The organism is Paenibacillus albidus, assembly GCF_014644435.1.
GTDB classification, from domain to species: domain Bacteria; phylum Bacillota; class Bacilli; order Paenibacillales; family Paenibacillaceae; genus Paenibacillus_AQ; species Paenibacillus_AQ albidus.
This window is the reverse complement of the sequence record NZ_BMKR01000033.1, coordinates 1-57,671: the sequence shown is the minus strand read 5'-3', so window position 1 is coordinate 57,671 and position 57,671 is coordinate 1. Positions and strand designations below refer to the sequence as shown.

General features: G+C 47.7%; 44 protein-coding genes, 1 pseudogene and 1 riboswitch. Of the genes and pseudogenes, 13 read left to right on the top strand and 32 right to left on the bottom strand.

What is annotated here, in order from left to right; translation table 11 throughout:
- Positions 1-308: 308 nt before the first annotated feature.
- Together IEY53_RS26555 and IEY53_RS26550 are read right to left on the bottom strand one after the other, a co-directional pair.
- On the bottom strand, positions 309-2,561 hold the full coding sequence (locus IEY53_RS26555) for a helix-turn-helix domain-containing protein (protein ID WP_189030385.1): 2,253 nt from the start codon (positions 2,559-2,561) through the stop codon (positions 309-311).
- A gap of 317 nt (positions 2,562-2,878) precedes the next feature.
- A complete protein-coding gene (locus IEY53_RS26550; RefSeq protein WP_229696378.1) occupies positions 2,879-4,021 on the bottom strand; it encodes a glycoside hydrolase family 88/105 protein in 1,143 nt (380 codons plus the stop codon).
- A 263-nt stretch (positions 4,022-4,284) separates the two neighbouring features.
- On the opposite strand from IEY53_RS26550, the gene IEY53_RS26545 reads away from it, so the two are divergent.
- From IEY53_RS26545 to IEY53_RS26535, 3 genes are all read left to right on the top strand, one after another.
- On the top strand, positions 4,285-5,196 hold the full coding sequence (locus IEY53_RS26545; protein ID WP_189030378.1) for a helix-turn-helix transcriptional regulator: 912 nt from the start codon (positions 4,285-4,287) through the stop codon (positions 5,194-5,196).
- 58 nt (positions 5,197-5,254) lie between these two features.
- Positions 5,255-6,328, top strand: coding sequence for a hypothetical protein (locus IEY53_RS26540; RefSeq protein ID WP_189030376.1), 1,074 nt, complete (start codon positions 5,255-5,257; stop codon positions 6,326-6,328).
- A 66-nt stretch (positions 6,329-6,394) separates the two neighbouring features.
- Positions 6,395-6,775 (top strand): hypothetical protein, encoded by a 381-nt coding sequence (locus IEY53_RS26535; protein WP_189030412.1) that lies wholly within the window; start codon positions 6,395-6,397, stop codon positions 6,773-6,775.
- Here the strand turns inward: IEY53_RS26535 and IEY53_RS26530 are convergent.
- Positions 6,767-6,946 (bottom strand): annotated as a pseudogene (locus tag IEY53_RS26530) (amino acid permease); the annotation flags it as partial. The gene IEY53_RS26535 and the pseudogene IEY53_RS26530 overlap by 9 nt on opposite strands.
- Positions 6,947-7,222: 276 nt before the next feature.
- Between IEY53_RS26530 and IEY53_RS26525 the strand changes: the two are divergent.
- The gene (locus IEY53_RS26525; RefSeq protein ID WP_189030372.1) at positions 7,223-7,759 is read left to right on the top strand and encodes a PadR family transcriptional regulator; all 537 of its coding nucleotides are present in this window, start codon (positions 7,223-7,225) and stop codon (positions 7,757-7,759) included.
- Between the two features lie 45 nt (positions 7,760-7,804).
- Entirely contained in the window at positions 7,805-8,623 is an 819-nt protein-coding gene (locus IEY53_RS26520) for an SDR family oxidoreductase (protein ID WP_189030370.1), read from the top strand.
- Positions 8,624-8,698: 75 nt separating this feature from the next.
- Here IEY53_RS26520 and IEY53_RS26515 read toward each other — a convergent pair whose 3' ends face one another.
- The 7 genes from IEY53_RS26515 to IEY53_RS26485 all read right to left on the bottom strand — a co-directional run bounded on the left by IEY53_RS26515 (position 8,699) and on the right by IEY53_RS26485 (position 21,927).
- Positions 8,699-9,199 carry a VOC family protein gene (locus tag IEY53_RS26515; protein WP_189030368.1) on the bottom strand — a complete coding sequence of 167 codons (501 nt, stop codon included), beginning with the start codon at positions 9,197-9,199 and terminating at the stop codon, positions 8,699-8,701.
- Positions 9,200-9,229: 30 nt separating this feature from the next.
- Entirely contained in the window at positions 9,230-11,647 is a 2,418-nt protein-coding gene (gene helD, locus IEY53_RS26510; protein ID WP_189030365.1) for an RNA polymerase recycling motor HelD, read from the bottom strand.
- 247 nt (positions 11,648-11,894) lie between these two features.
- Entirely contained in the window at positions 11,895-13,274 is a 1,380-nt protein-coding gene (locus IEY53_RS26505; protein ID WP_189030363.1) for an amino acid permease, read from the bottom strand.
- A 162-nt stretch (positions 13,275-13,436) separates the two neighbouring features.
- A riboswitch (glycine riboswitch) is annotated at positions 13,437-13,517 on the bottom strand.
- A 159-nt stretch (positions 13,518-13,676) separates the two neighbouring features.
- On the bottom strand, positions 13,677-15,224 hold the full coding sequence (locus IEY53_RS26500; protein ID WP_229696377.1) for a permease-like membrane multi-spanning protein: 1,548 nt from the start codon (positions 15,222-15,224) through the stop codon (positions 13,677-13,679).
- A gap of 43 nt (positions 15,225-15,267) precedes the next feature.
- Positions 15,268-15,981 (bottom strand): ABC transporter ATP-binding protein, encoded by a 714-nt coding sequence (locus IEY53_RS26495; protein ID WP_189030359.1) that lies wholly within the window; start codon positions 15,979-15,981, stop codon positions 15,268-15,270.
- A gap of 282 nt (positions 15,982-16,263) precedes the next feature.
- The gene (locus tag IEY53_RS26490) at positions 16,264-19,380 is read right to left on the bottom strand and encodes an ATP-binding protein (protein ID WP_189030357.1); all 3,117 of its coding nucleotides are present in this window, start codon (positions 19,378-19,380) and stop codon (positions 16,264-16,266) included.
- A 198-nt stretch (positions 19,381-19,578) separates the two neighbouring features.
- Positions 19,579-21,927 carry an S-layer homology domain-containing protein gene (locus IEY53_RS26485; protein WP_189030355.1) on the bottom strand — a complete coding sequence of 783 codons (2,349 nt, stop codon included), beginning with the start codon at positions 21,925-21,927 and terminating at the stop codon, positions 19,579-19,581.
- Between the two features lie 1,200 nt (positions 21,928-23,127).
- On the opposite strand from IEY53_RS26485, the gene IEY53_RS26480 reads away from it, so the two are divergent.
- Positions 23,128-24,276, top strand: a complete 1,149-nt coding sequence (locus IEY53_RS26480) for a response regulator (protein ID WP_189030353.1) — start codon at positions 23,128-23,130, stop codon at positions 24,274-24,276.
- Between the two features lie 312 nt (positions 24,277-24,588).
- Here the strand turns inward: IEY53_RS26480 and IEY53_RS26475 are convergent, their stop codons facing one another.
- The gene (locus IEY53_RS26475) at positions 24,589-25,137 is read right to left on the bottom strand and encodes a pyridoxamine 5'-phosphate oxidase family protein (protein WP_189030351.1); all 549 of its coding nucleotides are present in this window, start codon (positions 25,135-25,137) and stop codon (positions 24,589-24,591) included.
- Positions 25,138-25,354: 217 nt separating this feature from the next.
- On the opposite strand from IEY53_RS26475, the gene pdxR reads away from it, so the two are divergent.
- The 4 genes from pdxR to IEY53_RS26455 all read left to right on the top strand — a co-directional run bounded on the left by pdxR (position 25,355) and on the right by IEY53_RS26455 (position 28,748).
- Positions 25,355-26,785 carry a MocR-like pyridoxine biosynthesis transcription factor PdxR gene (gene pdxR, locus IEY53_RS26470; RefSeq protein WP_189030349.1) on the top strand — a complete coding sequence of 477 codons (1,431 nt, stop codon included), beginning with the start codon at positions 25,355-25,357 and terminating at the stop codon, positions 26,783-26,785.
- A gap of 290 nt (positions 26,786-27,075) precedes the next feature.
- The gene (locus tag IEY53_RS26465) at positions 27,076-27,879 is read left to right on the top strand and encodes an AAC(3) family N-acetyltransferase (RefSeq protein WP_189030348.1); all 804 of its coding nucleotides are present in this window, start codon (positions 27,076-27,078) and stop codon (positions 27,877-27,879) included.
- A 410-nt stretch (positions 27,880-28,289) separates the two neighbouring features.
- Complete coding sequence (locus IEY53_RS26460; protein ID WP_189030347.1) at positions 28,290-28,529, top strand: hypothetical protein; 240 nt, start codon at positions 28,290-28,292, stop codon at positions 28,527-28,529.
- Between the two features lie 63 nt (positions 28,530-28,592).
- Positions 28,593-28,748 carry a hypothetical protein gene (locus tag IEY53_RS26455; protein ID WP_189030414.1) on the top strand — a complete coding sequence of 52 codons (156 nt, stop codon included), beginning with the start codon at positions 28,593-28,595 and terminating at the stop codon, positions 28,746-28,748.
- A 318-nt stretch (positions 28,749-29,066) separates the two neighbouring features.
- Here the strand turns inward: IEY53_RS26455 and IEY53_RS26450 are convergent, their stop codons facing one another.
- The 18 genes from IEY53_RS26450 to IEY53_RS26365 form a co-directional block, all read right to left on the bottom strand.
- Positions 29,067-29,783 (bottom strand): response regulator transcription factor, encoded by a 717-nt coding sequence (locus IEY53_RS26450; RefSeq protein WP_189030346.1) that lies wholly within the window; start codon positions 29,781-29,783, stop codon positions 29,067-29,069.
- 14 nt (positions 29,784-29,797) lie between these two features.
- Complete coding sequence (locus IEY53_RS26445) at positions 29,798-31,264, bottom strand: sensor histidine kinase (protein ID WP_189030345.1); 1,467 nt, start codon at positions 31,262-31,264, stop codon at positions 29,798-29,800.
- A 3-nt stretch (positions 31,265-31,267) separates the two neighbouring features.
- A complete protein-coding gene (locus IEY53_RS26440; RefSeq protein ID WP_189030344.1) occupies positions 31,268-31,993 on the bottom strand; it encodes an ABC transporter permease in 726 nt (241 codons plus the stop codon).
- Positions 31,990-32,712, bottom strand: a complete 723-nt coding sequence (locus IEY53_RS26435) for an ABC transporter ATP-binding protein (protein WP_189030343.1) — start codon at positions 32,710-32,712, stop codon at positions 31,990-31,992. Before IEY53_RS26435 ends, IEY53_RS26440 begins: the two co-directional genes overlap by 4 nt.
- 27 nt (positions 32,713-32,739) lie before the next feature.
- Positions 32,740-33,711 (bottom strand): hypothetical protein, encoded by a 972-nt coding sequence (locus tag IEY53_RS26430; protein WP_189030342.1) that lies wholly within the window; start codon positions 33,709-33,711, stop codon positions 32,740-32,742.
- Between the two features lie 135 nt (positions 33,712-33,846).
- Entirely contained in the window at positions 33,847-35,580 is a 1,734-nt protein-coding gene (locus IEY53_RS26425) for a family 10 glycosylhydrolase (protein ID WP_189030340.1), read from the bottom strand.
- Between the two features lie 44 nt (positions 35,581-35,624).
- Positions 35,625-37,271 (bottom strand): extracellular solute-binding protein, encoded by a 1,647-nt coding sequence (locus tag IEY53_RS26420; protein ID WP_189030338.1) that lies wholly within the window; start codon positions 37,269-37,271, stop codon positions 35,625-35,627.
- A 34-nt stretch (positions 37,272-37,305) separates the two neighbouring features.
- Positions 37,306-38,196: a carbohydrate ABC transporter permease gene (locus IEY53_RS26415; RefSeq protein ID WP_189030336.1), complete on the bottom strand. Its 891-nt coding sequence runs from the start codon at positions 38,194-38,196 to the stop codon at positions 37,306-37,308.
- 27 nt (positions 38,197-38,223) lie between these two features.
- Positions 38,224-39,150, bottom strand: coding sequence for an ABC transporter permease (locus tag IEY53_RS26410; RefSeq protein ID WP_189030334.1), 927 nt, complete (start codon positions 39,148-39,150; stop codon positions 38,224-38,226).
- 24 nt (positions 39,151-39,174) lie between these two features.
- Positions 39,175-40,473: a 6-phospho-beta-glucosidase gene (locus tag IEY53_RS26405; protein ID WP_189030333.1), complete on the bottom strand. Its 1,299-nt coding sequence runs from the start codon at positions 40,471-40,473 to the stop codon at positions 39,175-39,177.
- Between the two features lie 43 nt (positions 40,474-40,516).
- The gene (locus IEY53_RS26400; RefSeq protein WP_189030331.1) at positions 40,517-41,497 is read right to left on the bottom strand and encodes an N-acetylglucosamine kinase; all 981 of its coding nucleotides are present in this window, start codon (positions 41,495-41,497) and stop codon (positions 40,517-40,519) included.
- A gap of 21 nt (positions 41,498-41,518) precedes the next feature.
- Positions 41,519-42,508, bottom strand: a complete 990-nt coding sequence (locus tag IEY53_RS26395) for a LacI family DNA-binding transcriptional regulator (RefSeq protein WP_189030329.1) — start codon at positions 42,506-42,508, stop codon at positions 41,519-41,521.
- A gap of 334 nt (positions 42,509-42,842) precedes the next feature.
- Entirely contained in the window at positions 42,843-44,426 is a 1,584-nt protein-coding gene (locus IEY53_RS26390; RefSeq protein ID WP_189030327.1) for a response regulator transcription factor, read from the bottom strand.
- Positions 44,427-44,452: 26 nt separating this feature from the next.
- Positions 44,453-46,192, bottom strand: coding sequence for a cache domain-containing sensor histidine kinase (locus IEY53_RS26385; protein ID WP_189030325.1), 1,740 nt, complete (start codon positions 46,190-46,192; stop codon positions 44,453-44,455).
- A gap of 73 nt (positions 46,193-46,265) precedes the next feature.
- Complete coding sequence (locus tag IEY53_RS26380; RefSeq protein ID WP_189030323.1) at positions 46,266-47,099, bottom strand: carbohydrate ABC transporter permease; 834 nt, start codon at positions 47,097-47,099, stop codon at positions 46,266-46,268.
- 2 nt (positions 47,100-47,101) lie between these two features.
- A complete protein-coding gene (locus tag IEY53_RS26375) occupies positions 47,102-47,983 on the bottom strand; it encodes a carbohydrate ABC transporter permease (protein WP_189030321.1) in 882 nt (293 codons plus the stop codon).
- Between the two features lie 83 nt (positions 47,984-48,066).
- Positions 48,067-49,416 (bottom strand): ABC transporter substrate-binding protein, encoded by a 1,350-nt coding sequence (locus IEY53_RS26370; RefSeq protein ID WP_189030319.1) that lies wholly within the window; start codon positions 49,414-49,416, stop codon positions 48,067-48,069.
- Between the two features lie 15 nt (positions 49,417-49,431).
- The gene (locus tag IEY53_RS26365; protein WP_189030317.1) at positions 49,432-50,892 is read right to left on the bottom strand and encodes a glycoside hydrolase family 32 protein; all 1,461 of its coding nucleotides are present in this window, start codon (positions 50,890-50,892) and stop codon (positions 49,432-49,434) included.
- Positions 50,893-51,306: 414 nt separating this feature from the next.
- On the opposite strand from IEY53_RS26365, the gene IEY53_RS26360 reads away from it, so the two are divergent.
- Together IEY53_RS26360 and IEY53_RS26355 are read left to right on the top strand one after the other, a co-directional pair.
- Complete coding sequence (locus tag IEY53_RS26360) at positions 51,307-51,774, top strand: MarR family winged helix-turn-helix transcriptional regulator (RefSeq protein WP_189030315.1); 468 nt, start codon at positions 51,307-51,309, stop codon at positions 51,772-51,774.
- Positions 51,775-51,819: 45 nt separating this feature from the next.
- On the top strand, positions 51,820-52,758 hold the full coding sequence (locus IEY53_RS26355; protein ID WP_189030313.1) for an NADP-dependent oxidoreductase: 939 nt from the start codon (positions 51,820-51,822) through the stop codon (positions 52,756-52,758).
- A gap of 201 nt (positions 52,759-52,959) precedes the next feature.
- Here the strand turns inward: IEY53_RS26355 and IEY53_RS26350 are convergent, their stop codons facing one another.
- A complete protein-coding gene (locus tag IEY53_RS26350) occupies positions 52,960-53,640 on the bottom strand; it encodes a TetR/AcrR family transcriptional regulator (protein WP_189030311.1) in 681 nt (226 codons plus the stop codon).
- Positions 53,641-53,772: 132 nt separating this feature from the next.
- Between IEY53_RS26350 and IEY53_RS26345 the strand changes: the two genes are divergently transcribed.
- A complete protein-coding gene (locus IEY53_RS26345; protein ID WP_189030309.1) occupies positions 53,773-55,125 on the top strand; it encodes an MATE family efflux transporter in 1,353 nt (450 codons plus the stop codon).
- Positions 55,126-55,263: 138 nt separating this feature from the next.
- Here the strand turns inward: IEY53_RS26345 and IEY53_RS26340 are convergent, their stop codons facing one another.
- Both IEY53_RS26340 and IEY53_RS26335 read right to left on the bottom strand, forming a co-directional pair.
- Entirely contained in the window at positions 55,264-55,644 is a 381-nt protein-coding gene (locus IEY53_RS26340) for a hypothetical protein (RefSeq protein ID WP_189030307.1), read from the bottom strand.
- A gap of 375 nt (positions 55,645-56,019) precedes the next feature.
- Complete coding sequence (locus IEY53_RS26335) at positions 56,020-57,513, bottom strand: SMI1/KNR4 family protein (RefSeq protein ID WP_189030305.1); 1,494 nt, start codon at positions 57,511-57,513, stop codon at positions 56,020-56,022.
- Between the last annotated feature and the right edge of the window lie 158 nt (positions 57,514-57,671).

Below are 57,671 nucleotides of genomic sequence, written 5' to 3'. Positions count from 1 at the left end.
CATGTTGCTTGTTTTACCTCTGCACTGCCTGGCCGCTTGTTGTTCCGGGATGCCCACAGTATTTCATGAACCCCGGTGGTTTGACAATAAACCTGTTTCGGATGCTTCCCTAACCGTGAATTCGGACTTCCTGTTTATCCATACAACCATTTTCGTATGATAAACCGCTTTCAAAAATGTGCAAAAAAAGGCCGCATCCATGTGTTTGCGCCCTCCTGGCAGAGGTTTGCGGGCAGGAATGCGGCCCCTATATTCCAAGAATAAACTCAGCTGTTCACGTGCTGCCCTAAATACAAATGGCATGCGGTTCAGGTTCTGGCCGTTGGGCGGCCGCGCTTCGAAGAACGGTAATCGCCCGGCGTGATTCCTGCGACTCGTTTAAATACCCTTCCGAACGTAATAGCATTCGCGTAGCCCACCTGGAGCGCGATATCCTGTAGCGAATACTCCGTTTCCAAAAGCAGCTGTTCGGCTTTTTTCATTCGCAGCTCTGTAACGAAATCAATAAATTTCATATTAAACTCTGTTTTGAAAAGATAGCTGGCGTATTTGCCCGATACCTGAAACCGGTCGCTTAGGTGCTTCAGGGAAAGATCAGGATTGGCAAAATTCTCCTCAATATAGTTCTTCATCTCGGTGACCATCGCCCGGTAGCTTTTGGTCTCGCTGACGGAGACATAGGTGCGGAATACATCGGTGAAATACTCAAACAGAATACCCTTCACTTCATCTATGGACTCTGCCTCTTCCAGCAGCTTCAGCCGTTTCGCAGCATTCTCCGCTGACAGTTCGTCCTGCAGTTGCTCTGACATCACGGCCACTTCCCGGCTCAACATCTGCAGCATGGCCTGGATTAGAGAGCGAATATCGTTATCCTGCAAATAATCTTGTTTAAACGCCTCGAAAATTCCGTCCAACTGCTCCCGCCATTGGCCGCTCGACATCCGGAACTGCTTGACAAACTCGGCAATCATCTGCAAATACTTGTACGTTTCAAGCAGCGGCTGGCGTGCTTTTCCGCCTTCCGCCAAGGCGATGTCTCCGTGCATCAAAAGCTTGTGCTGCATTACATTCCCTGCTGCCACATAGGAATCCCGGATCGCACCCGGACCGGTCACGGCCGGTCCGATGCCGAAGCTGAGGGAGATACGCAAATTCTGCTCTACCCAGGAGTGGCAGCCCTCGGCGAATATGCGGATTTTCTCCGTCAGCTCTTCATCGCTTCCCGTCGCCAGGAAGAGAATCGCTGCACGGTCGGTCCCGATCCACTCCGCCCAGCCCTGCAATTCCGCACTGCGGGCCAATTCCTGAAAGACATTCATCAAGGCAAATTTGAGCGTGTTCTGATCGCCCCTTGTGTACCGATCCTGAAACACCTTCTCGTAGCGGTTGATTTCGCTGAGCACAACCGTAAAGCGGGATGTGGAGTGAGCACCGGAGAGCGGCGACAGCTCTTCCAGCCGCTGGACGACATTGTCCAGCCGCTCGCTGTGGAGCAGATCGTTGAATAGCTTGCTGCGCTGCAGCAGCAGATTCTCCTTGCTCTTCTTGTCATAATCCGTCATATGATTGATCAGATCCTCCAGCACCCCGTCAATGAGCATCATTTCGTCCGTTCGGTCGTTGGATTGGTCCATCTTCCGGATTTGATGGCCTTCAATCCGGTTCATAATCACCTGAATCGGCTTATAATTTCGCCGCGTAACATAAACCAGGTATAGAATCGCACACACAACCGTTCCAATGGCAATAGCCACCCAGAGATAGGAAATCACGGACACCCAGCTGAACAGGTTCCCAGCCTTGATCCCGCTGGCAAACGTCCAGCCGAGCCTTTTCAGATGCAGGGTATTCAGCTGCTTTCCATTCCGGACGCCCTCACTGTCCGAATGCGCCTGGTACACGACCTGTCCATCGCTGTCAAGAATGGTCAGGAAGGACAGCTGTTCGTTGACCATACTGTCAACGATCTGTTCAATCCCGCTCATTTTGAGATTGATTACGAGCACTCCCTCCGAGCCGAAGGGCAGAGGCATGCCTTTGTTTATGGTAAGCACACGCACAGACGTGCGCTGAATGAACCCATCCTTGTATTCCCTGACAGGCTGCCAGCCCTCCGGCAAAGGGCCGGAGGTTATGCGGTTTATCCAGTCTTCGTCTGCAAATCCTGAAAGCTCCTTTAATCCAGTTTCTGTTAAAACGCTTTCATTTGTCTTATCATAAAGGTAGATGGACTGAATATAGGGCGATTCGCGGGTCAGATTGCGCAGATTCTGGGCAACGGCATAGATGGTCCCCTTATCTGTCTGGCCTTGATTGTTGAAATAACGCTTGTAAGCATCACTGCGCTCGGCAGCTTCCAGTACGGACAATTCGACTTCCTTGACCGTTCGGTCCACATTATCCACGAGATAGCTGGCGGTAATGCGGTCCGCTTTTTTGGTTTCCGTTCGTGAAATATCGTTGATAAACACAAAGGAGGCAAAAATCAGTATCGTCACGGTAAGCAAAAAAATAGGAAAATAGGACAGAAGTAATCGGTGATACCAGGTCCGGAACAATAGACAACCCCCTCCATTACAACCGTTAGGATACCCGGCCGCGGTTCGGCCGTTGATGCATGAGCCATTCAATTTTGACTGTGCTTCATGGACAATCTTCCGTCCGAATTGCTGCCATTATAGCACATGCGGCGCGGACCCGGCCAACGAAGCAAGCAGAGGGAATACAGCCAATTTTACCCAGGTTGCTTTTATTCCAAGATGTCCCTGACCCTAAAAAGGCGGGGTGTGCACAGCCGTAGCCGCGCAACCCCGCATACCCATCTCTTCGTCTTGCCACCAAGCGGCGGTTAATCGCCGGTCCTATTTCTCGGCACTCAACAGTAATACAATGCTTCGCCGAGTGCAACTGAAGCCATCGCCTGCCCATAGGCCATCGGGGCAATAATGATCTGCTTATAATCTTCTTTTAGAGCACCGATTGGTGTACCGCCGGATACGCCAAGCACTGTACCCTTACTGTCGATTCTGCCCAGTATGGCCTGAATCGCCTTTAGTGCCGGCTGTGCATACGACTCCGGCAGCAGCCCACTGCGGGCACCGTGCAGAATACCAGCCGCTATGGCGGCCGACCCGGACGTTTCAGTATAACTGCCGGGATCATCCAGCAGCGTATGCCATAACCCGTCCCCGCTATGGCAAGCCAATAAGGCCTCTGCCTGTGAATGCAGGATCTGCTGAAGATAAGTGAAGACTCCACTGTCCAGATACGGGCGCATTAGCTCCAGATATTCCGGCAGACCAAGTGTGAACCAGCCATTGCCGCGGCACCAGAAGGCTTCACTGAAATTATGCCGCCCCCCAAAATGCCAGCCGTGAAAGAACAGTCCCGTCTTTTTGTCATACAGGTATTTGATATGCAGCAGCAGCTGGTACAGCGACGCTTGCCGCCATTCGGAATTATCGTATTTAACCCCCATTTTTGCCGTGAACAAAATAGCCATAAACAGCGTATCAATCCAGATTTCATTGTCATTGAGCGTAATCTCATGTTTACTCGCTCCTGTGGTGACATGCTGAAAGCCAAGCTCCTTCGTCCGCGGCAGGCCATGCATCAGCCAATGCACCCATTCGAGGCTCAATTCCTCCGCTTCCGCCAGCTCCATCAGTGACAGCAGCGGGGCTGTTGTGTTGATATTCCGGCTCGGTAGCCCCTTCTCCAGCTGCTTATCCATCCACGGCTTGGCATAATCCTGATAACGGTTGTCCTTGAAATGCCGCTCAAGCTTTTGAAGCCCGTATAACCCCACTCCCTGCGGCCAGTCCCATTCCTCCATTCCGAAATCACGGGCAAAATACCCCCGCCGCCCCGCATCCTCCCCTAAATTCTGCAGCTCGGCTTCATTGTCCGGCCGCTCGAGCTTCAGCAGCTTATCCGTCACGCGGTTCAGTTTCCCAATTAATTCGGTTTTGTTAACCCGGCTGTTGTCCATCAGTTGCTCCGTTCCTTCTCCTGCCATTGTGGGGTCCCCTCTCATTGTTGGTGCCTGCTCCTATTCATTCTAAAACCTGTGTTTTTCAATTTCAGCCTGACGCCGGGCCAGCTTCTCTTCTGTCAAAAACATCCTGCCTCACTCCTTGCATCCGCTTTCATATTGCACTATAACAAATCCCTCTACTCAAAAACTACGTTATATTTGCCATAATGACCCCCATACATTGCAAATCTTGCTTTTCTGGTCGTATAATAAGTGCAAATTACAGAAGATGGCGGTGAGAGCCTATGCTGGAAAGCGATTTGTTGTATGCGCAAGGGTATAGCGTAAACATCAATACTCCAGTTGATTCTCTTTTTTATTATTTCGATTATGATGAACGGTCCCACAATATCAATATGGAGTTTCAGCATTTTCATGATTTTTACGAAATTCATATTTTACTGGATTCCAGAGCCGTCCATATCATCGAGGGGAATATCTATGCCCTGCAACAATATGACATTGTTCTACTTCGTCCGTACCGGCTGCATAAGACACAATATCCGGTAGGTCCTCCGCATAAGCGGCTGATCATTAACTTTTCCATGCCTAGGAATATACCCGGCTTAGAAACCGCATACAAAAATATGCTTCTTCCTTTTACTGAACAAGTGCCGATCTACCGTTTAACGGGCGAGCCGCGCAGAGCCGTATTTGATCCCCTTAACGCTATCTTCACCTTATCGCACGGCGTTTCACCGCTGAATCCGGTGCTGATTCACAGCCTGTTCCAGCAGTTTATGTGCGTTTTGTGCCAGCAGCGGGACCGGAACAGTTATGTGAAAGATGAGATCGGAAATACGATTATGCAAAAAATATACTCGGTCACCGCGTACATCCACAGTCATTGCAACGGTGAGCTATCCCTTGATACCATTGCCAAGGAGTTCTATATCAGCCCGTATTATTTATCGCACCAGTTCAAGTCGATCACTGGCTTTACACTAACCGAATATATCCAGATGACCCGGGTCCGCAATGCCCAGCAAATGTTGCTCTACACCCGTGATAAGATTTCCGTTATCGCTGAGCAATGCGGATTTAACAGCTTCTCACAGTTCAACCGCGTATTCAATAAGCTTAGCGGCATGTCTCCTTCCGAGTTCCGCAAGCAGCAGGCCGCTTCCAACACAGCTTCAACCCTGCTGTCTTATTGATGCCCTGCTTTTTATCGCATAATAATAGTGTGACAATCAGGTGAGGAGGTTATAACTGATGGAATTTCAACTCCTGTATAATGAATATCTAAATCTAAAATTTGACAGAGGCTTACCGGCCATAAAAACGGACAGCTTTGAATACTGCCTATGTGAAGACGATACCGCAGAATTATTTTTTATCGGCCCTGAGCATGAATCCTTTACAGAGTGGGCGTATGAATTACAACCTAAAGATCCTAATTACACCGTTAGTCCGGACTGGAAACCTGTGCTGTCGGCTTCTTTTAACCATCTGGATGTGTATGATGAGCTTATATTTTATTATCTGTTGTTTACCATTAACACGACGACCTCCGTTGTCCACAAGAATCCGTTCAATGCAATGAATGATTTTATGAAGAACTATTGCTTTTTTCAATTCGCTCAATTAACGGATGCCGCCACATTAAACGATGCACAGAAACATCAATTAAGAGACTTTTTCTTCTTTTTCTACCTCTATGCTCACCCGGTTAATGAGGAGACGCTTTACTCCTTTTCTTTCAGCAGCCAAGATTTGGTTCATACGAAAACGAATATAACTATGGAGCATTATTTCTCTGAGTATCACGATTTCTATAGAGCGAACTTGGAGAGGTACAGCAATGAAATAAACCTGACTCCTGAAGAAATCGATGCCTGTAAAGACCTCACTTTGCAGCTGTTAGGACTCCTAGAAGGAAAACAGCCCAAGCTGAGCCTGCCGCCGGAGGAAGGATTAGACGCTATATTACAGCTAATTAATAACGTGGATAACTTGATAGACACTTATTCGGACAATAAGACAAAGGTATTCGAGATGATGCGCAGCTTTCTCTTGGATAATCGTGCTGCTCCCTATCGCGATCATTGTTTCAGCACTTTGCTGCAGAATTTTGTTTGTTATATCCTTTATTTTAATTTTGACGAGATCAATCATTTGGTGGACTACTTTAAAGGTGATCCAGTATTGTGCAGGAGAGTCATCAATAAAATCTTTACGGAAACTATCTTTATGCAGCGGATCATGTGGCAAAACCATATCGATATTGCTGAGTATACGAGGGTGACCGAATTTTTTGACGAGCAGGCCAGAAGGTTCTATCTTTAATTGAAAACAAGCAGCAGCACTATCAGATGAACTGTAGAAATCTTAATTCAAGGTGGACGATTTTTGATGAAAAGCCAGTTAAGAAATATAACCATTGATGGTCACGCATTTGTTTATTGGTATTCGAGCGGATATCATCTCACGTTAAATCTTTCCCCAAAAGAGAATAAGAATACTAAAGTCACACTAATTTTCCAGGCAGATCCGCCAGACGAAGATCCTCATACATTTTGGGCATTTTACGATATTACAGCACATAAAAATGATCTGGAAACAACAATTCACCTAGGCAGGCCAAAACATATAGCGGAGATCATCTCGTATCTAATGAAAGATCGGCAAAAGTGGTTTACCAAAGGCAAATCTCATATTCTAAATAATGCGTGGGATCTGCTAAAGGAAATGGGATATTCAAATTTAAAACCGGTTTGGATTGGTGAATGGTAGCTTTTGAAAGGAAAGAAGAAACCCGAAACCCCGTTTGGAAATCCCCCCATGTGCCCCAATATTACTGAAAGTCACTGTTCCGGCATCTGTTTTGAATCCAATCACCAGCAAAATTGCCCAGATGGCAATCAACACGAGAATAGTCACTACCTTGGTTAAAGCAAACCAAAATGCCGCTTTTGATTCCAGCTGCGGTCCCATGTATCCTCGTAAGGAATATCGTCCTCGCATAGGAAAAAAAGGTCATAACCCTGTGCGTTTTTCAGGGCGGCCCGGATTAAGCGTTCAGGTACTCGGCCGTGGTAATCGCATTGGTATCGACGTTTTTTCTAGTGCATCTCTAACCCGCCACTTTATACTTCAGATATATATTGACATGTTATATATTGGTTTGATATATTGTGATCGAGATATACAGATATTTCTAAACTACAAGGAGGTCAAATTTTGAACAGTCAGGATGTTATTTTAGGCATGCTTATGAAAGAAGCGTTGACTGGATACCAAATAAAGCAGCTATTAGAAAATGTATTCTCTAATTTCTACAGTTCTAGTTATGGAACGATTTACCCCACACTTTCCCGCATCGAAAAGGAGGGATTGATCACTAAGGAAAGCGTGCTCCAGGACGGTAAGCCTAACAAAAATCTTTTAAATATAACGCCTAAAGGCAGAGATTGTTTTAATGCCTATTTACTAGCCCCGCTAGAAGGAGACAGTATCAGGAAATCTGATTTTATGATGAGGCTTTATTTTGGTGAATTCGTTGGGTATGACAAGGTGATTATTTGGTTGAAGCAAGCCCAAGAGGAATCAAACACAAAATTAGATCAATTGCTTGAGCAATATTCGCTCTACAAAGATGAAATGCATCCAGCGCAGGTCATCTGCATCCAAATTGGGATAGAAGAATATAAAGCTAAACTTACAACCATTGCCGAGGGATTGGTAAGCCTGGAGCAGTTAGTGCAGGAGCAGAGCTGAATGTAGTGAATCCAAACACTCACACAACTTTTAGGAGGAATTGTTATGAAAACAATATTTATCACGGGTGCCTCATCAGGCATTGGGAGAGCTACAGTAAAACATTTTGCTGAAAGAGGATGGAACGTAGTAGCCACGATGCGTTCACCCGAACAAGAAACTGAATTCATTACACTGGATAATGTGTTGGTGCTAAGGCTTGATGTCGAGAAAGAAGAGACTATTCAATCTGCGTTAGCGGAGGCGATTGGGCGGTTTGGTAAAATTGATGTTCTTCTTAATAATGCCGGTTATGGAACAATGGGTCTTATAGAAGCAGCTACGGAAGAGCAGATTAGAAGACAGTTTGAAGTGAATGTTTTTGGTCTGATCAGAATGACTAAAGCCATGTTGCCACATTTTAGAGCCAGTCAAGAAGGTATGCTGATCAATATCTCTTCTATGGGAGGGAAAGTGACCTTTCCTACGATGTCTCTGTATCATTCATCTAAATTTGCGGTGGAAGGTTTTTCGGAGTCGGTATCTTATGAATTAGCCTCACAAAACATCAAAGTAAAGCTGATTGAACCAGGTGCTATTAAAACCGACTTTGGCGGAAGATCGATGGAGTTCTTTTTTAATGATGCATTAACAGATTATAAGCCGTTTACTACTGCGTTTCGGGGTAAATTGGGTGAGATGGAAAAACAACCGGCATACGCTTCACCTCCAGAAATTGTTGCCGAAACCATATACCAAGCGGCCACAGACGGTACAAGTCAATTCCGGTATGTCGTTGGAGAAGATGCCAAGATGCTCATTCATATGAAAGAAAATACAGATGAAGTAGAGTATCTAACAAATATAGCTCAGCATTTTTCTTGAAAAAAGAGGTGATCATCCAGATTGGACATGGCCACCCAAATACATAGTGGGTGGCCTTTCTTTAACTTTCAAGGGTTATAATCCGTCGTATGCTTGCTGTAACGATTCCATGTCAATTTTGGCCTTCGTTTGAAGCAATGCCTTCATCACTCTTTCTGACTTTTCCGGATCGGGGTCGCATATCATTTCCGTTAAATTGCCTGGGATGATTTGCCACGATACTCCGAACTTATCTTTCAACCAACCGCACACCTGAGCCTTTTCATCTCCACCCTCGGAGAGCTTTTCCCAGTAATAATTCAATTCTTCTTGATGTTCACAATGGACAATAAACGATATCGCCTCTGCGAACTTAAATTGGGGACCCCCATTTAATGCGACGAAGTGCTGCCCTTCCAATTGAAATTCCACGGTCATGACTTTGCCCTCAAGTGTACTTTCGTAACTCTCTTTGCCATAGCGGGTGATTCTGCCGATTTGGGAGTTATTAAATACGGATGTGTAGAACTTAGCTGCCTCCTCTGCTTGCGAGTCGAACCACAGGTTGGTTGTGATCTTTTGTATTTTGTTTCCCATCATTTTTGCCTCCTTTATCTTCAATTCGCTTTATTGCCCTACCTCATAAAAAGACGTATCTATTGCCTGGATATAGGGCGTCCATTCCCCTGTTGTGTAGAGCAGCAGCCGATGCATGGCACGCGTGCATGCTGTATAAAACAACTTGCGTTCGCTCTCCCGATGATACGTCTGCGAAGATGCGTCATAAATTAGAACGGCATCAAATTCAACGCCTTTAGCGAGGTACACGGGGATTATCAAGGTCCCCTTCTCGAAGGTGGGCGTGCTCTTCGTCACATGCTTCAGCCCCTGGCAGCCCTGAGACATCAAGAGATTATAAGCCTCTTCGCTTTCGGCCGCAGTCTTCGTAATGACGCCGATGGAGACGAAGCCTTCCGCCCGAAGCTCTGCAAGATGCTCCGCTATTCGCGTTGCCCGCTTCTCGCCGCTGCCCATCTTAGAGAGGAGCGGTTTCCTGCCGCCTCGTTCAAAGGGCACGATCCCCTTGGTATCCGGCAACAGAGTCTTCGTGAATTCCACAATCTCGCGGGTTGACCGGTAACTGCGAACCAGGCGAAACAAGCTCGTTTCAGCTTGGCCGTAAAGCCGGATGAGCGGCGAGTCTTCCCCGTACAGCTCCGTTGCTTGGGCAAAGATGGCTTGACCGAAATCGCCAAGCACCGTCATGCGGGCCCGGGGGAACAATTTTTTGAGGAACTCGTATTGGAATATCGAATAATCCTGGCCCTCATCGACGAAGACATGCCGTACCTCCGTGTTTGTCCGAATGCCCTCAATGAGCTCTTTTACATACAGATATGGTGTCATATCCTCATAGAACAGTTCGAACCGGCCAAGCTTCTCCTGGGTCTGCCGGCAGATTTCCGGCCAGAGCGAGGGGACTTGGGCTCCATGGGTCATCTTCTCAAAAGCTTCTTTATCTTGAAACAGTTGGACGTATATCCCCGCCAAATCTATGAACAGCATCCGCTTCACGCTTCGCTTCAGCATTTTAAAGTCCTCTTTCACGATCATTCGGCGCAGCAGTTCTTCCTCTTGGGCGGCATAGTCGAAATCACCCTCGTCCAGTCTGTGCTCGCTGAGCAGCTTTTCGCGGACTTCTTCGTATTGTTCTGCAAAGTCAAAGACCCCCCTCTCTTTGTGCAGTTGGTTATACACTTCGGCGTATTGATCCTTGTCGAGATAATCGAGTTCATCCTGCACCCAGAGCGCCTCCCGCTCCTTGCTCTCCAGCGAGGCCAGTTCGTGCAGCAGCCACTCCTGCAGCAGAGTGATGCGATTGGTCAGGCGAATGGAAGGATCATAGCTGTAGAATTTGGATTCCATTTGCTTGGCCGTAATCAAATCACGATCCCGAAAGCGGATGCTTGTGAATCGCATGCCCTCCTGCTTCAACCACTGCGTATAATTCCGGAGAGCTTGAAGAAAGTCTACAGAGGCCTTGTACCCAATTCCTTGCAGGCGCGCCTCATACCCTTGCGTGGATTGTTCGGTCAGCACGTATTCGATCTGATCGAAGGGATCCTCCAGACGAAACGCCCGGCCAAGCCAATGGTCAAGATACTCCTGGAAGGTCGTCTGCTGCATGTTTTCTTCGCCGAGCTCGGGAAGAACGGTCGAGACATAGCTGTTAAACATCGGATTAGGCGAGAAAAGAACAATTTGGTCAGCCTTGAGCCGCTCGCGGTGTGTATACAGCAGGTACGCCACCCGCTGCAGCGCCGCCGAGGTTTTCCCGCTGCCGGCCGCCCCCTGCACGATAAGCATCCGGCTTTTAACGTCGCGGATAATGGCGTTTTGCTCTTTTTGGATGGTCGCGACAATGCTTTTCATCTGATTGTCCGCACCCTTGCCGAGCACCTGCTGCAGCAATTCATCGCCGATCGTAAGACTGGTGTCGAACACGTTCTGAAGTTGACCATGGTGGATCTGACACTGCCGTTTCAGCTTCATCGTTCCAGAGACATATCCACCCGGCGTGTCATATCCGGCCGCTCCGGGAGAATAATCATAGTACATACTCGCGATCGGAGTGCGCCAGTCATAAATCAGGAAACTCACGCCGTCTGAATCGACGAAGGAAGATACGCCAATATAGACTTGCTCGGTAAAGCTCAACCCGTCCTCGTGAAAATCGATGCGTCCAAAGTAGGGAGACGGCAGCAGCCGGTTCATATTTCTCCATTGCTGCATCCGCTGCAGGTGGCTTCGCTCCCTTTCCGACAATAAGGCTTCTTGCTGCCTTATACTGTAGAAAGTCTCTTCAAAATCTTCGTCCGTACTTGTGTTTACGGTCACCTCTCCCCAAAATTGTTTGCGAATGTCCGCCACCTGAGCATACAGTCCACTCACCTCCGGCTCCAGTTCAGTGATTCTCGCCTGCAGCTTTTCCGTAACCCCATTGAGCCGCTCCTGCTCTTGCTTCCAATCCTCAGCGTTTATCATCTTCCTGCCCACACTCCTTCATTTAAAATTTGAAGAAAAAGAAAGTTTGACAACCGTGATGTTGCGTGGTAATATTAAAGTATAAATAAGATAGGTTATCTATGCTGTTTTGAATGTAAATCATCGGTCGTTCTTTGATCTTATCACAGTGCTCTTTTGCGCGCAAGCTTCATACATAATTAACCCCGGCAGATCTGCCGGGGTTTTTGCTTTGGTTTAGTTGTGCCCGTCGAGAAACATGCTTTTTCTATTTCGCTTCGACAAGTTCGCGGTTATTATTTCTTTCCCTCTTTCTTCTATTGGTCGAATACAAAACAAATAATAGAATAAACCATAGAGGCGTCAACAATAAGGCCGGACGCGTGTCTTCAGCAAACAGCATAATAATGAGTATTATGGCAAACAACGCAAGAACAACATAATTAATAAATGGTGTGAACGGTGCTTTAAATGTTGATTTCGCCTGCAATTCCGGCTTGGTTTTCTTATACCGCAAATGGCAAATTAGCACGACTCCCCAAACCCAGATGAAACAAATGGCACTAATGGTTGTCACGATTCCAAAAGCTTGTTCCGGAATCAGCTTACTTAAGAGAGCCCCCGCTGATAAGACAAGCGTGGATATGAATAAAGCATTGCTGGGTACATGATTTTTATTCAGCTTTGCAAAATTGGATGGAGCCTGGTCATTCCTGCTTAAATTATATAGAATCCGGCTTGTTGAGAACATCCCGCTGTTACAAGCAGACGCAGCTGAAGTTAATACGACAAAGTTAATAATTCCTGCAGCAATCGGAATCCCAACTAAACTAAACGTTTTAACAAAAGGACTTTCTGCCGGATTTAGTTCCGTCCATGCGTTGATGCATAATAGGGCGATAATGGCGCCAACGTAGAAAAATAAAATTCTTAAAGGAATTTTATTAATAGCCGACGGGATGTTTTTCTCCGGGTTGGCTGTTTCCGCTGCCGATACACCCACCAACTCCACACCGACGAAGGCAAACACAACCATTTGAAAGGAAAGTAAGAAACCCGATATCCCGTTAGGGAATACTCCCCCATGTGCCCAAATATTACTGAAGGTAACTGTTCCGGCATCTGTTTTGAATCCAATCACCAGCAAAATTGCCCCGATGGCAATCAACGCGAGAATCGTCACTACCTTGATCAAAGCAAACCAAAATTCCAATTCACCAAAACTTTTTACAGTTAATAAGTTGAGTCCTAATAAAATGATTAAACAGAGGACTGCAGGTATCCATTGCGGGATATCAAACCAATATTGTACATATACCCCAACAGCTATAATATCAGCCATAGCCGTCATGATCCAACAAAACCAATAGGTCCATCCGGTTACAAACGCTGCCCGCGGTCCAAGATAGTCTTCGGCGATGTCAGTAAAGGATTGATATCCTGCCTTAGACAACAGAAGTTCGCCTAACGCCCTCATCACAAAAAAAACGGCGATACCGACGATTAAATAAGCAAAGATGATGGAGGGTCCTGCCAGCTGTATAGCTTTACCCGATCCTAAAAATAATCCGGTACCGATGGTCCCGCCGATTGCAATGAGCTGAACATGCCGATTCTCTAAATCCCTCTTTAATTCCTGTGGTGCCATATCGAACTCCCCCTATAAATCAAAATACTTCCATGTGAAAAGATGAACAAGAAGTGTAACAACAAAAAAGAGATTGGATGTGCTCCAATCTCTTAGGTCTAAGAATAATAAATAAAATACATTGGCTACTCTGACGATTATCAGAATAACAAATGGATTATTTAGTACTCTTCTGTCCTTTTGCCTGAGATTGTGAACCCTTCGGCGCCGGGGAATCCCCACGGTCTCTCCAGAAGCTGCTCCTGCTATAGTGTGATCCATAGCAATCATAGCTTACAAATTATTCAATTTTATGGTGATAGCTTTATTTAAATATTTATCAATACTAATCATAGTCAAATATTTTGTCAATAACATTAATTACTTCTATGTTTCTGCTTCCTCCGGGAATCCGCCGTTTTGTTAAATCGTCCGAAACAACCGTTCCCCTTTTGTCTGTATATATCTAAACATTACCAGGCATACCGCTATCATAATCATTCCAATACCTATCAAGATAAGATTGCCATTTACATGCGTTAGAAGAAGAGATATACCCAATGGAATCAATAGACTGATCACCCCTATGAACATGGACACAATGACCGCTGCACTCTGCTTTATCACCGTAACTTCACTTGTCCACTCCAGGTTAGGTAATTTCAAGTTAACAATAACGCCCATCATCGCTGAATAACAAGCATATATCAAAGGGATAACAAGTAATAATAGGCTTTCGATCCATCCCGGACGCAGCGATATCATGAGCAGCATACTACTCACAACCAAGACCGGTAAGGTTATGGTGAGATTCACGGCAACTTTGCTAAGCAAAATGGTTTGTTTAGATATGGGTGAGCTTTTTAGTATCCATAAATGATTACCTTCAAGGGAAATGGAACTTGACGTTGTACAGCTTAAAGTAACAAATAAGGAAACTATCATTGGAGCCAGCGTACTCAGATAATGTGATAATTGTGGAATCTCGATCAATTCCCCTAACTTCTCCGAGCTGACAAACAATAAAGCAATCGACATCACCAGTAATAGAATCATGCCAATACTTGTATTCAGCACATAAATAGAAGAACTAAAATATCGACGCAACTCCTTCTTATACAGTGCACGAAATGGGGATGATGCTTCCAGCGGCTTCATTATATATTTACTGCTTGCATGAGAGGTCGTTAATCCTGTATGAATGGCTTTATATCTCGTCCCAAGTACAGTGGCAAATATCATAAATGAAAGTACGGATAACGCAATAAATAATAAAAATGAACTCATCCGATACGAGCAAACAGCATCTACATACATGTCTGCAAGAGGATACAGCTTAAATATCATATCTGCCAGCTCAGTACCCATATCAGCAAGCACCTGCTCATTTCCATTCAGACCAAATGAACCAACCATGAGTGCAATAATTACAACAAAAGTTAAGACAAGGCTGATCATTCGGCTCGCTTTAAACCGGGAAGAGACCCAGCTAATGAATGAGCCAATAATAGTTGCAGCAATAATCGGTAGTAACGGAATAAATAAAAGTGTCATTAGAAAAAGCAGATAAAATAACGTCTCAGGATTCACTTTTATAGCGTATACTACACCTGCTGGCAGCATCACTATCAAAGTAAAAAACAAATTCAGCACATAGAGCTGAAGAACCCGGCTTGCGACAACATGACTCGTCTTTATAGGCAGAGACATCACCAAATCGTAGTCCTTATAGCTGAATAATACACCGCTTGCCTTATAGATCGTTGTGAAGAACCCTACAATAGAAGTAACAGCCATCATAATGGCAAGCAATAGGTCCATCCGCCCCATTTGTTCAAAAGTCATTGCCATCATGAAGCTGTATCCAAATGAAACCACTGCTATCATGAGTACACCTGCTAGAATACTGCTGCTGAGCAGAATCGCTTTGCGTCTTTCCTTAACATCCAGCGTATGCAAAGCTTTATTCAATCCAAATGAAGAAAGTAACTGTATCTTCGTTAATCTCCATATATTAATCATTGGCTATCAACTCCATGAATACATCTTCCAGGCTATTCTTACCCTTTACTTCTTCTGTCTTGCCATGGGTTATCAATTGGCCCGCCTTTATGATCGCTATCTTATTGCAGAGCTTCTCTGCCACATCCAGAACATGCGTTGAGAAGAAGATTGCACTACCCTTGCTGCACAGATCTACCATAATTGTTTTTAACATGTGAGCAGCCTTTGGATCAAGTCCTACAAAGGGTTCGTCTAACACTAACAACTTTGGTTTATGAATGAGAGCAGAGGTTATAGCCAGTTTCTGCTTCATACCATGAGAATACGATGAGATCATATCACCCAAATTGGCCGTAATCTGAAAAGCATCGCAGTATTTTTTAATGAGCAACTCACGATCCGCTTTGGACACGCTAAAGAGATCACCAATAAAATTCAAGTACTGTATACCGGTAAGATGATCATAAAGATCCGGGTTATCAGGAATATACGCAATCTTCGACTTGCAGGCTACTGGATCTTTCTTAATGGAGATGCCGTCAATTTCAACATCCCCTTCTTCAAAATCAAGGACACCAACTACTGCCCGGATGGTTGTTGTTTTTCCTGCACCGTTATGTCCGATAAAGCCATAGATATCGCCTGGCTCGACCACTAAATTCAAGTCATTTACTGCCTTTTTACCACCTTTATAGCTCTTGGTAAAATGTTTTATGGTAAGCATGTCCCTGCACCTCTTCTTTGGTGTATATAGTTTTTTGAAAAGCGTCCTATTCGTCCTATACGCTTCTAGCAGAATAACTATAATACGTGCAGCCTATGCATAACGTTCATTTGCCAACATCAATAAACAAGTAGAAACGGCTACGCCGTCCTTATAAGGACGGTAACCGTTTCAGCGAGAAATAGAAGGATAATTTATAGCGCGAAGCATATAAATTCTTATATTTTTAAAAAGACCATCTGCATGATGGCCTCCAATTTGCTTCTTATCTATTTGCTGCCACTACATCAGGCGGTTCACCGCATTATTCGGCACGGTAAAGACGACTATCGTCCCTTGACCCGGATCACTCTGAATGTGCAGCCCCTTCCCATACAATTGCTTCAACCGTTGATTGATATTGAGCAAGCCGACTCCTTGCCTTTGGCCCGAACGTTTGTCGAATATCTGTTGCCGCGTGTTTATATCCATTCCCACACCGTTATCGGCAACGGTTACTTCTGTACGATCTTCATATTCGGCGATATGAATATGAATCATTCCGCCCGACGAACGACTCATGATACCGTGCCGCACTGCGTTCTCCACAAGCGGTTGAATGGAAAGCGGGGGGAGCCTTAGCTCCATGTTCGCTTCGATTTCCCATACCGTATTCAGCCTGCCGTCGAAACGTTCATTCTCGATATATAAATAAGAACGTACGAGAGCAAGCTCCTGTCCAAGGGGAACAAGCAGCTCGGAATTCTGAAAGTTAAAGCTGGCCCGTAGATAATTGCCGAACTCGTCGAGTAGAAGGCGCATTCTGTTCAGATTGACGTCGCTAAGCGCAGCTATCGCATTAAGGGTATTGAATAAAAAGTGCGGTTGTATTTGCGCCTGCAGCCATGCCGCTTCCATACGCAGACGTTCGCGCACGGAACGGTTCAGATCCGTTAATGCCCGCACCCGAACCTTTAACTCCATCGCATCCGCAGGCTTCACAATGTAATCGTTAGCCCCAGCCAAAAATCCAGCGGCGATATCCTCAGGCTTGTTGCGCGCGGTCAGAAGCAGAATGGGTAGTTCCGAGCTCGAATAGCGCTCGCGAATCGCTCTCGTTAACTCATACCCCGACATGTGAGGCATCATGACGTCAGTAATAACAAGATCCCATACTCTCGTGTTCAGATGAGACAAGGCTTCATTGCCGCTTGTAACCGCAATGATGTCGAAAGACTCACCAGCCAGAATGTTCTCCAGTATTTTCAAGTTGAGCGGGTCATCGTCCACAGCCAGTACCGACGGACGCACCGATCTCTCCACAACGGCAGAATTGTCATCCGTACCGTAACGGATGTTCGAGTCGGCAGCGGCGGCGGTTTCTGCATAGACAGGCGGCAGGCCTGCTGCAGAATCCGCTTCCCGTTGAACAGGCGAATCGGACAGCGCCAAAGCAAAGGTGAATGCCGAACCTTGGCCAGCGGCAGATGTCACTTCCAACGTTCCGCCGTGCAGCTCCACCAACTGCTTGCAAATGCCGAGACCCAGTCCGATACCGCCCCCGGGCGCCGCTGTCATGCCGGAGTCGCCCTGCTCGTAGGGGTTAAAGATTCTTTGCAGCGTTTCCTCATCCATGCCGACGCCCGTATCCGCAACGCTAATGTACGCCTTACCGTCTTGTGCGACCACCCGGATCGCGATAGTTCCTCCGTTGGTAAATTTGATTGCATTGTGAACAAGATTAAACAAAATTTGAATGAGCCGGTTTTCGTCGGCCATCACAGGAGGAAACTCGTTCGGAATCTCATTGATCAGCCGGATCGGTTTACTATCGGTCATGAAGCGAAGCATGTCGAATACGCCGGAAGCGACCGCCTGCACCTGAACGCTCTGCACGTGCAGGCGGACGTTGCCCTCCTGGAGACGAGTCAAATCAAGCAGGTCATTTAACATAAACGACATGCGCCGGCCGACCGTGATCACCAACTCCAAATTTTGGACGCTCTTGCCGCTCAACGAATGTTTTTCGCTGTCAAGGACGGTTTGCGTCATATTCAGCATCCCGTGCAGCGGATTTCGCAATTCATGGGATGTGTTCGCCAGAAAATCGTCCTTCTGCTTATCTGCCTTTTTTAGCTGCTCATTTAGTTTGGCGTTTTCTTGGGAATTGCGGAAGTACTGCTTAAACCAGTAAGCGGAAAAACTGATGATAGCTACCAGCACGTCAAACGGGAAGTAAATGTTTATTACTTCCAAGCGGGCATTAATCAGCCCCCATGCGGAGCTGGATAATATGCTCATGGTGGCAAGCAGCAGGAAGGTGGCACCGGGCTGCTTTCTGGCTATCAATTTGCCAATCAGATAGATAACCCAAGCCATCGGGAACCAATACAGCAGTCTGAATAATTTAAACTCGATTATATAGTAAATGAGCGGAGGCGGCATAACCAACACAAATCCTGAATATAAAGCCAGAGCAATGGCGTACGTACGGAACAAAACCGTGTTTGTCCGGAGCTTGGCAAATATTCCGGTAATCAGCAGGAAGAAAAAAGGAAGCAAAGAATACGAGAGTAGCCTGATTTTCAGGGCCCAGGCATAGTTGATGAAAGGCATGCATACCAGCAGCAGGCTGTCGTTATCAGACACAATCGTAAGCCCGGCGGTCAGAAGCAGCATGAAAAAGGCAAGCAACCCCTTTTGCCAGCTGAACAAGTATAACATCACGGCGTACAAGCCAAGAAACATCAGTACCACGAAGGTTACAATCTGAAAACCAATGGAGATCCATCGTTCGGTATTGATCGCCGTATCCGATCCGAAGCGGATAGCTTTGACAATGCCGCCATTAAGCGGATTATCAAAATTAGCCACGCGTACAAGCAGCTCGATCTCATTCACTCCGTTTGCCTTATAAAGCGGGGTATAAGAAATCCGGCGGGGCTTATACGTATTCTCTTGCTCCGCCGGCTGGCCGGCTCCTGCTATCTGACCGTTGAATTCAACAACTGAAGAGGCTTGAATTTCCTGAATCCAGAATCCGAACGACTGTTGTTGTAAAGGATCGACCAGAATGCGCAGCCGGTAAGTCCCGTATCCGAACGACGACTTTGACCCTGCCGGCAGAGCGCTTCGCCAATCTCCCGGAACCTGAATATTACGCTTGTTCAGGGATTCCCAACCCTTATTTTCATGCGTGACGAATGCTTCCTGATAGAAATCCCACTCGCCGTTCAGCGTAATGGAACGGGAGTTCGCGAAGTCCCAGCCGCGCAGATCGAGCACGCCTTGAACCGCACGAGGATGTTCAGGCGTAAGGAAAATCCCGGACCAAAGCCACCGGACGCCGAGAAGTATGGAGAGAAACAGGATGAACGTCACAGCATATTTCAGGGCGGTTTTGTTTTTTATCCAAATCATACAGAGCTCACTCCCAACGTTTCCCCGTTCAGTTCTGCCAATTGCTTGAAAATGCTAAGGCCCAGTCCGGTAGCTTTCATATTTCGACAGGAACAGCGGGAATCCCTTGTTCCCTAAATCGGGTGATTTGGCACATTAGCCAGTGGTTGTGAGACACAAAAAAAGAGGGGGCAGTTAGCCCCCTCTTAATCATTAATACTAGTCGATCAACTTCTTAGCTTTCAGCAATCTTTCAACCATAGCCGCTGTTTCCGCGCGCGTCATTGCCGCTTTCGGATTCAACTGCTGTTTGCCGGTCCCTTGCAGGATGCCAGCCTTAACCAGTTGGGCTGCGGACTCCCGGGCATACCCGGAGATTTGATTCATATCGCTGTAAGAAGCCAGAATCTGATTGATTTCTAGTGCACTCAGCGCCTCTTGCGGCTGAATGACATGAAGGGCACGGGCGATCATGGCGATGCCTTGCTCTCTTGTAATCCATTCGCTGCCGTGGAAACCACCGTCTACAAAGCCTTTGATAATGCCAAATTCGCTGGCAATCGTTACGGCATTGTGGTACCAACTCGATGGTGCTACGTCGCTATACGGCGTGCCGGATACACCCTGGCGCATTAAGCCAAGTCCGCTTGCCACAATCGTGGCAAATTCTGCACGGTCGATACTGCGATTCGGGGAGAAGGTATTGTTACCTGTACCTTCAAGCTGCAGTCTGGCTGCAATATTATTTACACTCTCCTGTGCCCAGTGGCTTTTCACATCATCGAAATTTTGCGGATTCCAGATGACTGAGTAGCTGCCTTGGCTGCGCAGGTCGTTGATCAGTGCAAAGTAACGGTTGTTGATTTTCGTTACGACTGTCGGCACATGGAATACGGTACCGTCCGGATTAACAATGACGCCGGTCGTAATTTTGTTCAGATCAATGCCTTCAGGCAATGCGATATAGCGAGGCGCGTAGCCTGTCAGTTGATCCGGCTTAATGGATTGGTTCTGGTACGTGAAGTTAAGCGATAGATCGACCGGATTGACGAGCAGATCGTAGCCACCTTTGGTCGCCTGATCCTGTGCTGCGGCTTTCAATGCGTCAGACGATCTCTTGATATCAATATCGACTGCAATTTCGCCAAGAGGAGCGCCGTTCCATTGTTTGGTGATCGAACCCAGATCCAATTGTTTGCTTGGAATCGGATAAATAGCAAGCAGGTTCTCGATATTCAGCGTGGAGCCGGTATCGGACAACTGCTTCAGGTTTGCTGCGGTCAAACCTGCAACCTTGATTTCACCGTCGCCAGGCACAAGTACATTCAATTGCTGTCCGTTGCCTTTGGAGAGATGAGCCGATAGTTTATTTGGATCAATCACAACGGTCGTTACGTTGTTTGCCGTTGTGCCAGTAGCGAAGCCACTGTCCTCATTGTTAACGGTTGTTTTCACGCCCGATGCCGGAGCAGGAGCAGATGTAGGAGCAGGAGCCGGTGCAGATGTAGGTGCCGGACTTCCGCCCGTGCCGGAGTCATCACGAGGCGCGCGCGTGACCGTTATGATGTACGTTTGCGTCGTGCCATCCTGCGCCGTCACAACCACCTTGATCGTGTTGATGCCTACGCTCAGCGGCAGTGAATCGGAAGCAACGCCACTTGTCATCGTAATCGGACCTTTAACCAACGTGCCTTCGCTATTGTACACGCTCGCCGTCACCGTAGCATAAACAGAATCTACTACAGTCGCCGTCACTGTCGTGTCGCTCACGCCGTTCGATACGCTTGACGCATAGTTTGTCGTGTCTGCCGTAAACGCCGGGCTTAACGTGCCGCTCGACAGCGACAACCCGTTCAAGTCTGCGTTGTCAGCCGCTGTACGAATCAATGCTCCTGTGCTAACAGCAGACGCTTGCTGTGTTGCTGTCGCTTTCACACGGGTGACAATCGTATAGTCCGTATCCGGCGTCAGTCCGCTGAACGTCGGGCTATCCTGCCACGTCACGCCGCCGTCTATGCTGTATTCCTGACCGGTGACGGCTTGCAGCGTAATGCTCGTTGCTGTTTTGCTTACTGCTACCGGTGCTGCCGGAGCCTTCGCGCCGTCCGCTGCCGCTACCGTCCCCGTTGCCGCACTCGTCACGCTTCCTGTTGCATGCGTACCGTCAGCTGTAACTGCCATGGTGATGGCTGCGCCGAAGTCGTCAGCGGTTAACTTGTAGCTCGAACCCGTCGCATTCGTGATGGCGACTCCGTTCCGGTACCATTGGTAAGTCGGCACGTTGTCCGTTGTGCCCGGCGTATAAGTGACTCCGGATAGGTCCGCAGTCAACGTTTGACCCACTTTGGCAACACCGCTGATCTTCACGCTGCCGCCCATCTCTGGAAGCACGATATCTTTAGTGGCAGTGATTCTGTTGCTAATGACACCGGAATTATACTCGACAATAACACCCGGATCAAAATATCCGCTGGTACCACCATGTGTATTATTTACGGCTAAGTAACCTATTTTATTAGTACTCGTATCCAGCAGAAGTGTAAGATGGTCATACGCTCCATTAGGCACAAATTCATTCGATGTATCAAGACCTGTTGACAGGCCGTTTGATACATACCTTGTATCGCTATAACTAGAAGTGTTCCAATTAGGTGCTGTAGTTTTAGTAGCGCCTATAAAGGTTAAAAAGTTCCAATTTGCCAAAAATGGAGTTTTAAATTCTTTAAACATACTAGCAATCGCAAAAACTTCTTGAGGATTATTTGCCTTTGGCTCTAAAAGATGTCCGCTATTGTTTGTTGCAATCGTCACAGCATCTTTAAAAGTCATGGTACTCTGTCTTTGCACATATACAAAATGGCGTCCATTGTAGGTACGCACAGATGTTTTCCCATCGGTCAATGGTACCCCTGGCGCTACATTTACCGTGACTTCTTGGGTTTGCCCCGCAGCTTGTGTAAATGTCATATTTCGGATAACAGCCAGAATTTCTTCATAAGTAGTACCATTTGAAAAATTGAACACTCTATTTACAGATGTAGATTTGTCAGTAACAATGCCACTGATTTTTATGCCATTAATCAACTCGGTAATCCCACTTGGAAGAGTTCCAACAGCCGTTGAGCCATTATTTACTGCCACAGTGAAGTAGCCGCCCGCTCCATTCACGACCCCCGTGCTTCCAAATGCAGCATTTGGTAACTGATAGGTTGTTCCGGTTACTCTAGCCGGATTACCAAGATCAAGTGTTGGTGTTACAGCGGCCCTTACTTCTAACGGATAAAAAGGAATCATCGTCAATACCATAATGATTGCCATTAGAGTAGATAACATACTTCGATTTTTTAATTTCATCTTTTGTTTATACCTGCTAACGAAAGCATATAGAAATTCTATATTTGCAGATTTCTTTCTGTTCAGCAGGGTTCTCCTTCCTTCTTGTAAAATTTGTATATTACTTCTAACTCAAGCGCCTCTGCTCTCGCTGGAGTAAAACCATCGTTCTTATTCTATTCCGCTGTCAGAGTCGTCCCCCTGTCCCATAGAAAATTAAAACCCTTGACCCTATATTCCGATATAATCCACTTTCTTTCGACAGGTGAGATCATAACAGAAGGAACTTTACAAAATCTCTACAATTGCTTTACATGCTATTTTTGCTCACGTACAAGCACTAATCATCCATTCCCAAAATTCCGATAGTATTAGTATAAAAGGTCGAATCATGTCAAAAACAATGCATACATTATATATGGAGCGTGAAAACACATGAAGATCATGCTGGTGGATGACGAAACGCTGGTATTAAACCAGATTCGGCGAATGCTATCGGGGTATCCCGGTATTTCGGTGGTCGGCTCGTTTGGGAATGCGCGAGAGGCTATTAGGCAAATGCCGGATCTTCAGCCGGACGTCGTATTTTTCGATATTCACTTGCCGGAACTATCGGGAATCCAAGCGGTAGAGTTGGCACAGGAGGCCTGTCCGGGAACAGATATTGTATTTGTAACGGCATATAGCGAGTATGCTGTCCAAGCCTTTGAGCTGAATGCGGTCGATTATTTGCTTAAACCGTTGCATCAAGCACGTTTGGATCAAACGATAAAACGGCTTATGCAAAAAAGAATGCATAAACACGAAGATATGCACTCAACAGCGCCTTCCCGCATTCTGTGTTTCCGGTCTCTCCGTTTGCAGAGCAGTGGCCGGTCTCCGGAAATTCCGAAATGGCGAACGGCAAAAACACAGGCTCTGTTTGCCTACCTGCTGCACCAACGCGGCAAAATCGTCTTCAAGGAGACGCTGTTGGAGCTGCTGTGGCCGGAGCTTAATGTGAAACAGGCGGCGAATCAATTGTATACATCGATTTATCACATCAGACAGTGCTTGAAGCAAATGGGCATCGATGCCCCCATCCAAAATATGACTATTCAAGAAGGATATATACTCGACACAAGCCGTATTCGGATTGACGTGGATGAATGGGAAAACGGTTTGCGGCAGCTGAGTGGCGTAAATTTGACCGACAGTCACTCCGAGCTGCGGCGGTTGCTTTCGCTTTATGAAGGGGACTATTTACAAGAGATCGGTTATGGTTGGGTCGAGGACGAACGCGAAAGACTACGGAAGCTATGGTATCTGAATGCCCGTTCGTTAGCCCGATTCTATGAGAAAGCCATGATGCAGGAGGAAGCGCTGGCGATGTACGAGCGGATTCAGGATGTGGACCCGTATAACGAAGAAGACGGACTTGCGCTGATGAAGCTTTATACGGCAAGCGGAAGGCACAAAGAAGCGGAGAAACACTACCATAAGTTAGATCATCTGTTTTCAAACGAGCTGCGGATCGGCTTGACCGATAAGCTGGTAGACTGGTTCGAACATGCAAGAAAGAAATTGCCCCCCTTGGCGCAATGAGGAAACAGAAATTGGGAAGTCCATTTCGCAATAAACTTCGTTCTGGGTCTTTCCTAAATCTCCACCTATTTGACTTAAGCAAAATAATTAAAATTAACACCGAAAAAATGCCCTAAAACTATATTACATAGTCATAGGGCATTCGCTCTAAATTTTGAAGAAATAAGAAAGCACCAAATACTTCCCGCCTATGCCGCTATGGCCGCCATATCATCTTGATTGGAGCACAGTCGCCACATTTTTGATGCTCTTTCGCACGGTTAGGTAAACAGAGACTACGGGTATAGTGCGGGTCGTAACGGTATCTTGTCGTTACATTTCCCGTCCCACATTCGTGCCCGTTCTATACATTTTTTCTGCTTCAATAGGGCTTTCTTTTGCTGTCATATGGTGCGGAATTACCCGGTAGACTTGAACCGGTCCACCCAATACAGCCGACCTATACTTGTCCACATGCTGCTTGGACAAGGGGCGGTTATAATAGCCGGGTACGTATTTATTAATCATTCCCTGAAGTACATGAGTAGCTTCGTCCAAATCTGTGATTGGCTCTGCTTGTCCAAATATCATTACGCTCATATAAGCCGTATCCGTTTTAGCAGGTACCGGATCCGTGATGGTTCCGTATTCCTCACATACCGTAAAACAAACCTCTGGATTTTCACTCATGACCTGATTACGTCTTCCATCTCCAGCCCCGTGAAAATAGAGCTTCCCCTCAGTCCATACATAATTAAGCGGTACAACATAGGGGAGGTTCCCATCAACCAACCCAAGATACCCAATTCTCGCTTGGTGCAGGAAGCTTTCAATTTTCTCTTGATCCTGGCATTCCCTGATCTTGTAACGAACTGAATCCATTTCGAAATCTCTCCTTTCACTCATAAGATATTCATCCCACTCCAATTGTCTTAACTCTGATACTCTTCTAGAGTGCGGCAACGGCCAGATTGCAAAAACCAGCGTTATTACGGTAGTATATCAGTGAATGGAGTGCACTTAAACATCCAAACATCAAGGTTATGAACAATCCATAATTAATGTTTTTGGCTGGAGCTACTATTTGGAGGTATGCACGATGATGAAAGTAATTCGTAATGATAAGAGACCGATCTGGCAGCAATTGCTTGATCAAGCAATTCATAATATTACTAGTGGAGTCTGGGCCCCAGGAGAATTGCTGATTCCTTCCCGCGAACTCGCTCACCTGGTAGGTGTATCTCGCTCAACTATACAGATCGTCTATGAGGAATTACTAAGCCGAGGCTATACGGTTACATCTCGACGAGGAGGAACGCGAGTTAGTAAATGGAATCAAGTCGCTGAGTCAACGAAGGAAATAATAGCATATGGCCCCATCCCCCCCTCACTTCCCTTGTTGAACTCGGCGGTCGATCAATTACATGATTGGTTCAGAGGCAAAGAACATCGAGAAGTGGATATTGATTTTAGTCCCCATGAACCTTATTTGGATGGACAATTTCAAAAGAACTGGCGACAATCGTTTCTCCACGCATCCGCTGCAATGGACTTATCAAGCTGGGCTTACGGTAATCCCTATGGTCTCACACCATTACGTGAGCAAATTCAGCGTTATTTATCACTTGAACGAGGCATCCATATCCAAACAGATCAGATTCTGTTGACCTCAGGAGCGCAGCATAGCATTGACTTAATCGCACAATCGCTTTTATCTGATGGGGACACTGTCTCTGTAGAAGATCCCGGTTTTCCAGCTGCCTGGATGGCGATGAAATATCGGCGAATGAATGTGGTGCCCGTTCCCGTTGATGCGAATGGTCTTGCAGTTGAGCGTATTCACCCACAATCCAAACTGATCTTTGTGACCCCTTCGCACCAGTGCGCAGTCGGGGTCGTAATGTCGGAGCCGCGCAGGCAACAATTGCTACATAAGGCCGTGCAAGAACAATTTTGGATCATTGAAGACGATTATGATAGTGAATTTCGATATCGTGGGGAGCCGCTTCCAACGCTCTTTAGCCAGGCATCTAATAACACCTTGTACCTCATGAGTTTTTCTAAAATGATTGCTCCAGGCATTCGTATTTCGGCTATCGTTGGATCTGTCGAGGCAATTGGTCAACTAGCCAGGATACAGGAGTTGACTTACCGCCATCTTCCGATTATGGATCAGCTAACACTAACCCACTTCATCAAGAATGGGCATTTTATGCGCCATATGAGAAGAGTCAGAAATGTGTATCGACGAAGACACGAAGCCATGACAAAGGCTATTATGGCTAGCGGTTTAGGGGAGCGTTTCACACTAAGTGGAATAGAAACGGGATTGCATATGTTACTTGAAGCTGAAGAGTCATACGACGAAGAAACCGTGACAAAGTTAGCCCTTCAACAGGGAATACGTGTATACCCTCTTGGACCCTATTGTTTGAAAAGCAAAAGGAAGGGATGGGTGTTGGGGTTTGCAAAAGTAGATGAAGCATCGATTGGGCAGGGGATTCATCGTCTTGCGGAGCTGATCTTATAGGGTCATCTTTACAAGCTAATTGGGCCACACGCCTTTAATCCACATGCCCCTACCCACTCCAGCCTTTTCCCTGTGCCTCTACGCTCGTTTTGTCAAAAATTTAACCGTCATTTATGATACGGTTCACCGCAATAGCTGTAACGGCAAATTATTCCGCTGGAGCCTATTGTTGCAAAAGAATACCCTTGGTATAATATAGGAAATGAAGGGCACTGCTTCCCTAGCCACGCTAGAGACAACCCCGCTACTAATAGCGGGGTTGTCTTATTTTAATTAAAGGCGGAAATAACATGACTGAACCCAAAGAAACAAGAGCCATCTTAACGAAGGAAGATCTAATTCATGGATTAAAAAACTGCGGATTAAGCGAAGGTCAACACATATTCGTTCATACTTCTTTAAGCAAATTGGGTTTTGTTGTAGGCGGGCCCGAGACCTTAATCCGATCCCTTCTTGAAATTATCGGTGAAGAAGGGACCTTGATGATGCCGTCCCAGACATGGAAGAATCTTGATCCGGCAACGGGAGTCCATTGGGAAGCACCTACGGAATGGTGGCCGATAATTCGCGAACACTGGCCACCCTACGATAAAGAAGTAACCCCTGCGATCGGTATGGGTGTCGTGGCTGAAATGTTCCGCAAGTGGCCGGGGGCCAAAAGGTCGGATCACCCGGCACGATCAATTGCCGCAGTAGGCAAGCATGCGGAATATCTAACGCAAAACCATGATTTATGCAACATCTTTGGGAAAAGCTCACCGTTGGATAAATTGTATCATCTAAATGGCTATGTACTCCTAATAGGCGTCTACTATGATAAAAATACGTCGCTGCACCTGGCTGAAACTATAGCTAAATTTCCTGCCAAGAAGTTTGTCCATGAAAGCAGTGCAGTTATGGAGGAAGGAAAGCGTAAATGGGTAACTTACGAGACCCAGGCCGTGGACGATGGGGATTTTGTCCGCTTGGGGGACGAATATGATAAAGAAATGAATATCAAGGTTCACAGAATCGGAAACGCAGAAGTCCGATTTCTGGAGCAACGGCCGCTGGTGGACTGGGCAGCTGCATGGATGGAAAGAAACAGGGTGTAGGCTTTAAAATAGAAGGTTATACTTCTACTTATGATACGGTTCAGCTTAACGGATCTATCGGCGAAAAATGCTTAAGGAGCTGCCACGGCATGCTCCTTAGTTGATGTTCTTATGGATTTTTATTTCATGATCTGCACGACAGGCTGACGATTCGGTGCCGGGGCACTTCGAAAAGTCGGCCTTTTTATTGATTTACCTTGTAGAGTTGACTGGCACGTTATAATAGTCCCCAAATCTCATCTTGTCAAGAAATAATGTGCGAATGAGCGACATAGCGGAGGATCCCCCCTTTTGCCTTCCAAATATGAATGAATTTCCGGGTATAAAGAGCGCTATCGCTTTTTCCAATTCATCCGGTTTCACGTAAAATTTGCTTAGGCCGTTACGAAAAACAGAAAAGGAAGATCTGCATGCACAAAGTGATCATAATCAGATTTACGTTCTTTTACGGTGAAGCGCCTGAAGCAAAATGTTACGGATACATGGAGTTGAATCAGGATGGCAATATGATCGCACTCTACAATAGGTATGGCGAGGAAATAGACATGTATGGTGGACATGAATTTGTCAGGGTACGGACGCTTGGCAAATTCGATAACGAAGACCGCGATAATTTTTATTCCTTGTTAGAAAGTGATGGTGTAGGATAATCTGCACAACAGGCTGGCTATACAAACAATGAACGGAACGATAGGAATATCGGGAGGCAGAAGATGAACAAACGGGTTCAAGAGGCAGATGGAATGAAGAGAGGGCCGATGTTAACCGCGCTACTCATCGGTGCATTTGTTGCGTTTCTTAACGAAAATTTGCTTGCCAATGCGCTTCCTGGATTAATGCGGGAATTCGGGCCTTGCCCCTACTTGTGATACGGCTCGGCGTAACTTCTTTAGAGCGAAAAAAAGACACCCTGATTGGTCGTCCTTCACAGTTGGAACAGGGGTTTCTGAGTTAATTAACGGATCAAGACATTGGGTCGATTACCAACTTGGAGGAAAGAACAAAAAAGCGATTCTAGCCTCCTGTAGAGCCCTGGCTCTGCCTAGATCGCTTTTTTTGGTGCTGCCCGCGCTGTATAGTCACCCAAATCGAAGCCAGCAGCGGGACAAACCTCTTTCGGTATATACCAATGACTCACATCTTCATCAATTCAGTGATGGCCGCATCAATGGTTTCAATCCGGTACTTCAAACCTTAAAGCGGTACCCCGCGCCCCATACCGTCTCGATAAACTGGTGCTGCGACGGGTCCTTCTGGATCTTGTCACGAATCTTTCCGACATGGACCGTGACCGTGGCGGAATCGCCGAAGTGCTCGATCCCCCAAACCTTATCCAGCAGCGCATCCTTGGAATATACCCGATCCGGGTTTTCCGCGAGGAAGAGCAGCAGATCAAACTCTTTTGCCGTGAGTGAGACTTCTTTCCCATGCAGCCTTACCCGCCTGGATTCGACCTGAAGCACAAGTCCGTGGATGTTCAGCTCGCGCGGCTTCCGAATAGGCGAAGCGCCGGAGCCAACTGCAACCCCGGTTAATCGGTCATACCGTTCGAGGTGTGCCCGGACCCGCGCGACAAGCTCCGACGGACTGAACGGCTTGGTCACGTAATCATCCGCGCCCAAACCCAATCCCCTGATCTTGTCGATATCCTCCTTGCGGGCCGATACCATCAGTACCGGAATAAACTTCGTTTCCCGGATCCGCCGCAAGAGATCGAAGCCGTCCATACCCGGCAGCATGACGTCCAGAATGATTAGGTCGTATTCTTGCTCCAGCGCTTCCTCGAGCGCCTCGTTGCCATCTGCCCGAAGGGTAACCTCATAACCATGAACTTCGAGGTAGTCCCGCTCCAGCTCGGCGATCGCTTGGTCATCCTCGACGATTAACACCTTCCGCTTCGACATCTCACACTCTCCAGTCACGTTCTATCCTGAACAATCGGGATGGTAAACATCACAGTCATGAACCGCCCCGGCTCGCTTTTTGCATAAATCATTCCGCCATGATGCTGGATAATCTGCTTCGCGATCGCTAGGCCCAACCCCGTGCCAGCCACGTTCTGATTCCGGTTTACGTCCCCGCGGTAGAACCGGTCAAAGATTTTCTCCAGCTCGCTTGGGTCCATCCCCGGTCCGTTGTCAGTCACCGCAATGATCCATTCCTCCGCTTGCCTGCCGAAATGAACGCGGATATATGGATCCTGTTTATCCATAAATTTCACCGAATTGCCGACAATGTTGAGAATGACGCGCTTGATCTTCTGGGCATCCATCGTCGCGACAGCGTCGGCACCTGCCTCGTACTCGCCCGTCAAACGAACCCCTGCACTCTCGTATTCCATGCTCAGCTCATTCATCGTCTGCCGATAGAACTCCTTCAGCGGCACCGCTTCGAAGTCGAATCTCTCCTGTTCCAGATCCAGCTTGGAGTACAGGAACAGGCCGTCAATCATTCGGTCCATGTCGAGCGTCTTCGAATGAATCACATCGATATATTTTTTCAGCTTCTCCGGATCATTCGCTACGCCTTCCCGAATTCCCTCCACATATCCCTTAATCGAGGTCAGCGGCGTCTTCAGATCATGCGAAATATTCGAAATCAGCTGTTTGCGGCTCTCTTCCATCGCCAGCTGCGCGCCGATCGCCCGTTGCAGCTCGCTGCGCATCTTCTCGTACGAGCGTATCACGCTGCCCACCTCGTTGCGAACCTTCGAGTGCAGACTGAAGTTCAGATCCCCTTCCGCGATGCTGCGGGAGCCCTGCTCGAGCTGCCGCAGCGGCCTCACGATATCCTTCGTCGTGATCCAGATCAACGGGACCAGAATGATACCGAATAAGACCGCAATGGCTAGAAACACGAAGATGTGGAACTGGTTGTCCTTGGTCCCCGTCTCCGTCACATCGGCGATAAGATAATACGATAAGGGATCGTTCATTTCCGGAAAATCGTAGCGCAAGGAGAGCAAATTGCGCCCCTCCCACTCACTCACCATGAACGCCTCATCCGCGTGCTTCCCAGAAGTTGAAATGTCCTTCTGCATCTGCGCAAGGAACGCTTCTCCCTCTCTCAATTTACCGTAGCTTGCCCATTGCTCTCCCTGCCGGACAACAACGAAGCCCCCGAACGGCTCCAGCCGATCTCCAAGCTGTTCAGCGAACGAGGGGGACGTCAGCTCCTCTGGCGTATACCGCTCCGCATAACGCAGGTCTACGAACAGATCGATGCCTCGATGAAGCGCATCATCTGCAGTCTGATCCTTTACGATACTGTTCGCGTAATAAGAAAAGGCCGCCGTGACGACCCCGATCCCGGTCGCCGTGACGATAACTACAGTCAGTATGATGCCGATAATATACGTTAAAATAAGCTTAAGCCGAATGGACATGAGTTAGACTTCTTTCCTTTGAAAGGCTAGCAAGCCCGTTATAATGCCCATGATATAGTAAGCTGTCATAAATAGCAATGTCGTTACAGACGCGCCGAAATCGCCCGTATACAGGAGCGGATGTAACCAATCCGCGAAGTCGGTTAGGAAGAACCGGTTCAGCTGCGGCTCGAAAAATCCGATGACGCCCATCGTTATCCACAGCACGATGCCGACTACCATTCCGACCCCGCCGCTCCCCGTCCAGAGGGACACGCTGTTTGCCAGCACCACTAACAAGCCGCAGAAGAGGATTGCACCGCCGACCTCTGCCATAGTCGCACCCAACGTGGATAGGGCAGACATGCCCTCAAGTCCTATGCTTCCGATAAATGTTGGCACAAACACACTTAGAACAATCAACGCGCCCGCCGTCCATCCAGCGAGTATTTTTCCTATAAAAAGGGTCTCCCGGCCGAGCGGCAGCTTCAGCGCATTCTTGATTGTTCCATCCTTAAATTCGCCCGCCATGAGGTCGCTGCCAAGTGAAACCATGAATAAGGGGAGAACGGCTGCAAGCAGCAGCTCCAGCGTGGTCACCGGCAGGTTCCCGCTCAGCCCGACGCGTTCGCCGATCAAGACGAAGATAACACCGATAAGAAAAGAGAGCATCAGCAGTACTTTCAGCTTGCCTCCGCGGAACAGCTTGCGCAGCTCTTCTCCAGTGAGATAGAGGAATGGCGCCATCATGCGACTCCGCCCCTTTCCTTGGCTGTACAATTCAAATAGTAGTCCTCAACGCTTGCGAACGACTCTCGAATCTGTGCAACGCTTGCGGTATCGACGTGTTTCCCCTCATAAATAATGTAAGCATGCGTAATCCAATCCTCGATTTCGTATACCTGATGAGAAGAGATGACGACACTCATGCCCGTCTCGGTCACGAGACCTCGAAGTATGGCCGTCATCTCCCGACGTCCCTCGATGTCCATGCCCGAGAACGGCTCATCGAGCATCAGAAGCTTCGGCCGGTGGAGCAGCGCGCTGGCAAGCTCGATCCGCTGCTTCATGCCTGTGGAGTACTTCTTGATCTTGATCTGTTGGTGCCCGGACATGCCCACGAGTTCCAGCGTCTGTTGGATACGCGCTTCGTCGATGCCCGAATACAGCTTGGAGTAGAGCTTCAGATAGTCGCTGCCTGTAAAATAGGGGTAAGGGGCCGGCTCGCCGATCATCAGGCCCATGTGCAGCTTCGTCAGATCAGGCCGCTCCGCGACGGAAGCACCGTTCCAGCGAGCTTCCCCGCGGTCGGCCGTGAGCCAGCCGGCCATCGCCTGCAGCGCTGTTGTCTTCCCGGCACCGTTCGGCCCCAGTAAGGCTGCAACCTCACCGGAATGTACGGTGAGGTTAAGCCCCTGGATGCCTTGGCCGCCGGGGTAGACCTTCGTAAGATCGTAGACTTCAAACATAAGTTAGGTCCTCCCCGAATTGAGCTGTTAGCTGCGGCCTTCGAACGCTGCGGCGTCGATGATCTCTATGGATTTGCCGGCAGGATTATACACATCTGGCGTCGTGGCGTTGATGCCGCTGATGCCGCCTGCGCCTTCCATCTTCACGCGATGGATGACGCCCGCTTCGTCCTTGCCGCTCACCTCAAGCTCTCCTTGCACTCCTTGCAGCCTGTTGTCCGCATCGACCGTCAGTTGCAGACTTAAGTGCTCAATTGTAGCTTCCTCTGTCAGCTCTGGCAGCTGCTCCTCGAGTTCTGCTGCTTCAAAACCCTGGAAGAAAGGAATTTGCTTCAGCCCCTCCCACTCTGTCGGCACCTCCGATGCATTCGAGTGTTCCTTCCTGTCGTCGGCTGATGCCACGTCCATCAGCAAACGGACCGCAAGCGGAACCTCCTCTTTGCTTACGTCGACCGAAATCGTCTTTGAATTATCCGCATGATTCACTACGCTGAAATTATCCTTGAGATCGCCGACCATGAAATCGAGAAGCGCTTCCTCCGCTTTATTCATCGGACGATGATCGAAGTTCTCCTCATCCTTCCATTCGCTGTGCTTGCCGGCATGCTCATCGTCCAGGTTGATCACCTGATAGTGCAGACCGTGGGTCCGGTCTACCAGATAGGCCTTATCATCGCCACTGCTGTACATGCTGCCGCTACGTTCAATGCCCATGAGGGTGAAATCGAAGTCGCTGTTTACGCTCTGGTTATCTCCTGTTTCCTTGATCTTCGCCCAGCCGTCCGCCTCCAGCACCGCCTCGCCATTCAGCGTAACAGCGAAGTTCCCGTTCACCGTTGCACTCTCGAGCGTTTGCTCCGACATTTGGTCCGCTTTCAGCACCTCTTTGAAGGCCCTGTAACCATCCATCTCCGGTGTGGACGCAAATGCCGTCACCGTAAACATACTTACTGCAGCCACCGACGCACCGATCATCAACACTTTGCTTTTCTTTTTCATTTCCAACTCGCTCCTTTAAGGTTGTATGGTTTCTCTTTCGTACCTACAACCTTAGTCTAGAGGAGGAGTCTAAACTCCCTCGAAAGGAAATATAAAAATTTTCTAAAATGCAGAATCCGGGAATGTCGTCTTTGCTTACTTTGTGATCTTCACATTGCCAAACACAGCCTTATTCCTCGCGTCATCCCCCGGATTGCTCAGCGCCATACCGATATACACCTGGTGGTTCATCGGGATCTGGACGGTTCCGACCGTCGTCCAGCGCTTCCGGTCAGACGAAACCGCGCCAGTGAAGGTATTTCCCTTTCGGCTCAGCTTAAGCCAGCTTGGAGCAGAGGCATCCGCTGTCTGGTCGACCGCACTGCCCGTGGTCTCTTCACGATACTGGAAGGTTGCCCCATTCTCAGGGGTAATCATCATGTCCGCGTGCTTCGCATCATGCCCCAGCGACTCCCGAATCATAATGCCGGCCTTGGCCCAGCCGTCCATGCGTTCTGTTGAACGCATCTGAACAATGATCTCCACATCACCCTTCACAGGTTGATATACAAAGTTCAGCTTATCCGCTCTTCCCCAGATATCCGTGGATGTGCTGCTCATTGTAAATTGCTTCTTGGAAGAATTGTATACGACATTCCCCGGCTTGGAGCCGATATTTCTTGCCTTCCAGCCTGTTGGCAGCTGAGCCGGATAGTCATGTTCACCCGGCGGTGTCCAGTCCGGTGTCGGCCATGTTGTACGTTCATCGATTTTGGCCAGCTCGGCTTCAGGCCAGGCTCCATAAGAAAAGAACGACAGGCGCTTCACGCCAGGGTAATTTTCGCGGATCCCCTGGTAAATCTCCTGATATTCATCATCAGTCCAGTCATTATCCAGCGTTGCTACAATTTCCACTTGGCTGTTACTGATCCGGTCGCTCGTATCCTTCAGGATACCGTAGGCCGTGCTGTACACCCAGTCGCTGTTGAATTCCCAGTCATCAAAGTACGCCATAGGGGCGACAAAGTCGATAGAATCCTTGAATTTGGCTACATTTTGCCCAACCTCTGTAAATTCCGGCGGCAAAATATACACGCCAAGCTGCACATCCGGATTCGAGGACTGGGAAATATCCTGACGGATATCGCCTACATACTGTCCGATTTGATCTGTTCTCCATTCATTCCACTGCTGCCGCTGAGTGGAATCCGCATCGAAATTAATACTGAGCGGTGAATATCCGAATTGCGCCTTATATTTGGCCACCGTGTAATCGCTGACGTCCATGTTGTAATTGTCGAAACGGATCCAGTCCAGCACAACGCCGTCAACAGCATAATTCCCGATTACTTCCTGAATGATAGAGCGTTCATACTGCTGCACTTCATGGTGAATCGGATTGACGAAGTATTCGTTGCCGTTAGAACCTGTAAACGGAGTCTGAACCCCGTTGACCAGCGACTGCATTTGCCATTCCTCGTGCTTCAGGAAGGCCTCCTGATCATGGAACTGCGGAATCCAGGCATGAACTTTAATTCCTACGGCGTGGGCTGCTGTAATGACCTCCTGAAGGGCATCGAAATTCTCGTAGCCTTGTGCAATCGGAGCGATATCACTCTGATAAAACACCCGTCCGGACGGGACCTCATCATCTTCATCCTGCTTCACGTTCATGCTGATGAGATCAACTCCGTAGCGTTCGGACAGCTCGATAAAGTTCTGAACATCCGCCTTGTTCTTAAACTGGTTTACGGTTCGTACAATGACCTCCGTTTCAAAAGGGGGATTACTCTCCTCCTCGGCTATAGCCGGAACCGAAGAACCCAATACGGAGAAAACCAACGCCAGGCTTAACACCGCAATGGACCTTGATCTCAGGGTAAATGTCATATTCTCGCCTCCATAAAATAGTTTTATTTATGTTTAAACAAGAATTATTTCGTCGCGTTGATTTTCTGGACATTCTCCTGCCATCTTTCGATTTTGAACTCAAGCAGCTTACCCAGCCCAGCTTTTTTGGCGTTCTTTTTAGCCGTCTCCAGAGCCGACAGCACCTCTTCATCCGACTTCGCCTGAACCATCTGGGCGAAAGCAAGGGTATGAATATTCTGAATATTTTGGGCGATGATGCCGATCTCCGTATCGGCAACCGGGTCGGTATTCACAAATTCCGTAATGTCCAGAGCGGTTTTCCAGGTCACCGTGGACTGCGCCACCGTCTCCCACGATTTCTGGTTCGCGGAAAGCGAAGCCTCGAGGCTCATTTTCGCCGTATCGATAAAGGTCGTATTTCCCGCCCAGTTAAAGTCTTCGAATTTCCGCATGATTTCCGTACGCTCGTTAGCAGGTGTCGTCTTGTATTTCTCGTTCGGAATCGGAGCGCCATCCGCATCCTCTTCATCCCAATACAGGCCTTTTGGACCGAAGAACAGAACCTTCTGTCCCTCCGGACCCGTTATCCAGTCATAGTAAGCGAAGATGGCCTCCGGATCCTTTGCTTTGGTCGTAATGACATTGACGTTCCAGCCCAGCGTCTCAAAGCCGCTTACAAACACCTTGTTCTTGTCTAAACCGGCCTTATGAACCGGCCAAATAATCTCATATCCGCTGTCCGGATTGCCTGCAGTCAGTGCCCGGTGTCCCTCGGCTCCGTACGTAGTGATGTTGGACTCGACCATAACCGCTACCCGGCCGGTATTCACCTTCTCCTTGACCGCATCCTGGGTTTGCTGCAGCGCATCCTGGGTAACCAGCCGTTCACGGAACAGCATATTGATATACAGCATCATTTCCTCGAAAGCAGGATCGTCATAGATGGGGAGCAGCTTGTCGCCTTCCGGATATCCCATGAGGGAAATGAATTTGCTGGTGGAATTCTCCTTGAATCCTCCATACATAATTTCAAGGCCTGCCCCCTTCTCACCAACCTCCAGAGGCACTACATCCGGATACTTGTCTCGCACCAGGAGCAAATATTGATACAGATCCTCGAAGGTTTCCAGCTTCGGTCTGCCGAGCGCGTTATAAATATCCTTATTGACCATCCAACCACCGTTGCCGAACTGCCCTGAGGTGTACCAGTTCGGGATCTGATAGATTTTCCCATCATCAGATCGAAGCAGGTTCAGGGTGGATTCCTTTACATATTTCTTGAAGTTCGGATACTTCTCATAGTACTCATCCAGCGCCACGAGTCTCCCTGCCTGCACCAGCCGTTCCACCATGGATCCCCGGTCGGTGAAGATAACATCCGGCAAATCACCGCTGACGATCATCGTATTAAGCTTTTCCGCGGCCGCCCCTCCAGATTGCACCGGTTCAACGGTAACCTTCCGGTTCTCCTGAATCCATTTCGTTGCCTCATTCTCCCCCCAAGGCGCTGTTGTAAGCCAGTCGTAGTTTCCATAGAAGCTGAAGGTAGTGGGCTTAATGCCACTGCCGTCATCTGTGACTGCCCCGGTATTCACATTTCCCTCACTTTCATCCTGCGAAGTGCCCGATTTCCCGCCTCCGCTGCAAGCAGTGAGAAGAAGCAGCAGGCAGACAAGCAGAAGCGATACCCATTTCAACCGAATGCGCATTCTTTTCCCTTCTTTCTACACGATATGGAGACTGCTATTCTTTCAATGAACCGATCAATACCCCCTTAACAAAATACTTTTGGAGGAAGGGGTACGTCAAAATAATCGGGATGGTGGCGATCATCATCGTAGCCATGGTCAATGACTTCGTTGTAACCGTCCGATTCCGGTTCATATGATCCAGTGCGATGGCATTCGATGAGCCGATTTCAGTCATAATGTTGGAGTTCATAATTTGCCGCAGCAGGGTCTGTATAGGAAGCAGGTGGTCCTTCGTAATATAGATCGCTCCCGTGAACCAGTCGTTCCAGTAACCCACCGCTGTAAATAAAGCAATCGTAGCGAGCACCGGGCCTGAGACGGGAATGACGATCCGGAGGAAAATGCCGTAATTGCTGCAACCGTCGATTTTGGCCGATTCCTCCAGCCCGTCAGGCAGAGCAGAGAAGAAGGTGCGGATGACAATCATGTTGTAGACGCTAATGATGCCAGGGATAATCAGAACCCAAAAGGTGTCCAGCATACCCAGAGAGCGGATTAGCAAATAAGTGGGGATGAGCCCTCCGCTAAAAAACATCGTGATCATGAAGAACACCATATACTGCTTGCGAAACAGCAATGTCTTCTTGGACATTCCGTAGGCTAACAGGGCCGTGAAGAAGACGGACAATGCCGTGCCGCTCAAGGTTCTAAGAACGGAGATCAGAAAAGAGTTCAACAGGCGGTGATCCTGAAACACAATATAATAATTCTCCAGTGTATACTCTCTAGGCCACAGGGTTATGCCGCCGAGCGCCGTATCACTCCCTTGATTGAAGGAAATGACAAGCGCGTTCCAAAACGGGTAGAGCATGATTACCGCCATCAGTGTCAAGAGGAGATAAATCGTCCGCTGCATCACTTTGTCGCCCAGGCTTAGTCTCATTGTTCACCCCTCCTATAGGTTGTAGGTCTACCAGAGACTGACATCTGCCCGGCGGGCGATTTTGTTGGCTGTCACCAGCAGAATAACACTGATTACCGCTTTGAACAGCCCTACCGCTGTCGCATAAGAGAATCTGGCATTCAATATCCCAACACGGTACACATAGGTGTCGATAACATCGGAGTAAGGCCGCAGGATTGGATTGGTTGCCAGCAGCAAAATGTCTTCAAAACCTGCACTGAGCAGATTGCCGATAGCAAGAATCATAAAGATGATAATAACAGGGGAAATACTGGGGAGTGTAATGGAGTAAATTTGCTTAAACCGGCTTGCGCCGTCTATTGAAGCGGCCTCATACATGGCCGGATCAACGCCCGCGATTGCGGCCAGATAGACAATGCTTCCAAAACCGATCTCCTTCCACACATTGACGCTCACTAGAATCGACCAGAAATATTCGGGTATCGCCAGAAAGTTGACCGGCTCATGGGTCAGGTTCAGCCGTTCCAGTAAATAGTTCACCGTTCCGTTATCAACGGACAGCAGCGAGAATACCAAGCCGGATACAATGACCCAGGACAGGAAATACGGCAGGTAGCTGACCGTCTGGATAAATCGTTTAAAGGCCATATTCCCGATTTCATTCAACATCAGCGCAAGCAGAATCGGGGCAGGAAAGGTAATGATCAGTTTCAGCAGGCTAATCACAATGGTATTTCTCATTACACTCCAGAACTCGGGTGCCTCAAAGAACATTTTGAAATTCATCCATCCAACCCAGGGGCTTTCCAGCATGCCGTTAAAAATATCGTACTGCTGAAATGCCATCACCACGCCATACATCGGAATGTAACTGAATATTGCAACAAAAATAATTCCCGGCCAGACCATGGACTGTAAATCCAACTGATTCGTAAATTTTTTCCATAAACTTGGTTTTACGGCCGCCTTCATCCGCTTTTCCTCCTCTGGCGCCTTCTAGTGAAATAACGGCAGATACGGTTTATTTTTCTCAAGCATTTCATCCAGCAGCTGTTCAGCTACGGTGACCGAAGGCACCAGTGGGTGATGAACCAATGCCTGCAGGGCAATGTCCCGGTCCCCGTGCACGGCTGCTTCGATGGTCAGGCTCTCGTATTGCTTGACCGCCGCCAGCAGACCCTTTACGGACTCTGGAATTTTCCGCAGCGGAATGGGCAGCGGGCCTTGCTTGGTCACCATACAGTTCACCTCAATGGAAGCATCGTCCGGCAGGAAGCCAATAATTCCGTTGTTGCGTACATTCAGCGTCTGGATATCGCGGGAATCATTATAAAGGGACCTCATCAGCAGTACCGCCGCCTCCGAGTAATACGCCCCGCCGCGCTGCTCCAGCTGCTTCGGCTTCTCCTTCAGCTCCACGTCCCGGTACAGCTCGAACAGCTCTTCCTCCACCTGCTTCACCACTTCAGCACGTGAGCCGGTCGTTGCCGCCGCTTCCTTCTGTTCCTCCAGCATAGCGTCCGTCATATAGTAATAGCTCAGGTAATAGGAGGGGATGGACTTCAATCCATTCAAGAACCGGTGGTCCCAGGAATCAAACGGCACATTACTAGCCTTGTAGCTCTGGGGGTAGTCAATGAGCTCCTGCAGCTTGCTCTCTCCGTCAATCACGACATCGGATACCCAGTGCAGATGATTGATGCCGACGAACTCCGAGTAGATCTTTTCGATAGGAAGTCCGAAGAACCCGGAGAGCCACTTTTGAAAACCGATCGGCGAGTTGCACAGGCCTACGCTCTTTACCGAAGAATATTTGTGAACCGCCTCGGTCACCATGCCGGCCGGATTCGTAAAATTCAGCAGCCAGGCATCTGGAGCAAGCTCCTCAATATCCCTGCAGATGTCCAGAATGACCGGGATGGTCCGCAGGCCTTTCATCATTCCTCCGGGGCCTGTCGTCTCCTGACCGATGACATTGTACTTTAGCGGAATCAATTCGTCCCATTTCCGCGCTTCCAGCATGCCTACCCGAATTTGCGTGCAGACAAAATCCGCTCCGGCGATGGCCTCCCTTCGGTTAAGCGTTTCCATAACCGTTATCGGCAGTCCGGACTCAGCAATCATGCGCTTGCTCAGTTCCGCAATCGTATGCAGCTTCTCCCTCCCCTCCTCAATATCCACCAGCCATACTTCGCCAACGGGAAGCTCTTTGTGGTGCATGAGGATGCCTTCAATAAGCTCAGGTGTATACGATGACCCGGCTCCGACGACAACCAGCTTCAATGTTTCCTCCATGACAGACCCTTCCTTCGTCTTTTTCATTTTGCTTGGATGATAACTAGCTTATTTTATTCGGTACTTTCTCCAGAGACAGACGATCAAGAACCTCGTGATTGACATGCATCCCGCTGCTTTCCATCGCCAGAACGACCGAGCCTACAACCGGCTCACGGCTTAATATCCTTAAGGTGCCATTGGGAGCCGACTGCTTCACTCTCTGCTCAATGGCGTGCCGGATGATACCTGAGCGGTCTCCCTTGGTCAGCAGGCTGCCTGCAAGCACAATGTCAAAGGAGTCCTCTTTCATAGCCAATTGGCGGATAGTCGCCGCCGCAGCTAAACCCAGTTCATCCCCTTGCTTGATCAGCAATCCGGCGGCAACCTGGTCCCCTTCCTCTGCCGCCTGAAACAGCAGCTCGGCAATATGGGCCGGCAATTCTCTGAAATGATCCAGGTAATCCTCTCGCAGCTCCGAAACGTTGGAATAGCCCAGCAATTGAGTTAAGCGCTCTGTCAGCACCGTCTTGCTCCCTCTTCCATCATCCGCCCGGAGAACGCTGCGGAATACCTCCACACTTAAATCATAGCCGCCGCCAAAATCACCGAACCGGTAGCCAAACCCCCCGCATTGGTACGTAGCACCCTTCGGATTCTTACCGGCACAGTTCACACCCGAGCCGCAAATCAGCACGACTCCATATTTCTCCTCGGTACCTGACCGCAATGCATTCCAGGTATCGCAGGAAATCTCCGTCCGGGGAAGGCTAAGGCGGCTGATGATGGGCCGTAAAATCCTGAAGTCGGCCTCTCTGTCTGCTCCTGCCATTCCAAACCAGGAGTACTCCAGTTGGTCCTTGGTCAGGCCTGACGCCATAAGCGCTTCCGATACCGCCTGCCGCAAGTTGTCCTCCGCCTGCTCCCGATTCTTTTGGTGATTTCCGTTCCCTCCCCGGCCTACACCGATGACCTGGCCCTGTTCATTGGCAATCATGGCATAGGTTTTACTGCCCCCTGCATCCACTCCCAAGTAATACTTCACAGATCGTTTCACTCCTAATATTCAGGTTAATCTTACAGTAGCTGACGATTCACGCACGAGAAGCTGAGGAGCGAGCTTCGTTACAGCGGGCGGCATCACCTCCCCATGGATCAATTTCATCAGCAGATCAACGCCGATGCTGCCCATTTGCGCCTCAGGCTGCCTGACCGTCGTCAACCGCGGGTAGAATTCACCTGCGAACTGTTGATCATCAAATCCGACTACCGAGATATCATGGGGTACCCGAATTCCCTCTTCGCGCAGCGCCTGGACAACTCCAAGGGCAATAAAGTCATCTCCGCAAAAAAAGGCTGTCGGCAGCTTATCTTCACGGATCCATCTTTTGGCTACTTCATAGCCACCGCTTACCGTAAACCCGCAGGAATCTGTGCCGAAAGACGTTAACCCTGCTTCCTCCAGCGCATGGCCATAGCCCCGCTTGCGCTCCGCAACACTCAGGAATACCGAAGGGCCGCCGATATAGGCAATCTGAGTGTGTCCAAGATCAATCAAGTGCTTTGTCGCTTCATAGCCACCCTGATAATTATCGACCACGACACTGGGAACATCCTCATGCTGGAACTGGTTATCCAGCAGCACAAACGGAATGTTTTTTCTTTTCAGTTCCTCTACATATTCCCTCTCTTCAAGCGGGGACAACAGGATAATCCCGTCTACACGGTCCTTCTGAAACAGGAAATTATCACCTTCATCCTCATTCTCGGCAATGGATAAGGCCAAAAAATAACCTTGCTCACTCAGCTTCCGGTTCACCACGCGAATCACGCGATCATAGAAAGAGTCGTTAAAGTTGGTAATCGACATCCCGATGACTCCCGTCTTGCCGCGCACTAGACTCCGCGCCGCGGAATTGGGCTGATAATTCAATTCCTCCATCGCTTTGAGCACTTTCCGTCTATTGGACTCACGCACAGACGGTGAATTGTTAAGCACTCTGGATACGGTCACTACCGAGAGCCCCGACTTTTTGGCTACATCATGAATGTTCATCTAAAATTCTATGCCTCCATTGCCTGAAAGTTTAAACGATTAAACTTTTAAAGAAAATAAAAATCCCTAACTTGTCATAATATATCTATGTCCTGACTAAAAATCGAACATTCTCTGTCAGATGTGTCCTACTTAGGACACTATAATCTATACAAAAGTTTAAAGGTTTTTACTTTGGTTTAATATTACTACCGTTCCTGATATCCGTCAATCCAAAAGCTGCCATCAAGTTCAATATCCCGATTATCGACCGGACTTGGATTTGTCCGTTGTCGACGCCTCGGGAGAAGTCGTGAGTTCTTTGTGTTTGTTGATGCCACTTGAGAAAGTTCGATTATCCAATTGGGGAATGATCTCCTTCGCTTTTTATCATATGCTCTTCTCTGTACTGGCCGGGACTAACGCCTACATGCTTCTTGAACACTTGGCAGAAATACCGCTGGTTATCGTATCCGACATTAGAGGATATTTTAGAGATTTTGAAGCTGCTTTCCCTCAGCATCTTTTTCGCTTTCCGGATGCGCAGCAAAGTGACATATTCAAGAATCGTTTGCCCGGTTGATTTAGAATATAAGTTGCTTACATAAGAAGCGTTGAGATCAAACCGCTCTGCCAATTGATCGAGCTGGATATTCTCATGATAATGGGATTCAAGATAAGCTTTGATTTCATGAACCACCTTTTCTTTCAGGGTAGTCTTCGTTACGTTCAAATAAAATTGCACACTCTGCGCCAAATCCATGCATATTTTCTTCAAAGATGCCCAGTCCGGCGCTTCATGTATCTCTTCAATCAGCCGCGTGCGGTCTCCGATCACTCTCTCGAGCTTGATTCCATAGTCCTGCCCGATCAGATCATGCAACCGGTTCGCCCACTGGGCGCCTGTCTTCTTCAGGGTAACGGGAGCGATTAATTGCATTGTCCCCCATTCCGTCCAACGTTCTAGCATCTCTTCGAACTCTTTTTGTTCGTAACGGATGAAGGATTGTATTTGATTAGACCAATCGGAGACCACTCTTTCGGAAACGCGGGTAATCTCCGTCCAGCTGCTTACGTCCATTACCGGAGCGCCGAAGAACAAACCCATTTGACATGCCTTGTAGGCAACTAAATACGAGACATGCATTTGCATTATTCCGGTTACAACCGGACCGATTCCAAACGACAATAAAGAATCATCCCATGAGCCGTCATTCGAAAATGTTGCGGCTGCAGCCATCAGAATTTCCGTTAATGGCACGTCTTCCTCCAGGTTCGCCATGCATAATAAGATGACTTTCTGCTGCTCATAGAGCAGATCCACGACGATTCCGCGATTCGCCAAAAAGCTCAGGAGAGCATCCGTGATGCCTTTGTTCTTCATTCGTTCGAGCCAAAGCGCCGCCGGGCTTCCGATCAGGATCACTGCAAACTGGTTATATTGTTCGTATGGCGTTTGATCGAATGATGGACGTTTCCCATGGACGATTAGATCCGTAAACACCGCCCGGTCTAATGCTTTTGCAATTCGAAGCTCAGGGTTATTCCCCGTTTGATCCGCTTTGCGCTCCAGACGCTGGATTGCCCTTGAGACGGTCCTTGCCACTTCATCTAGCTCTGCAGGCTTGATTAGATAATCCACCGCCTCCAGTTCAATGGCCTCTTTGGCGTATTCAAACTCGGAATAGCCGCTGACGATGATGCATTCCGCTTTGCGGCCATTCTCCTTCAGGGTCCGGATTAGATCGAGACCGTTCAGGCCGGGCATCCGAATATCTGTCAGGACTATGTCCGGATCCGACTGAAGAATCCGCTCCAACGCTTGTTTGCCGTTATTTGCCGTCCCTATGATCCGTACTCCGAATGCATCCCAGTCAATCATTTCCGACAACGTTTCCACCACAAGCTGTTCGTCATCCGCTATAAAAAGTTTATACAAGACATGTCCCCCTTCATAGCCCGACCTCAATCCATTATACCGATCTCAAGGGTGATTTTGGTTCCGGCACCCGGAATACTGTCTATGCGGATTCCACGGTCTTGGCCGTAATGCAATTGGATCCTTTCCTGTATGTTCCTTAAAGCATATCCCCTTGGCTGCATATCAACAGGATCAAAACCCACTCCGTCATCCTCAACTTCGAATATAAGGGTTGCCCCTTCTCTTCGGCCCCGAATGACAATGGTCCCTTTGTCCTCCTTCAACTCAATTCCATGAAAGATCGCATTTTCCACCAACGGCTGAATAAGTAGCTTCAGCATGCGGATCTGCTCGATTCCTGGTTCGAGGTCAATTATCACCTCGAACTTCCCCTTATAGCGGATGTTCTGAATCTCTAAATAATTTTTCACTTGTTCGATTTCATTCCCGACAGTTGTAATATAGTCCCCGTTGTTCAAGCTTAATTTAAAAATATTCGAAAGGGACATGACCATTTTGGAAATGTTTTTGGCACTGATTCGTTCCGCCATTAGATATATGGAATTCAACGTATTGTATAGGAAATGAGGATTGATTTGACTCTGCAGCGCATGCAGCTCAGCTTCCTTCTCCTTCAGCTTGGCTTCGATCAATTTGTCCGACAATTCCGTGTTAGTGCGGAAGGTTCGCAGGAATTGATTGCCGATTTTACCGATTTCATCTTCTTCTTCAAAAAGGATTCCTTCGATTTCATCGCGTTTTGCCGCTTTTTTTGCTACAGAAGTGAGCAAAGTCAACTGTTTGGTGATCCGCTTCGAGATGAGATAAGCGCCGTAGGCGGCAAGCAGGAAAGCTGCCACCGTCAATGAGAGCGTAACATTACGAATCAGGATGATTTCCGAGTTAATGCTTGAATAGGGGATCATGCTGACCACTTTCCACTGGGTTACCGGATTCGTTTCGAAGGTGATGACATACCGTTCTCCGCCTATCGTTTCGATGCGGTTCCCTTGCTCAGGCAAATCATAGATCTGATTCAAATCCTTTTGAGGAATTTTTTTTGAATCATTGTTATGGGAATTAGAATAGATGATTTTGTTTTGCTCCAGGATCATCAAATCCCCTTTTTCCGCGTTGGAAATGTTCTTGAACATTTCATCGAAGACCCGTCTATCGATGGAAATGATCAACATCCCGATGGGTTCAAGCGTATCGAGATTATTTAATTGTTTACCGTACAGCAGCAAGTTCGGCTTGTCCTTGACAAGCCGAACTTCATCGCTGTTCAGCCACAATCCCCTGCCGCCCCTGCCGCTCACTTGCTCGTACCATTTGGAGCGGGAGACCGCCTGATAGATATTGTCGTAACTGAATCTGTCCCATTGATTTGTGACGATCAGTTCCCTTTGTTCGCTGCCTACATAAACGTAACGTATATATGATTTATTGTTGGAAATATTGACGATCAGACTGCGGGTGGCATTTTGAAGGTCATAGATTTCCTTGAAATTATGTTTGTCATAGGAAAGGAAAGTCTGAACGTCACGGGAAGACAACATTAGTTTCGAAATCGCTTCAACGTCATTCACGAAAGTTTGGATATTCCAATTGATGGAGCTCAGCAGATTGGAGGTCGTATCGGACATCTTGTTCTCAATCACTTTGCTCAAATAGACAAAGGTTAAGGAGGCGATAAGAACTAGCGGCAGCAAGGAACAGGCAATGGACAGAATGATAATCTTACTTCGGATGCTGATCGACAAGAACAGCCGGTTTATTTTCATAACATCCCTCTGACTGAGAAGAGTATAACACCTGGTACTTTCAGTATACCTTCAGTCACAGGTATATGGGAGGTCAACCTTTAGTCGCTCCTGCGGTCATGCCGGAAATAACGCTTTTGTTGAAAATGAAGTATACCAGCAGGGTCGGGATTGTCGTGATGCTGATAGCGGCAAAAGTCGCACCCCAATCCGTCAAACCGTACTGTCCTATATAGTCCATTAAGCCAACGGGGAGGGTCCGTGACTTCAAATCATGGATAAATGTATTCGCGAAGATAAACTCATTCCAGACAAAAATCAGATTCATGACAACAACCGTGACAATCGTATTCCGGGATAGAGGGAAAATCATCCGCCAAAAAACCTGGTAAACACCGCAGCCGTCCATGACGGCGGCCTCCATGATCTCGTTCGAGATGTATTTGTAGAAGCTCACAAAAAGATAGATCGAAAGCGGCAGAGCAAAACCTACCTGGGGCAAAATCAGAGAAGTGAGCGTATTGATAATCCCCATTTTGTTATAAAGAATGAAGAGCGGGATGAGCACAACCTGGATCGGGATCATGATGCCGCACAGAAATAAGAACAGCACGCCTCGGCTCCATTTAAAAGTCATCTTCTCAATCACGAAAGCAGCCATGGCGCTGAACAAGATCACCAGCACGATGGTCGTTACGGCTACGATGAGACTGTTGGAGAAATAAGTCCCTAAATTCCCTTTATGCCACACACTCAGATAATTTTCGAATGTGAATCGGCTGGGCAGGCTAAGCGGGTTGTTGCCGGCAAAATCGGTGGGCGCCTTAAAGCTGGAGATGAACACCCAGACCAGCGGATAAACTTGAACGACAAGCAGAACACAGGAAACAATCACAAGAATAGTCTTGGAATAGCCGGGAAATTTCATCTTCAGGTCTCCTTACTGTCCATCATCCGTCTGATAAAGGCGACAGCAATGAGGCTTTCGATGACGATAAATACGGCCATCGCGCTGCCATAGCCGAAGTCCAGACTGGAGAATGCTGTTTTGTACATGTAAGTCGGCAACAATTCCGTTACGCGCCCGGGTCCACCGTTCGTCATGAGGTACGGGATGTCGAATCCTTTTAAAGCCCCCGTGGTAGCCATAATGATAGATACCATGAGCACCGGCTTAATCAGCGGCATTTTAATCGAACGAAACAGGTCCCAGGAAGAAGCTCCGTCAATTCTGGCGGCTTCCTCGACATCGGAAGGAATGGCAATTAGCGCACTATACAAGATAATCATATAAAGACCGATAAAACGCCAGCCTTCGGGTACCGATACGGCGGTCAGTGCCCACTTCATGTCGGAAAGCCAAGGCCTGCTCCAGTCTCCGAGACCGATCTGCTGCAGACAATAGTTCAACATGCCGACCGGTTCGAACGAGTACACGTTTTGAAACAATTGCGCGATGGCAACCGACGTGATAATTGCGGGAGCGAAATACAACGTTTTAAACAATTCCCGGCCTTTGGTGATGCTGGTCAGCAAAATGGCAACCAACAGACCGAGAAGCACTTGCATGGCCACAATAACGAAAACAAAGATCAGGTTGTTGCTGAATGCCTTCCAGAACGTCTTATCGCCGCCGAACATCTTGGCATAATTGTCAAAGCCGATATAGACCATATCGGAAACCCCGTCCCACGAGAAGAAGCTGAAATACATCGACCAAAGGATGGGCGCCAGAACGGTGAGCAAATATACCAATAATGCAGGCAGCAGGAAGACGAGAGCGGCTTTACGATTGCGCAGGACTCTATCCATACTCTTGTTCCTTCCCCATTTTAATATTATTTTACTTACATGGCCGGCCAACCGGCTTTCAGTTGGCCGGATGTCCAGCGTGGTTATTTGAAATATTTCGGCGCGTTTTCTTTAATGGCTTGATCCATGAGCTCCGCAAATTCATCCGGCGTATGAGCGCCGAGTGACAGGGCATTCAACTCGTTGCCAAGCAGCTCATTTGTGGCCGGGTCAAGGCGCGTATCCCACGGGACCGCAAAGACGCTTCCGGATTTCGCGATTTCGTCTTGAATGTTATAGAAAATTTCCGGCATCCCCTCCGCTTGATCCAGCGAATACTTGAATGGAGAGAATTGGCCTTTTTTCGTATAGGCTTCCGGGTATTTTTCCAGAAGGAATTTGACAAATTCCTTCATCGTATCATCAAAGGTTTCCTGGTTGAAGGCAACGCCGATCCCCGAGTTGATGAAATAATCATTTTCAGCAGTCTTAGCGCCTTCCATCATGGGAAGCCGGAAAAATCCGATGTTATCCTTCATTTCTGCGCTCAATTTATCGTTTGCGAAATTCATGGTTTCCCACGAGCCCATGTAATAGATGCCGGCTTTGCCGGCCAGGAACAGGTCACGCGCTGCGGTGTAATCCGTTGCAGTGAATCCTTGCTGGAAGTACCCTTTGGTGCCCAGTTCGTGAACGAAATTAATACCTGCCATACCGGCCGGGTCTTTGAAGGAGGCCTTACCTTGCTTTACATTCTCAATAAAATCATTGCCGGTCATGCGGAAAGGCTTGTACGCCAGGTATCTGAGAACCGGCCATTTGTCCTTGCCGTCGACGGCAATCGGCGTGATTCCGCCCTGCTTCAGCGTCTCGGCAACCTTAATGAACTCATCGAATGTCTTCGGCGGCTCAAGGCCCAGATCCTTAAACATCTGGATGTTGTACCAGAATACCTCGATCCCGTATTCGATCGGGAACGTGTACATAGTACCGTCTGCGAACTGCTGATATTGCAAGGCAACCGGACGGAAATCTTCGTATTTCCCAAGCTCCTGCAGCAGTTTTTTCATATCCACCAGCTTACCTTGCTGCACTAGCTTGGACGCATAGGCATCAGGATCGGTATCAAACATGGCGGGCATCTCATTGCTCGCAATCAATGTCCGCAGCTTCTGCAAATAGGACGGGCGATCACCGGTGCCTTCCAGAACCAGTTCAAATTCCGGATGCGTTTTGGAGAACTCGTCTGCAATTTCCTTGACGGTAACAGCCGGTGGGCTCTCTACGCCGCGGGCAACGAACCATTTGTATGTTTTCTTGTCCGTCTTCGCCGGAGTTGCCGATCCGTTTTCTGCAGCGTCGTTATTATTGTTGCCGCCTCCGCATGCACTCACCAATGCCATCAGGACAACAAGAGATAATGCGACAGTCAATCTTTTGACACAACGTTTCATTTATAAGACCTCCTGTTAGTTGGGAACCGATAGAGATGCTTGTTCGAAATTCGCCCTGCCCTCCTGGACAAAGCAACCCCAGCTGCCCGTTTTCAAATTATATAAGCGCGTAGTCATGGCGACCTGATCGGCCAAGTATACGACGCAAACGGAATTTTCTACAACAATCTTGATATCGTAAACCGTATCGGCTTGTAATTCTATCGGCACTTCCAGCTCTACCGCATGCGGACGGTCTCCGTCGATGTGCCATTGCGCCTCGCCCTTCATCCTGCGGGGCCACATGTCAAACACCAGGCGGTTATGAATCGGTTCAAGGCGAATGTAATAGGCCTCGTCAAGATCCTCGCTTGCGCGTAGCATGATGCCACAGCTTCGGGTCCCTGCAGCAAAGGACAGTCGGGTCGAAATCTTGCAGGTTTCAGGCATAGTGCCAGCTGATATGCAGGCAAATGTTTCATCAGCCGCCGCAGATATGTGTCCCTCTGACTCCTCCCATTCCCCGATCCGCGAATCCCACTTGGCTACTTGCTTGTTTGAAAAGTGACGGGACACCGTCTCCGGAATACGAACCGTTAATGTTCCATCCTTTTCTTGAACGAGTTCGTGTACGACCAAATTTCCCGCCCATTGCCAATCGGCGTAATCATCCTCGTTTTCCTTGCTGGGATCCCAGCCGAAAGCGTACCGTTTGGTTCCGTCACTCCATGTTTTAGCGGCATAGAACGCTCTGGCGTCAAACGCGTCGTTTCTTGGCGCCGTCCAAGGTCCGTTCAAAGATTTGCTCATACGGTAATGGGTGACGAACCGCTCCGAGAACGTCGAGTACACCAGATACCACCATTCCCCGATGCGAAACAAGTCCGGGCATTCGTGTGTCACGTACATTTTCGGATCCCAGAAAGGTTTGCGAATCTCCCATTTCTTGAGATCCCTTGAAGCGCAGAGTCCGATGCTTCCCCGGCGACGGGAAGGACCTTCTTTATTCCTTGCGGCGAGAAGCATCCAATACTCTTCCGCCTCATCGTTCCAGAACACGAAAGGGTCGCGCCAGTCATGTCTTTCGTATTGAATCCCGTCCGAATAGAAGGTGTCTTCGGGAATTTTCCGCCATTCTTCCATATCCGCGCTCACAGCATGCATGACACATTGTAGCGGCTCGCCGCCCTCTGTGAATTCAGGGTTCGGATTGTGGCCGGTGTAGAACAAATGGTATTCGCCTTCGGCTTCGATGATCGAGCCGGTATAGCAGTTCAGGTCTTGCTCGCTTGCGCTTCCGTGCTCCAGCATTTCACCTTTTTCTTCGTAGTGCACGAAATCGCTTGTGCGGAGCTCGAACCAGGAGGTTCCTTCTCCGTGAATCTTCTTGTTCTCTCTCCAATCATGAAGATAGAACAAACGGAAGCTGCCGTCTTTGTAAAAGGGGATCAGGTCTCCCACCCAAGCCCCGTTCGGCTTGTAAAATAAGTTAGTCAATTTTTGTAACCCCTTTCTTTTATCATAACTTGATTATAAAAGGGATTGAAAACGCTTTAAATTCTAACTTCTTTGTCATATGTTCAATATTTTTAGTTTTCCTAATTTAATGATTTAATGAAAAGACTGAGGATCAGTATGTCCGAGAAGGATTTCGATAGGGCGGCCTCTTCAGGCGGGATGATGATGCGGATGGTGTCTATAATGGAAAATTTTTGTAAAAAAAGCTTCACCGTCAGATTGTGACCCGTGGGACGCCTTTCATGATATAGAATCAGTTTCCTAAATCCCCGTCTCCAAAACTTCACGCGTAAATTACCTGATTTTCTAACTTATGTTGACGGCAACATATTTAAATGCTATCTTAGGTGTAATCAATATGTTGACGACCACATAAATGGAGGGATGACACAATTGAAGAACAGCGACAACAACAAAGCTATTGAGAATGAAATCAGTGCGGTCACCGAATTTCCCGTAAGCTTCTCGATCTTCAGCCTGGCTCGTTCCCATCATCGAATTGCGGGACAGCAACTTCGGGAAGCAGGCTTATACCCAGGGCAGGAACTCGTACTGATGCAACTGTGGCACCGGGACAGCCAATCTCAGAATAGTCTCTCAAGATCGCTGCGTCTTGATCACTCGACCATAGCGAAATCCGTTCGTCGTTTGGATGATGCGGGGCTCGTCACCTGCAGCCGCTCTGAAGAAGATAAACGAGTAACCATCGTATCACTCACCCAAACAGGGCGTGAATTTGAATCCAGAGTCACTCAGGCTTGGAGCAAGGTGGAAGAAATTACAACGGAAAATCTTAATGATGAAGAAAAAGTACAGTTTGTAGCCTTGGCCAAAAAAATAGCCGCTACACTAGAAAACTAAATGGAAGTAAACAAAACGATGAGTGATATAGGAGGAGAGATAAGCATGTCTAAAAAAACGATGCAAGCTGTTCTGGTCAACGATTATGGGGGTTCAAACGTTTTAAAGGTAGAAACCGTTGAACGCCCTCAACCGCAATCGGATGAAGTGCTTGTCCGCATCGTGTACGCTACCGTTATTCCGCTTGATTATAAAATCCGTAACGGCTGGCTTCAAGAAGTTTTTCCTGTCACCTTCCCCTACATCCCTGGATTTTACGCTTCCGGGGTTGTCGAAGCGGTGGGGCAAGCAGTAACAACGTTCAAGCCCGGTGACCGAATTTTTGGCAGTATTAAGGGGGCCTATGCAGAATATGGAATTGCGACAGTCCAGGAATTAGTTAAGATGCCTGACAATCTCACGTTTGAAGATGCGGCAACAATTAAGGCCGGAGCTGAAACGGCCTGGAAGGCGTTGTTCACCGAAGGCGAACTCCAATCCGGCCAGACTGTTCTCGTTCATGCAGCAGCGGGCGGAGTTGGACAGTTCGCCATTCAGCTGGCCAAATGGAAGGGAGCGACCGTAATTGCTACGGCTTCAACCTCTAACTTGGACTTCGTCAAGTCTTTGGGTGCGGACCAAGTCATAGATTATACCCAGACGGCTTTCGAAGAGGTCGTCGAAGAGGTCGATCTGGTCGTCGATTCCGTTGGGGGCGAAACCGAAAATCGGTCCTGGGCCGTTCTGAAAAAAGGGGGCATTCTCGTCTCCTTGGCCCAGGCTCCCTCCCAAGAGAAAGCCCAAAAGCATGGTGTTATAGCTAAATTCAACACGAAATTCCCAAATCATGAGAACCTGCTTACCTTAACGGAATTAATTACCGAAGGAACGATTCAAGCAGAGATCGATTCCATATTCCCGCTAAGCCAATCCGATAAAGCCTTGGAGAAAAGCGAAGCAAGACATGGACGCGGAAGAATTCTGCTGCATATACACGCAATCTAACAACAACCGTTATGAAATGAATTATAGGAGCAGCACGAGTGTATCCCACACGGCGTGCTGCTCTCGAATAAAACGACGGATATAGGGGCCGATAATGTAATTCATCCCTTATACGCGTTATATCAAGGACCATGTCCCCATGGACCTGCTGTACTTCAGTTCGTCATATCAGTTAAGGTGTCGAACCCCCAGATGACATTACTACTCCTCCTGCTCCTTTATCACCTGCTCAATCCCGAGCAGAATCAGCTTCAGGCCGAACTCAAACGCTCTATCGGTCCCCATTATCTCGAACAGCCCGTTCGTAAACATCCTCCGGAACAGTCCCGCATCCGTCTCGCCCATGGAATCCAGGAGCCGAATCATCTCCTCGCCCGGAGGCGCTCCCTGGTCTTTAAGGATCGCGGAGACATTGCGCTCATGCTGATAATTGTCTAGAACGAAGTAGAAGACATAGTTCACAAGCGTAGTAACCACTTGCATTTTCTGCGCTTGCGCAAGCGGCGTCGATTCCACGCAGAGCAGCATACGGTTGGTGAACCGGATGATGTCCGGTTCGTGGGGCAGCGTCATCATCATGAGCTGCGTAGAGCAGGGATATCGGCTGAGCACACTCCGTACTGTTACCGCAAGCCCTGTCAGTTGCTCCTTCCAATCCCCCTCGGAGTGGAACTCCTCCAGGATCACCTTCGATACCTGATTAGCCAGGCGCTGGTAAAGATTCTGTTTGCTCTTGAAGTACCAGTACAGGGAGGGAGCCTGGATCCCCAGCCTGTCGGCCAATCGTCTCATGCTGAATTTCTCGATGTCCTCCTCTCCAAGAAGCTCCCACGAGGCTTCCAGAATCCTGTCCTCCGAAATTTGAGGCTGCTGCTTTTTCATCGTTATCCACCCTTTTATCTAACAGTGTAAGTTTATGCTTTACAGGTTTATAGCTTCATGATATCATCTAACACTGTAAGGTTCAATCTAACACCGTTAGACTGGATAAAATGAAGAAAGTGGTGATCCAAAATGGATGCAGAGAACCTCTATTATTTTGAAAAAGCACCGGTCGCAAAGGCCGTAGCTCACTTCGCTGTACCGATGATGCTAGGCGCATCAATGAGTGTCATATACTCCATCTTGAATGCCTATTTCCTGGGTACACTCCATAATACTGCTATGTTAACCGCACTCGCGCTAACCTTGCCGCTATTCGCAATCATTATGGCGCTGGGCAACTTGATTGGCATAGGCAGCGGTACCTACATCTCCCGTATGCTAGGAGAGAAAAAGTATGATGACGTAAAGCATGTGTCTTCATTCGCTTTTTACAGCAGTTTAGTTCTCGGTCTTATCGTGATGGCTGTGGGTCTCCCGTTGATCGATCCCATCGTTCATGGCCTGGGGGCGACGCCTGACTCCTTCGGATTCACGAAGGACTATGTCACTATTATGCTTATTGGTTCACCATTCGTCGTATTATTCTTCACGCTGGAGAATATCGTGCGCTCGGAGGGTGCAGCCATCACGTCGATGACCGGTATGATTCTAAGTGTTGTTGTAAATATCATTCTCGATGCGCTCGTCATCTTCGTGTTCCATTGGGACGTGATCGGCGTTGCGTCAGCTACGGTCATTTCTAACTTGGTTGCGAGTGTATACTACGCCCTCCATATGGGATATAAGAGCCAATTCTTAACTGTCTCCGTAAAATGGTTCAAGGCTACCAAAGACATTCTGGGCAATGTATTCAAAATCGGGGTCCCCGTCTTTATTATGAGCATCTTTTTGGGGGCAATGTCGCTTATCTTCAACCATTTTCTTATCGAATACGGGGATTCGGCCGTAGCGGCTTACGGAATTTCATCACGTTTATTGCAATTTCCTGAGTTTATTCTGATGGGCTTATGCGAGGGGGTCGTGCCGCTCATTGCCTTCTCTTTTACAGCGGATAAATTGCGCATGAAGCATACCATTGGATTTACGATCAAAGCGATTGTGGGGTTAGCAGCCGTATTCGGCATCATCGTCTATTTAGTTTCCGACCATTTAATTGGTCTATTTACAAATGACCCGCAATTAATTGAAATGGGCAGCTACATTCTGCATGTGACGTTCTTATCCTTGTTCATTACAGGTATGACCACTCTGTTTACCGGGGTCTTCCAGGCAACAGCGCAAGGAACGGCCGCGTTTATTATGTCAATTATTCAAGGAGTTACGCTGATTCCTGTGCTTTATATCGCCAAACAAATGAACGGCTTCCACGGGGTGGTCTGGTCGATTGTCATTGCGGATGCCGCCGCATTCCTTGTCGGTGCCGTCATGCTGTATGTTCTGCGGAACAAATTGCAGCCGGAATTAGATAGTTTGGTACAGTAGAAGTTATATAACAGCCAGATCAGCCAACCTTGGAGTTCTGCGGCCTCAATATACACGATACACTGCCGCCTCTATAAAAAAAGAAGGTGCGAGAAGCCGGTTCATCACCGGACGCTTTTCGCACCTTCGCTTTCTTGTCTAAATCAACGCGTTGAAATGGCCCTCTGAGTTGACCGTCGCCGTCCGGGGATCGGTCAGACCGATGCCCTTGAGGCCTGCCTTTCCTTCAGTCCGCCAGAGCGGGGGATGGTCTTGAAGCGGAGGAGCCGGTACAAAATTGGCCGAGGCGCTACTCCCGCTTTTCTGCACCAGGTGGGCCTCCAGCAGTCGAATTTGCCGCTGCAGCTGCTCCCGGAGGTAAGGAGTCTGCCTCTCTCCGCCCTGCGCTGCATTCGCCTTGTCCAGTTCCATCAACAACCGGTTCCGCTGCTCCTCCAGGGAACTGACATCGCTTTGTGTGCCGCCGTAAGCTGCAATGCCCTGTACCGGGCTGATGCCTGATACTGTCTGTGAAGCCATGATCTGTCACTCCGTTTCCTTGGCTCCTATTCTAAATCCAGCCAAATTCGAAAGTTCTAATCCTCTCTATTACCCGGCTGCCCCCGCCATGACAACATTCCATCCGTATATCCAAAAATAATCGTCGCATAGTCCCAGTCGGCCGCTTGTTTCGACATACTAAAGACCCACCGAGGACCGATAAAAGTCCCATCAAGGTAAATCATTATTCTGTAGCATAAACAAGCTCGCAGGAAAAATATCTACGTAACATTTCGACCAGAGTTTGACCTGCCCTGCTCCTACGGTCGGTATGCTGTAAATACAGATTCCTGCGAGCTTTTCTTCAAAAAACTTGCCGCTACTTATGATATGGTTCACCACGAGTGAATTCCATTAATTCTTCCATGTTACCTGCCATCCATAGGACTGAAGTTTAAAGTGTTTTTCAAACTCTGCAACTACGGATTTTGCATTTTCCTCAGATGCTGCATGAAATATAGTTAAATCGACTATATTACAGTCAGAAATCTCCTCTAGCCCTTTAAGTCTTGATGCATCTACTCCGATCTGCTTTAGACTCATACAATTTTTAAATATAGTTAAATCTCCAACCGGATAAGTGAATTGCTTTAATTTCTTCAATTCTCCTATAACCTCTATATGTGATTCATCTATTGCACAGCTATCCGTCTCAAAAAACGTTATATTCTTTAAACCTTTTAAGAATGATAAATGTGGTATTGTCACTTGTTTGAGCTCTAGTTTTATTAACTTACTAAGGTTTGAAATATAAAGCAGGTCGCCAACCTCCATTTCTTCTAAACTTAGTTCCTTCAAATTTTTTATAGTTCCTATTAATCCGCTATTAATTGAGTTCATTCTACATAATCTCAAACTCTTTAATTTCTTTATATCTTTCAGTTTATGTATATCTTTTAATGGAAGTCCTATTAATGTTAGCTGCCTTAACCCATCTAAAGAAACTAAGTACTCCAAATCAGACTCTTTAAAAGCTTTTGACCCTATCAAAAGTTCTGCTAAAGAAGGCAACCGTTTAAGTACATCGAAATTAGTAATTTCATCCGCATGTATAATTAGTTCCTTAAGATTAACCATATGGGTTAAAATATCCAAAGATATTGCTCCGTATTTTTTAGCTTGATCAGCTCTAATAAATACCATTCTCTTTTTTGCCAATATTTTTGAAGATACAAAACCACTCTCAACATCGTCTTTAAAATACTCTTCCCAAAATCCGCTTACAGGGATAAGGCTGTTCTCTTCGATATCCATTTTAGTCAAAGCCAAAATATCATCCAACAAACTTCCACTTTCACGGGATAATATGATTACATCGTCTTCTTCACTAATACCCATACTACTATTTCTGAGGCTCAAATCGATAAATTCAAAGAAATGTCCCAAACTTTCCGCAATAACATATGAAAAATCAGAATTGTGATCTATCGTTATAATTTGCCCATGAATCCCCTTTTCTCCGGGATCTAAATCAATTGCCAAATAGGAGCCTCCACCATCTTCAGCAAAAGGAATCCAGCCTTCTCTGTAGCTCCCATCTTTTATTACATCGGGTTTGCTGGATATAATATCGTAAGCTGATTCCAAAAGGGACTTCCAGTTGCTTACTACCGATTCAATGTTCATCCAACTAAGCCCAGCCATAACGCCAAAAATCTGCTCTCCTTCTCCATTAGAATTCATGTATATCTTTCTGAAATCTTCTGGAAATTTGCAGTTCATCATGCTCTCAAAAAGGTTTATTTCTGATTCCTCAACTGCTGGATTAAGTAACTCCTCAACGTTTGGTATATGCGATTTTAATATCTCGATAAGAAAACACTCGTCTTTTTCATTAGATAATGGCATACATTATCCCCCATTCTACAGAGTCATAATTGTTTCAGTAAACGTCTTTCACAACTAGAGATGACTGCTATTTTTCCTATGATTTGATCGACTCAACAGTACTAGTACTCCATCAATCTTTAAATTGTGGGTAAAGACGCTTTAATTTGACTCTGGCG

Excerpts from the sequence above, each read along its gene's own strand:
- IEY53_RS26550 (WP_229696378.1), bottom strand. The coding sequence starts at position 4,021 with ATGGCAGGAGAAGGAACGGAGCAACTGATGGACAACAGCCGGGTTAAC.
- IEY53_RS26545 (WP_189030378.1), top strand. The coding sequence starts at position 4,285 with ATGCTGGAAAGCGATTTGTTGTATGCGCAAGGGTATAGCGTAAACATC.
- IEY53_RS26540 (WP_189030376.1), top strand. The coding sequence starts at position 5,255 with ATGGAATTTCAACTCCTGTATAATGAATATCTAAATCTAAAATTTGAC.
- IEY53_RS26535 (WP_189030412.1), top strand. The coding sequence starts at position 6,395 with ATGAAAAGCCAGTTAAGAAATATAACCATTGATGGTCACGCATTTGTT.
- IEY53_RS26520 (WP_189030370.1), top strand. The coding sequence starts at position 7,805 with ATGAAAACAATATTTATCACGGGTGCCTCATCAGGCATTGGGAGAGCT.
- IEY53_RS26515 (WP_189030368.1), bottom strand. The coding sequence starts at position 9,199 with ATGGGAAACAAAATACAAAAGATCACAACCAACCTGTGGTTCGACTCG.
- helD (WP_189030365.1), bottom strand. The coding sequence starts at position 11,647 with ATGATAAACGCTGAGGATTGGAAGCAAGAGCAGGAGCGGCTCAATGGG.
- IEY53_RS26505 (WP_189030363.1), bottom strand. The coding sequence starts at position 13,274 with ATGGCACCACAGGAATTAAAGAGGGATTTAGAGAATCGGCATGTTCAG.
- IEY53_RS26495 (WP_189030359.1), bottom strand. The coding sequence starts at position 15,981 with ATGCTTACCATAAAACATTTTACCAAGAGCTATAAAGGTGGTAAAAAG.
- IEY53_RS26490 (WP_189030357.1), bottom strand. The coding sequence starts at position 19,380 with ATGATTTGGATAAAAAACAAAACCGCCCTGAAATATGCTGTGACGTTC.
- IEY53_RS26480 (WP_189030353.1), top strand. The coding sequence starts at position 23,128 with ATGAAGATCATGCTGGTGGATGACGAAACGCTGGTATTAAACCAGATT.
- IEY53_RS26475 (WP_189030351.1), bottom strand. The coding sequence starts at position 25,137 with ATGGATTCAGTTCGTTACAAGATCAGGGAATGCCAGGATCAAGAGAAA.
- pdxR (WP_189030349.1), top strand. The coding sequence starts at position 25,355 with ATGATGAAAGTAATTCGTAATGATAAGAGACCGATCTGGCAGCAATTG.
- IEY53_RS26465 (WP_189030348.1), top strand. The coding sequence starts at position 27,076 with ATGACTGAACCCAAAGAAACAAGAGCCATCTTAACGAAGGAAGATCTA.
- IEY53_RS26460 (WP_189030347.1), top strand. The coding sequence starts at position 28,290 with ATGCACAAAGTGATCATAATCAGATTTACGTTCTTTTACGGTGAAGCG.
- IEY53_RS26455 (WP_189030414.1), top strand. The coding sequence starts at position 28,593 with ATGAACAAACGGGTTCAAGAGGCAGATGGAATGAAGAGAGGGCCGATG.
- IEY53_RS26450 (WP_189030346.1), bottom strand. The coding sequence starts at position 29,783 with ATGTCGAAGCGGAAGGTGTTAATCGTCGAGGATGACCAAGCGATCGCC.
- IEY53_RS26445 (WP_189030345.1), bottom strand. The coding sequence starts at position 31,264 with ATGTCCATTCGGCTTAAGCTTATTTTAACGTATATTATCGGCATCATA.
- IEY53_RS26440 (WP_189030344.1), bottom strand. The coding sequence starts at position 31,993 with ATGATGGCGCCATTCCTCTATCTCACTGGAGAAGAGCTGCGCAAGCTG.
- IEY53_RS26435 (WP_189030343.1), bottom strand. The coding sequence starts at position 32,712 with ATGTTTGAAGTCTACGATCTTACGAAGGTCTACCCCGGCGGCCAAGGC.
- IEY53_RS26430 (WP_189030342.1), bottom strand. The coding sequence starts at position 33,711 with ATGAAAAAGAAAAGCAAAGTGTTGATGATCGGTGCGTCGGTGGCTGCA.
- IEY53_RS26425 (WP_189030340.1), bottom strand. The coding sequence starts at position 35,580 with ATGACATTTACCCTGAGATCAAGGTCCATTGCGGTGTTAAGCCTGGCG.
- IEY53_RS26420 (WP_189030338.1), bottom strand. The coding sequence starts at position 37,271 with ATGCGCATTCGGTTGAAATGGGTATCGCTTCTGCTTGTCTGCCTGCTG.
- IEY53_RS26415 (WP_189030336.1), bottom strand. The coding sequence starts at position 38,196 with ATGAGACTAAGCCTGGGCGACAAAGTGATGCAGCGGACGATTTATCTC.
- IEY53_RS26410 (WP_189030334.1), bottom strand. The coding sequence starts at position 39,150 with ATGAAGGCGGCCGTAAAACCAAGTTTATGGAAAAAATTTACGAATCAG.
- IEY53_RS26405 (WP_189030333.1), bottom strand. The coding sequence starts at position 40,473 with ATGGAGGAAACATTGAAGCTGGTTGTCGTCGGAGCCGGGTCATCGTAT.
- IEY53_RS26395 (WP_189030329.1), bottom strand. The coding sequence starts at position 42,508 with ATGAACATTCATGATGTAGCCAAAAAGTCGGGGCTCTCGGTAGTGACC.
- IEY53_RS26385 (WP_189030325.1), bottom strand. The coding sequence starts at position 46,192 with ATGAAAATAAACCGGCTGTTCTTGTCGATCAGCATCCGAAGTAAGATT.
- IEY53_RS26380 (WP_189030323.1), bottom strand. The coding sequence starts at position 47,099 with ATGAAATTTCCCGGCTATTCCAAGACTATTCTTGTGATTGTTTCCTGT.
- IEY53_RS26375 (WP_189030321.1), bottom strand. The coding sequence starts at position 47,983 with ATGGATAGAGTCCTGCGCAATCGTAAAGCCGCTCTCGTCTTCCTGCTG.
- IEY53_RS26370 (WP_189030319.1), bottom strand. The coding sequence starts at position 49,416 with ATGAAACGTTGTGTCAAAAGATTGACTGTCGCATTATCTCTTGTTGTC.
- IEY53_RS26355 (WP_189030313.1), top strand. The coding sequence starts at position 51,820 with ATGTCTAAAAAAACGATGCAAGCTGTTCTGGTCAACGATTATGGGGGT.
- IEY53_RS26350 (WP_189030311.1), bottom strand. The coding sequence starts at position 53,640 with ATGAAAAAGCAGCAGCCTCAAATTTCGGAGGACAGGATTCTGGAAGCC.
- IEY53_RS26345 (WP_189030309.1), top strand. The coding sequence starts at position 53,773 with ATGGATGCAGAGAACCTCTATTATTTTGAAAAAGCACCGGTCGCAAAG.
- IEY53_RS26340 (WP_189030307.1), bottom strand. The coding sequence starts at position 55,644 with ATGGCTTCACAGACAGTATCAGGCATCAGCCCGGTACAGGGCATTGCA.
- IEY53_RS26335 (WP_189030305.1), bottom strand. The coding sequence starts at position 57,513 with ATGCCATTATCTAATGAAAAAGACGAGTGTTTTCTTATCGAGATATTA.